The sequence below is a fragment of the Bacillus thermotolerans genome, from assembly GCF_000812025.2.
In the GTDB taxonomy this organism is placed as follows: domain Bacteria; phylum Bacillota; class Bacilli; order Bacillales; family Domibacillaceae; genus Quasibacillus; species Quasibacillus thermotolerans.
The window spans coordinates 1-54993 of the sequence record NZ_JWJE02000028.1; the positions used below are offsets into that span (position 1 = coordinate 1).

Below are 54993 nucleotides of genomic sequence, written 5' to 3' on the forward strand. Positions count from 1 at the left end.
GAATGTTGACAAGTGGTTTTTTTATTTGTAAAGCCCCTTAGACCAACACAAATTAGGTGCCATAACCTACATTTTTATGATGCCATAAACAGCAAGCAATCCACCCTCTTCATTTTCTCAGCACCGGCTTCTTCCTTTTCATAATGTTGAATCCTGTCATGAAGGTCGGTATACAAAGTTCTGACAAATTCATCGGTAGACGTCATATTTTTTTCAATCATGCTTTCCTTCTTCAAATGATCTCCTCCTCATTTAATTGTAAAAATATTTTGATTTGTGATACTATTGCAATTGATGTGCCACGCCGAAAACCCTTACATATCTATTATTTTAGGAAAAATTGATTTCCATTTATGAAATTTTCATTTAAAATTGAAATACCTTTAGGGGAAAGAATGGGGGAGAGGATTTGACAAAAATGCATAGCGTTTTTCATGATGTTTTGCAGTCAACTCTTTTGGGGATTTATGATCAGCTGCTTATTACCAATAGTGACGGAAAAATAGTCGAAATTTTCGGAAATAAATACGATTTTTGGGGAGATATGTCTAATTTAGTCGATAGGAATCTATTTGAACTCGAAAAAACCATCTTTTATAATGAATCATCTTTAGAAGATCTACTAAATGGAAGTAAAAAATCTGTGATTCAAACAACTTGGAATAACAAAAGAGCACTTATTACCTGCTATCCAACTAATAACCTGGATGATGAAATCTATTATACATGGGGGATCAAAGCCCTGTCGAGAAATGACCACATCTTAATGGAGAACACGAGAGAGGACGAACATGAAGCGTTTCAAGAATCGATCAATGACGTCTCCAGATTATTTATTGTCAAAAGCCAAAAGATGATGAACGTGCTCGGCACAGTCGAAATGGCTGCGAAGGTATCGTCCTCTGTTCTTCTATTAGGAGAATCCGGCGTAGGCAAAGAGGTCATCGCGCGGGCCATTCATGACCTGGGCGTAAGGAGAAACAAGCCGTTTATCGCGGTCAACTGTGGCGCTATTCCTGAAAATCTATTGGAAAGCGAATTATTTGGGTATGAGGAAGGCGCATTTAGCGGCGCCAAAAAGGATGGGGCACCCGGAAAATTTGAGCTGGCCAACAAGGGGGTGCTGTTCCTCGATGAAATCGGCGAGATGCCGCTTAACCTTCAGGTGAAGTTATTAAGAGCGCTGCAAGAAAGAGAAGTGACCCGCTTGGGAAGCTCGGCTACGACCAAACTGGATATTCAAATCGTTGCCGCAACGAACAAAAACCTTAAAAGCTTAGTGGATGAAGGGAAATTCAGGGAGGACCTTTATTACCGTTTAAATGTCATTCCGATCCACATCCCTTCGTTAAGGGAAAGAATTGAAGAACTGCCTTACTTAATCCATTTCTTCTTGCATAAGTACAACACGATGTATGACCGGACCATTCAAATCAGTCAGGACGCCATCGACCTCATGTCGATCTATGAATGGCCGGGGAACATCAGACAGCTGGAAAACACGATTGAGAGAATCGTGGTGACAAGCAGAGATCCGGTCGTAGATGCTTCAGCGGTTCAGGAATATGTGCCAATTGAACAAGAAGCGGTGACATCCGCCCCACCTCTATTTAATCAGCTGATGCCACTGCAGGAAGCTACCGATCTCGTGGAAGAGCAGTTAATTACGATGGCCATGGAAAAGTATAAATCGATTAAACTAGCGGCCAAGGTACTGCAGGTCAGCCAGCCAACAATGAGCAGAAAGTACAGGAAGATTCTTGAGAAACGATCAGAACCGAACATCGTCCCTTCTGCGAAAAGAGACATCCTGGAAAATCAGCTCAATAGCCAATTGCGGGCGGTCGCCATCGCAACAGCGGCCATCATACAACCCGAAGAAGTCAGTGCACTAAAAAGAGAACCGACGCTGTCCAATCCAGTTTTCCAAAAGCTGCAGAACCAGCTCACAATGATCAGAAAGCAGGAAGGCGGCATCAAGTGGGCCTTTATCTTTGATATTCCGGAAGGCAAAACATTCAGGACGCTAGCGGCAGACAAAGACTTTACCATGAGACCTGGAGAGCTATATGAAGGCTCACCAGAATTCGTGAAAGTAGCGGCCAATGCGGTGAAAGGAAGAGTCGAAGTCACCCCGGTTTATAAAGACATCTACGGAGAATGGAAAACCAGCCTCGCCCCCGTCATCGACGACACCGGCCAAGTCATCGCCTTGATCGGCTATGATTACAGCAAAGAATACATTGAGTCGGAATTAGGTAAAATGGGGAAGGTTTTGAAGATTAATATTTAGTGAGGAGTGGTGGAGTTGGCTTCCACCACTTTTTGTTGTATTGGAGGTGTTGTTGAATGAATGGGACGATGCTGTTTAGATTGCAAGAGAAAATGAAGAACAAGCTAAAAGTTGTGGCTTTCATAGCGCTCTCCTTCTATAGATTAATGAATTTATATAGCCCTAACCAATATGCAGGCAACTTCATAAACTCCCCTGCGGTTAGAAGAACATTCCGTTTATCCAAGTACCAAGCTTCATCATTACGTGATGAGGCATCATAAATTAAATCAACACCACTGTCTTGATACACCCGGTCAAATATGAACTTCACGCGCCGCATATGATAATCGGAGGAAACAACGATGGCAGAGTCAAAGCTATACTTCTCCATCTTCTCTTTCGTGTAAAGAGCATTTGTATATGTGCTTGTAGCCTCGTTTTCTAAAATCAAATCTTCTTCTGAAACGCCAAATGCTATGGCTTCTTCAGGTGTTGTCCCGGCTTCCGTTGCAGCAGACAACATCATTTGATCAGCATAACCGTTATGGTAGAGCTCAGCTGCTTTTTCCAAGCGGCCAATGTCTCCACTTAGTACGACAATGACATCTGCCTTCTTTGGTTCTTCATCAATCACTAGAAAAAAGCGGGCAATAGGTATTAAGATAATCAAAATGATGGTAACCATAAAACTGTATCTCAGTATTGCCAGTATAGCATCACCTGTCTACTTTATTAAATTATTGTATTAAAGCAGAATTGCATAAAAAAATGAGCTAGCCATCTATAGACTAGCTGCTCATCGAATAACTCACACTATAAAATTCACTATAATATATTTTCCCTCATCTTAATAAAAAGTGCGCTTCCAAGATTCCGTTTTTTAGTAATAACATACTTCCCACAGTCAAAGCAACAACAATTACCATAATAACCGATCTCCTCATGAGCTATTGCTGCTAAACTAATAATCATTGAAAAGTGGATAATGGTTAAAAACTTCGCACCTTGACTTCTGATAGTTTCTCTTTAACTAATTTTAAAGCAATAGCAATAACAAATAGGAAACTTACCTTTTCCGCTTTCTTGAGTAAATCATAAGTTAAAGACAGAGAACCGTATAAAATATCCTCTTTTCGCTCCACTTGATAAAACAATTTGCCTTATTCGTTCATTCTAACCCCTTCAGATTTCACAACACTAATAACTGTCATCCAGATGATTTTTATATCAAAGAAAAAAGACATATGTTCTAAATAATACTTATCATAAGCCACTTTTTCTTCATCGGAAATAAAATCGCGCCCTTTTACTTGAGCATATCCCGTTAAGCCTGGTTTCAAAGCGTGCACATTTACCTTCTTACGTGCTTTAATCAACTCATATTGATTGTACAAAGCTGGGCGCGGACCAACGATTGACATGTCTCCTTTGATAATATTTAATAGTTGAGGCAGCTCATCCAGTGAGGTCTTGCGCAAAAAGTGCCCAACCTTTGTAATATAAATAGAGGGATCTCCCAATTTATCGGTCGATACATTCGGCGTATCTATCCGCATAGATCGGAATTTATAAATCATAAAATGGGAATCGTTTTCTCCTGCACGTTTTTGTTTAAAAAAAATTGGACCTGGAGAATCCATTTTAATAAGTAGGCAAAGAACAAGAAATAGTGGTGAAAACAAGAGTAAGGCAAAAAAGGATAACGTAAAATCCATTATTCTTTTAAGTAATTTATACATTATTTATACACCTATCCATATTATTTATTCACCCTTCTCGCTTCTTCGAATAGCTTCCCTCATGCCACACACATGATAATCAAGCTCAAAAGAAGAAAGCTCAGGTGCGTACGTCAAGTTTCCAAAGACCTTGTTAACAATCGCCTGCTTTCTTAATCCATTCTTAACAACTGCACCAGACACCTTGTCTAATTGGACTCTTTTCCCATGAACCCTTGCGATTTCTTTTACCATCTGCGATGTACATACATATTCTTGGTCCTGAGGATGGAAGATTCCTGACAACCTTCTTTCGATAACTACTCGAATAAACTCGCATAAGTTATCAATAAAAATCATACTACGTTCATTTTGAATATCTGGGAATATAGGTGTCTTCCTAGCTAATTTGCTAAGTAATTTATAATTCCCCGGGCACCCTGGTCCATATACCATTGGCGGGCGCAGAATCGCTACCTTAAAGTCTTCTGTTTGCATATTTAATAAGGCTTCTTCCGCTCCAAGTTTACTCTCGCCATAAAATGTTTGAGGTGACAAAGGAGTCCTTGAATCAATTATTCTCTTCTCTGTAACAGACCCTTCTACTCCAAAAACGGACATTGTGCTTAATAGTAGAAAGTGACGAACCCCATTTTCTTTTGCTTTATTTGCTAATTTAATAGTTAAGTCCCTATTTGTTTCTAAATAATCTTTCTTAGAATAATTACTTTCTTTTTTATGCACCAAAGCAGCAGTGTGAATAACACAATTACAATTTGTAAGGTCAACACTAGCTAAAGAATTGTTTCTTATTGAAACTCTTTCAACCTGAAGCTGACCATTTTTATAAGATAACCATCCATCTAACCTTCTTGAGATATAACCATTTTTTGAAGTGATAACAATGTTCATGATAATTGTCTTTCCTTCTCACCGGATTCATTTTCAAGAAACCTTCGGTAAATAACTTCGTACTCCCTTAGTACGTTAGACATTAAATAAGGTTCAACTAATTTAACTGCACGTTGAGACATCGTATTTCGTAATTTGTCATTTTCAAGGATATCTATAAAAGCATTTGTCAATGATACATCATCATCGAGGGGGACTACATATCCATTTTCATTATTTTTTATTAAATCTCTTGATCCCCGGATATCTGTTACTACACAAGGCACCCCATGTATCATCGCTTCCATCAGACTCTTGGGAAGCCCTTCCCTTTTAGAAAGTAAAGTGACCACATCCGACATCTCTAATATATAAGGGATGTCATTTCTATATCCAAGGAAACACACATTTTCTATTTTTTCTCTTTCGACATATGACTTTAACTCTAACTCTTTATTTCCCTTGCCAAGGATAAGAAGGGTAGTATTAGGGCATCTTTTTAAAATACTTTTCCAGTTTCTTAGCAAATACCGATGGTTTTTGTTCTCGTTTAACTCAGCCACAAACGAAACAATTTTCTGATCTGGAGAAATACCTAACTCTTCTTTTATTCCTCGTATCTTCAAACTTGGGTTATCGACTAATCTATTATCCACTCCTACCCCATGAACCATAAATACTTTACCTTCTTTGTAACCTAGCCTTAGTGCATTCAGATAGTCTTCCTTATTCATTATTAGAATACCATCTGTCCACTTAGCAGCAATCTTCTCAGCATTAAAGTAAAGAAGCCAACTTAGCTTTGAAGATCCTTTATAAAAATGAAAACCATGCGCCGTGTAAATCACCTTTTCTTTTTCCCTATTTCTCAATACCATCCTAGTTAGTAATGAGGCAACCGGCGTATGAACGTGAATAAGATCAAATGAAGTTCTATTAAATAACTCTTTTAATGATTTCATTGCCTTTATATTATCAAGGGAGAAAGGAGAACGTTCAAAACTTATATCATGACAAGTTACACCCATGCTGGAAACTTCCTCTTTCCTTCCCATTGAGGGGCTAGCAGCTGCATGAACGGAATAGCCCATTCCTTGTAGCAGATTAATAAATGGTTTATGGAAAGCTGCCAAGTGATCATACACTGAAGCAACGAATAATACCTTCCTCAATAGCTAACCCTCCTTCCTTCCTTAAAATGTAATTCGTTAACAAAATCCCTCTGGATTTTTCTTTTGCCACCGCCAAGAATCTTGACACATATCCTCTAGTGTCTTCTTTGCCTCCCATTTAAGCTCCTTATTTGCTTTGGATGGATCTGCATAGCATTCTGCAATATCCCCCGGACGCCGCTTTACGAATTTATAGGGGATTGATACACCAGTAACATGCTCAAATGTTTTAACTACTTCGAGTACACTATACCCTTTTCCTGTTCCTAAATTGTAAGCATCAATACCTGTGGATTTATTCAGTTTCTCTAAAGCTTTCACATGTCCATATGCCAAATCTGTGACATGTATGTAATCACGTACCCCTGTTCCATCCATTGTTGGATAATCGTTGCCAAATATATATAACTCTTTGCGTTTCCCGATCGCCACTTGCGTAATGTAGGGCATCAAATTATTGGGAGTTCCATTAGGGTTCTCACCAATCTCTCCACTTTCATGAGCGCCAATTGGGTTAAAGTATCGAAGAAGTGCAATACTCCAATTCGGATTGGAAATATACAAATCTTTCAAAATTTCTTCAACCATAAGCTTAGTACGCCCATATGGATTAGTAGAATGCAAAGGAGTATTTTCAACGATAGGAACTAATTCAGGAGCCCCATATACTGTAGCTGATGAACTAAACACAAGTTTCATAACGCCGAACTTTTCCATAACCTTACAAAGAACTAATGTACTACCTATGTTATTCTCGTAATAATATAATGGCTTTTCCACCGACTCTCCCACTGCTTTTAACCCCGCAAAATGTATAACTGAATCAATATTATATGTCATAAACAACTGTTCCAGTGCTTCTTCATCACGTAGATCAAGCTCAACAAATGGAATTGAGGCTCCTATAAGCCTTTCTAGTCGCTTTAATACTTCCCGGCTACTATTCACAAAATTATCGACAATAACAATTTCATATCCGTTTTCCAATAACAAAAGAGCTGTATGACTACCAATAAAACCAGTTCCCCCTGTTATTAATATCATAAAGACACTCCATTCAAGCCCTTCGCTGTTAATGGAATTATATCCTCCATTACTTGATTAAAAGAGCATTTACAAAATTAAATGCATCCGAAAACATTTCGGCTGCTTTTACTATCTATAATCTTAGCGGGCATAACATGACCCCCTTGATGCTTTTGTAGTTTTTGTTTAACCAGGTTTGCTTACTATTGCTTTTCCGAAAATCTTTCTTATCGATTTAATAATTACAACTGTTATAATCTCCATAAATCAATGTTGCTTGGACGCAATGAAGAATCAAGAGCACTTTTAATATCCACTACTATGCCCTTCCCATGTTTTAAAAGCTGATTAAACTGACTCCAGCCTTTAGAGACATATTCTACATGAGGGACAGCAAACACTACTGCATCTGCTGGCAAAAGTTTTTCATAAGAGACTAGTCGAACTCCATACTCTTCCATGGCTTCTTCCGGATTCGCTATCGCATCTGTTACTTGAACGTCCACCCCAAACTCTTGAAGTTCACGAATAACATCAATTACTTTAGAATTCCTTAGATCTGGTACATTTTCTTTAAACGTTAACCCTAGTACAGTTACTCTAGCTCCTTGTACAGGCATATTTCTGTGGATCATTTTTTTAATTAAAGAAGTCGCTACAAAATCACCCATATTATCATTGATACGCCGGCCTGCCAAAATGACTTGTGGGTGATGTCCTACACTCTCCGCTTTATGTGTTAAGTAATAAGGATCAACACCAATACAATGCCCCCCCACAAGGCCCGGCGAAAAGTTTAGAAAGTTCCATTTCGTTCCTGCAGCTTTAAGTACTTCAGATGTGTCAATCCCAAGCTTATCAAAAATGATAGCTAATTCATTCATTAAAGCAATGTTTAAGTCACGTTGCGTATTTTCAATAACTTTTGCTGCTTCAGCTACTTTAATAGAGCTAGCCTTGTGCACGCCTGCTTCTACCACAGAGCTATAGACATCCGCCACAATATCAAGCACTTCTTCATTCTGGCCAGAAACCACTTTTGTGATGGTTGTAAATGTATGTTCCTTATCCCCTGGATTAATCCGTTCTGGTGAATAACCGACGAAGAAATCCTTGCCTGCTTTCAGACCCGATTTCCCTTCTAAAACAGGCACACACACTTCTTCTGTTGCTCCTGGATAAACTGTTGATTCATACACAACAATTGTTCCCTTTTTCATATTGCTTCCGACTGTTTCTGATGCTTTAATAAGCGGCGTAAGATCTGGCTGCTTATTTTCATTAATAGGGGTGGGAACAGCAACAATAATAAAATCCACCTCAGCTAAGCTAGATGGATTATTTGTAAATTCAATTGTTGCCCTTTGTAGATCCTCAGAAGTTACTTCATTGGTGTAATCAATACCTTGGCGCAACGTTTCAATACGATATTCATTAATATCAAAACCGACAATATGATGCTCTTTTCCAAAGGCTACTGCCACCGGCAAACCTACATAACCTAACCCAACAACTCCAATTTTTCTATCCATTATAGTTTCACCCCATAATAATCAATGTACCAATCAATAAATTTGCCAACGCCTTCTTTAATGGACGTTTGTGGCCTAAAGTCAATATCACGATATAAATCTTCTACGTTGGCATAAGTAGCCGGAACATCTCCTGCTTGAAGCGGTAAATACTCTTTCTTTGCCTCAATACCCAGCTTCTCTTCAATTGCAGAAATAAACTCCATTAAATTAACGGGACTGTTGTTACCTATGTTATAAATTTTATAAGGTGCATAGCTTGTACCCGGATCTGGATTATTCCCGCTCCATTCTGGATTTGGTTCCGGTTTACGTTGAATTAAACGGTAAATACTCTCCACTATATCATCTACGTATGTAAAGTCTCGCATCATTTTGCCATTATTAAAGACTTTGATTGGCTCTCCATTAATAATTGCTCTTGTAAATAAGAACAAAGCCATATCCGGCCGCCCCCAAGGTCCGTAAACTGTAAAAAAGCGAAGCCCCGTTGTTGGCAACCCATAAAGATGGCTATATGTATGAGCCATCAATTCATTTGCTTTCTTAGTAGCTGCGTATAAGCTGATAGGGTGATCCACGTTATCATGAACGGAAAAAGGTAGACTCGTATTTGCACCATACACTGAGCTAGAAGAGGCATAAATAAGTTGATCCACTTTATTATGTCGGCATGCTTCTAAAATATTTGTAAAACCAACGATATTAGAATCAATATAAGCATGCGGATTTTCCAAGCTATATCTTACACCTGCTTGCGCAGCTAAATTAATAACAACGTCTGGCTTATATTTTTCAAAAATTGACATTACGATATCGCGATTTTCTAAATTTGCTTTTTCAAAATGGAAATTACTAGTTTCCAAAAAGGAGAGGCGAGAACGTTTTAAGTTCACATCATAATAATTGTTTAAATTATCTATACCTATAACAGAATAATTACTTTCCAAAAGTTTTTTTGCTAAATGCGAGCCAATGAACCCTGCAGATCCTGTGATCAAGATTTTCATAAAAAGACCCCCTACTTATATTGTTCTTCAAACCTTTTTACAATTTTTTTTATATCAAACTCTTTTGTAACACGTTCTCTAGCCAGCCTGCCAAATGACTCTTTTTCCTCCTCCTTTTTATCCAAAAACCCCACTATTTCTTCCGATAGTTTTTGAGCATCTTTAGGAGGCACCACTGCTCCTGTCTTACCAACTATATAGGCCGAATCTCCTACATCTGTAACGACGCAAGGTGTTTCACAAGCCATGGCTTCCCCTATAACATTAGAAAATCCCTCCCCTAAAGATGAAGAAACCAAGAGATCGGAGGCTGACATTATTAAAGGAACATCTTCTCTTCTACCTAACAAAAGAACGTTCTCATGAACATTATACTTACTAATTAAATTATTTAATTCATCATTCGAATAGTCTATCTCCTTCCCACACAACAAAAAGAGAACATTTTTATAAGAAAGCTTGACATAGCTGATAGCCTTTATCAAGTTCTCATGATCCTTTTGTATATCCCATCTTCCAACATGTGCAATTACATTTTTTCCCGCCAAGGAAGTATTAATTTCCCTTCCTAGCCTTTCTTTAGCCCCTTCTATTTTAGAAAAGTTATCAAGTTCAAATCCGTTTGGTATGGTTATTATTTTTTTTGTACTATATCCAAATTCTTTATGGCTTTCCACTGCCACATTTGAACAACTTATTATGGTATCTACTCTGTTGGTTTTTGAAAATAACGAATTTAATTTTGCTATTAGCAGTACCGACTTTTTGTTTGATGATTTATCAAGGTTAGCCTGGCGAATTCCCCAGATTAACTTTTGATTTTTTCTTTTAATTAAGTACCCAAATAAATCTGCATGATATAACCAAGTCTGTATGACAGCTGCCTCTTTAGTAATTTTTCTTGCTTTTAAAAGTAAGTCAGGATCAGGAGGCCACTTTTTCATTTCTAAGGCATGAACCTTAATTCCTTCCTCTCTAATCCTAGGCCCAAAAACGCCTTCATCTGTTAGGGATATAACCTCAAATTCATATAAATCTTTATTGAAATACTTTAATAATTTGAAGAGCATTGTTTCTGCTCCTCCTCCACCTAAACCAGTGATAATATGAATAACCTTTGTCTTTTTCATTTAACCCCTCACAATTACTCAATTAAATCTAAGTATTCTAAAGAAATAGAGCTTATATCATAACGCTTTATTACTCTTTCTTTTATATTTTTAGGGAAACTTGAAACTAAACTTTCAATCTCATTGAAATCTATTCGATCTAAAAAAAATTCTCTTAAGTTTAAACTATCTAGGATTTCCTTAGTTCCTCCTCTATGCTTTTTTATTAACATCGGCTTATTAAAGCTAAACGCCTCGAGAACAACATTCGGAAAACCTTCAGTTTTCGAGCATAAAAACATTGCTCTACATTCTTTGATGTACGGATAAGGATTTGATATCGCTCCTAATAAAATCACCCGGTCTTGAAGTCTCCTTTCCAGAATCATCTCTTCTAATTTATTCCTTTGATCTCCGTCACCAATAATAAGTAACTTAGGGGTTCTTTCACTTGTTAATTTACTATATTCGTTTATTAAGTAGTCTACTTGCTTAACAGCGCTCAACCTCCCTACATAGAGGTAGGTATCACGCATAGAATCATCAATATTATACGCAAGCGAAGCCTCATGATTTTTATTTATATTTATAGGATTATTAATAATGTAAGAATTATTGAGTTTTATAAGGTTTAGAAAGTCATCTTGCATACTTTGAGATTGGAAAATTACTTTATCAGCTTTTTTATATAGTCTAAAAAGCTTTAACATTAGCTTTTGCTTATGTCTGTCAGAAGGAAGACTTTCACTTAATATATTTGAATGCCGAACAAATAATTTAAAAGTAAAGTTAAATAGAGACTTAATAACTATTAACATTATATTAAGATGCCCTATACCAGAAAATACAACATCAGGCTTTGAGCTACGGAAATATCTAAGCAATGGAATAAAGGCAGCCTTCGTAGACTTTGAATTAAGGCATACCGTTACCAAGCCTTCAGGCAAGGTGTATTCGTTTTGTAGTTTAGTTAAATAAACTAATTCAATTTCATAATTTTTATTCTTATTAATTTCGCCTGCTAACTCAATAAATATCTTCTCCGCTCCACCAAGCCCTATGGAAGGCAAAATAAAACTTACTTTTTTTTTCACAGCACTCACTACCATTCCTCTATTATATGTTTTCCTTCCTCTTCTAATAAACTTTTGATATTAATTGCTTAGCTTTTATTTTTGCTCTAACCGTTTTGGAATTAAGATGGTCTATTGGATGTAACTTATAACTCTTTTGTGATTGAACATTATTCCTTTCTATGAACATTGAAAATACAACTAGCCAACTGATTATATGATCTATTTTGCCTAGAGCTGGACTTTCTTCCCTTTTCCACACCTTAATTAGATTTTCAATGGCTTTTTCATTAAATAAATTTAGTTTATATAATGTCCCTTTATCAAGCTCATTTACAATAAACTGTTTTAAGTCCCCCCTTAACCATTCTCCGTAACAATGATGGTTTTTTGGAAAATTATCCGCAATTGCGCCTTTATCCCCCTCTAGAAAGCTCTTTCCAGTTTTTGCATATGGAATACTGCCAATTTTTAAAGGCAGAGACTTTAATATCTCCTTATATACTTCATCATTTCTAGTCTCTTTATCTAAGCTCCATATATACTGAACTACACTCGGCTTCGTAAATAATTGGTATATAGGTTTCTTTTGAGCAATTACGCTCATGGCAGTGCCTAAAAGTCTCCTTAAATAGTGAACATTCTCTTCTACCTCTCTTAGTTGGTATTCATTCTTCGCACCCATTAAATTATTCCTATAATGGATGTAATCACTTTCTATTATACTTCTACATTCCTTAATAGCTTCATCCTTAATTAAGCCTAACTTATTTATATTCCCACTAATATTACTCTTCAAATCAGAAAAGTGCACTCCTGAGTACAAACCTCTCCCCAAGGAATCCCCGTAAGTTCCTGCAATTATTATTTCAGAATGACTATCGTCTCTAACCTTATTCATACAGTGAAGATGAACTGGAGAAACTTCCGCTCCAATACTTAGAGCCTCAAAAAAATTCTCCTTTAAGACTTCAGAACTTAGTGTATAGTGGATATAATCCCATTCATAAAGATGCGCAATTTCTCTAGCATACTGCACATCTCTTGATTTCTCCATCCCCCAATTGTAGACAATAATATTACCACTAAAATCTCCTAATTCTTCTGCTTCTTTAAGCAAACCAGCAATAATCCTACTGTCTAACCCCCCAGACAATAAGATACCAATGTTTTTATGTTCACCTATATAGCTTAATAACTCCTCATATAGCATTTCCTTTAACCTTACTGCTACTTTCTCGGGATTACTTTTTTGATGTGAGTGGTCATATACAGTAGTATATGACCACTCTCGACCTTGTACTTTAGCCAACCAAGGCGTTCTGTTTACTTCCTCAACTAATGTTTTATCTCCAAAAATATAACCTTTGTGTAGAATTTCAATTACAGCAGCTTGATTTAATGAGTATTCTTTTCTTCCTAAATAATTAAGAGCTACTGGCATTTCAAAAGTGAAAAGTGTTTTGTCATACTGATTTATAAAATAAGGGTATTGGCTGCCAGTATGATTTTCAGTAAAAATCCATTTCGGCCAACTATTCAAAGCAATTCGTCCTTTCTATAAGTACAATAACTATCGAACTTACTAAATTAGCTTAGATATCTAGTTTTTATTTAATTGGTTGTTTCTTTTTATAAGCTAACATCATCAGGCATAATCCCAGAATGATAAACATAAAATTATTTTTAAACAAATTTGTGGGACCTGCATAAGGAATAAATAAAGCAATAAACACTATAATTCTAAAGTAAAAAATATAAGCTAGGTTTGTATCTATGTTGGCAAAAATTTTCTCTAATATTGCTAGTGAGCTTCCCAAAATGATGCAAGTAATTAATATGCCTGCAAGACCAAAACTATAATATCCAAGACTCAAAAAATCTACTGGTATTCCAGATAGCCCACCAAAGGAAGCAGTATTTAACTCTGTTTCTGTTGTTAGTTTATCCATTCCAAATTTGGAAATAAGCGAGTTAGGGATTAAATTAAAAATACCTATGTAGAAGTCAATAAAAAGTCTTGGTACACCGTCAAAGAAAGAATACTTTATGGCATTAGCTAAAGTGAAAAAGGGAAAAGAAAAGTCTAGTAAAATTCTCTGTAGTGATTCAAATAAACTAACTTCTGGTAGAGCAAAGTCATCAAGCACAAAGTAATGAAAGATCCTCTTTCCAAAAACTGTGAAGAAATAAAAAGTTATCATAATGAGCGCAAGGCTTTTTATATAAAGTTTCTTTGTTTTAAGAAGCCTTATGATTATAAAAGTAATAAAAAATAGAATTAATGATAATCTACCCGCTCTATTAAAAAGAACAAGTAATGCAGTTGAGGCATAAAGGATAAATAAAACAAAATTGATTCTCTTGTACCTGGAACTCTTACTATCTAAAAATAACCCATACGCTAAAAAAGCACAGTATGCTAAAACCGTCACTATATTGGTCAAAAAGCCATACTCTAGCACTGCCTGATCAGCATTTCTAATTATTATGCCTACTTGCAAATATTCCAAGACCCCTCCTGCTTCTATAATCAAAATCATCAGGGAGGACAACCCAATTAATCCAAATATATTATTCAAAATAAATACTTTGTCCATTCTGATTTTGTTCCATTGGAAATTGCTCAAACTGTCCATTTTAACTCTCCGAGAAATTAAATAACTTAACACTAAAAATACATAACCTATTAGCGAAAAAATAGATGCAATTAAATAATATTTTTCTGTTAGTGGATTTTTCTTCATCCATAGAGCCAATTCTATATTCTCTCTAAATACCATTAATAACATGGGGGTAAGGGCGTAGCATACAGCAAAAGTTATATTTACTACTGACAAAGAATTGAATATTCTTCTTCTTTTATTGATCGCCAACTCTACAAATGCAATTAAAAATAGCAATATTAAACTTGGTAAAATCGAATATATTCCTATCATTATTCCTCCGATTCAAAGTCTTATGAATTTTAATTTTTCTTGAGTTTTGACTCGTTATGTTTAAAGTTTTTTATTAAAAACAAATTTACATATTTTTCTCAACCCTGTTACATTAGCAATATATGAGAGGACTATAAAAGTTATAAAAAAGAGAATCATTGACCAAAAAAGAGATAATCCTCCTAAAGCAAAATCAAAAAGTAAATACATTATTAAGCAAATCAAAGAAACTTTAAAAAGGTCTAAGAAGTGAGGCGGAATTTTAAAAACACTTCTACCTATAATAATACTTAGACATAAAGCCAGAAAATAAGAAGCGACTGTAGCTATTAATGCACCTTGAATATCGAGACGAGGAATTAGAACAAAATTCAATATAATATTAATTATGGCTGCAAAGAAAACAGGAACCACTTGAAGCTTAGTTTCTTTCGAAAGTTGAAATGAAAAATCAAAGTAGTAAGATTTTATTCCCGCTATGAAAGCCGCTACTGCACTCAATTGTAATGTCTGAATAGTTGCTTCATTATTATATTGTTCACCTAGCCCGATAGCTACTAGAGACTCAGCGTAAATAACTACAAAAAGAACTATAGGTACAACGCCTATCATTAGCAGGCTAAAATACTCCTCTAACCTTCTTGCAAAAAGTTTTAAGTTTTTATGTTCCAACTCTCTTATTATTATAGGCAAATAAGCAAAGTTCAAAATCATAAAGATATTGGTTACAAGGAAACTAGATAAATCATACCCTAGTGAATATTCGGCTAACTTCTTACTATTACTGAAATACTCTATCAGTATTCTATCGGAAGTTGTTAAGACAAACGATAGGATAAATGTAAAGGTTAAAGGGATACCGTATTTAAAAAACTCAGTATTCAATTTTCTCTGCATCAAATCTAAAACGTCTTTATTAATTTTCTCTCGATAAAATACATCTGGAAATCTAATGAAGTAATAAACTACCAAAGCAAAATTTGATATTATCATTCCAATAAATATTGCTTCTTCCCCTAAGCCTTCTAGCTTTACAAGTAGAATTACTATTAATAACGTTAAGCCCGCCTTAATAATAGAAAACACAGCAAATATACCAGAATTCAGTTTTGCTCTTGTTAAGGACATTATTTGCTCGAACAATGAAAGAATAATAAGCAATGGCAGGCCTAGTATAAATAATATCTTGTATTCGTTGTGATCAAAGAAATAGACTATGATCACGAGCCAGGGAATTGCAGTCAGCAGCGCAGTGATTGTGAATAACCTGAGAGTATACTTTTCAAAAAACAGCTGCTTATTTTTGTACGATTGATAGAATCGAAAAGCACTCAACCTAAGCCAAGAGAAAAAAAGCATGTGGAAAAGCATTACAAAAGCAAGAACATAACTATAACTCCCATACTCCTCTCGCGAAAAGATTCTAGCGTATAGTGCTATCGATAAAAGATTTATTAATCCGGGAACTATTTTTGAAGGTGCATAATTTAGTAAGTGTCTAAGCATAATTTTACCTCTTTAATCGAAACCTCAAGCTGCTCTATGTTCCATGTTTTATTTAATTGCCTTTTGACTTCTAAAACACTCTTATGGTAAAAGAATCTATAGAATATTAAGCCTCTAATATACCCCCTCTAAGCTTTGTGGTTTTATATTTCGATGAAAAGGGACCACCTAATCTATAAGAGCTTACTAAAGCATTAGAGTTATTCTAATTGGTCACTTTTTCTATCTCTTTATATAGACCTTCCTTAGTGTTTGCGACTTTAATTAGAGTCTTACGTAATTCATCACTCTCTTTCTGCAGAAGACAGCTAACAAAATTCCATAAAATCTCTCCTTCCACAGTCTGCGCTTTCCCAATGTGAATCTTTGGAAATACTTGTTCTGGATGTACCTCGTTTTCATTTAGTAATTCCTCAAACATTTTTTCTCCCGGACGCAATCCAGAAAATTTTATACCAACGTCTTCCAAACTGTAGCCTGATAATGTAATCAAGTTTCGCGCAAGATCTACAATTTTAACTGGCTCTCCCATATCTAGGACAAAGATTTCTCCACCTTTTGCAAGTGCACTAGCCTGGATTACAAGCCGGGATGCTTCCGGAATAGTCATAAAGTATCTTGTCATATCTGGATGGGTAACCGTAACTGGTCCTCCTGCCTGGATTTGCTTCTTAAATAATGGAATAACAGATCCACGGCTGCCGAGGACATTACCAAAGCGAACAGCCACAAAGTTCGTTTCACTTTCTTTATCTAGTTGTTGGATAACCATCTCAGCAACACGCTTTGTTGCTCCCATAATGTTCGTTGGATTCACCGCTTTGTCTGACGAAATTAATACGAACTTGCCGACGCCTGCTGTAGTGGCTGCTTCTGCGACATTCTTTGTGCCAAAGATATTATTCTTGACTGCTTCTTTCGGATTGTATTCCATTAAGGGAACATGCTTATGAGCAGCTGCATGATAGACTACATCTGGCTTATGCTCCTGCATAATGCTGAACATTCTTTCACGGTCTTGGATATCACCAATGACTGGGATAATTTCAATGAGTTGTTGATATCTATTGCGTAATTCCATGTCGATTTGGTAAATACTGTTTTCACCATGACCAACTAGTACTAACTTTCTCGGATGGAATACCGCGATTTGTCGGCAAATTTCCGAACCGATCGATCCACCGGCACCTGTTACAAGAACAGTCTGACCGGTAACATATTGAGCAATGCTTTCAATATCCAGTTCCACTGGTTCTCGTCCAAGTAAGTCCTCTACCTGTACTTCACGGAACTGGCTGACTGATACGCGTCCCGTCATGACATCTTCAATCATCGGCATGATCTGGATTTTTGCTTTTGTTTTCGCACATTGATCATAAATATGTTGAATTTCGCTTCTCTTTAAGGAAGGAATCGCGATGATGATGTTGTCAATTTGCTTGTCTTCCACGACTTGCGGAATATCCGCGGTCCTTCCCTCTACCGTAATCCCATGAATCTCAAGACGCTGCTTTCGTTCATCATCATCGACAAATGCGACCGGCTGCAGGTCTGTTTCATTATGCTGCAGCTGGCGTACGACGGTCGAACCACCGGAACCTGCTCCAACAATGAGGGCGCGCTTTTTCTCGTCGCTTTCTGCGACGAAGCGATCGCGGTACAAACGCCAAGAAAAACGCGAGCCACCGATAAGAAGTACATGCAGCATCCATGTTAGTAGTAAGACACGGATGTAAATGTCCTGGAAGGCAAGTGTCTGAACAACAGCGGTGACTGCAATTGATAATGTGACAGCTTTTACAATCGCTAGTAACTCCCGCACGCTTGCATACTCCCATGCCTTCTGGTATAGCTTGTACACCCAAGCGAACACATGATGGCTAATGAAGAGCGCAATAGAACTAATAAATAAAGTCCCTGAATTATAAATATCCATATACGGATGCAGAATGAAGTAACCAATATAAATAGAGAACAAAACAATAACCGAGTCCACACCGATTAACAGGGACAATCTTTTTTGATAGGTCACGAACCTTTCACCTCTTTTTACATAATAGATTGATAAACAAATATAAGACTTCCACAAAAAAACAGTTAATAGAAGCCCACTTCGAGAAATGAGCTTGTATTAACTGTTTTTTTATCAAATAAAATCGGGCATCTAACCCGCCCTCACACCACACTATCGACGACTGGCGTCTAAGGCTTACTTCCTCGTGCAAACCCACAGTGCAGCCGAGTGCCTCCATTGATACTGGTGAGGAGACATTACCATATTGATGAATTTGTTCATCTTCCATACTTTTTGATCATGATTTACCAATTGGTGTGCCCGAAAAAAGAGGGCGTTCTAGCCGACGTACTGACTAGAAGAGGCCCAGAAATTTCTTCCGCTTGTGAATCCGTTGCGGCGGTTCTTTAAATAAACTGCTGCCTTCTAAAATGTATTCTGCATTTTCCCTGAAGTAATAAACAAAGTCCACGCCGAGCTTGCTTTCCAACCGGTCGTATGCCTTCTCCATATGGAAGGAACGTGTCTTCGTATTATGCGCATCAGATGCGATAATATGAGTCAGATTCGCTTCGATGAGCTGTTCAGTGAACGTTTGAATCTTCTTACCAAATTGTCCCGTGTAAGAAGAAGCCGTAATTTGTGTGGCCGCTCCGTTCTTCACGAACGAATAGAGCTTGTCCGGGTGCTCGATCAGCTCCTGGTTCCGCTCTGGATGAACAATGATCGGCTGGATACCTTTCATCTGCATGTCATACAATAACTGCCCCGCGTATTGTGGCACGTAGCCAGATGGAAATTCAACGAGCATGTAAGATGAATTGCCGCCAACTGTTAACAGTTCTCCATTCTCGTAATCTTCCAGCAGTTCTCCGTAGATACGCACTTCTTGTCCTGGTAGAACGTTAAGGCTAATATTATTTTTCTTTAACTCTTCGTTTAAGGCATTTACATTCGCTATAATATCTTTCTTTCTATTATCATAGGAGCCGTTCTTATGATGAGGCGTTGCAACGATCGTCCTGATTCCCTGGGCTTCTGCCTCCTTCGCCATCTGGAGACTTGCCTCAAGTGTAGACGCCCCATCGTCCACCCCGGGTAATATGTGACAATGAAGATCAATCATGTGTTTACTCCCCTTTCCCTTGTATCAGTTCGCAATAGAGAACACATCATTAATCTTACTACATTTATGGCTTTCTACCCATATATTTCTTCATATTTTTTTCGACAATATTTTCATCATCAGTTATTTATTACCATAATAGTAATAATAGTTGGATTCTTTCAAGCTGCGATTATTGAGAACGACACCGAGCAAGCGGGCATTGGCTGCTTCTAGCAATTCCTTTGCCTTCGCTGCTGCATCGACCTCTGTCTTGCCGCTATTCACAACGAGTACTGCTCCGTCGCACTGGTTCGCTAGCACTTGAGCATCCGTTACTGCAAGCACCGGTGGCGTATCGAAGATGACCATATCATACAGCATATAAGCTTCTTTAAAGAATTCCTTCATCGCTCTTGAGCCGAGCAGCTCAGCCGGATTTGGCGGGATCGGTCCTGAGCTAAGCATTTCCAGCCCGCTCACATCTGTTCTTGATACCGCTTCTTTAATCGTCTTCTGCTTCGCCAGCACATTCGTTAAGCCGATGTTGTTCGGTACGTTAAACGTATATTGCATCGTCGGCTTCCGCATATCGCTATCGACGAGCAGGACGCGCATGCCTTGCTGGGCGAAGGTGATCGCTAGATTTGCTGTCGTTGTGGACTTTCCTTCCGCCGGGCTGGCAGAGGTAATCATTAAGGAACGGATCGTTTCGTCCACAGTTGAGAACGTAATGTTCGTGCGAATGGTCCGATACTGTTCCGAGATCGGCGATTTCGGGTTTGTTTTTGTCACAAGCTTCCGCTGCGCCTGTCCAGGAGCCTGCTTTTTCTTACTTCTTTTAAGAGCCAACCTTCTCACCTCGTACGTCTGCTTTTCTCTCCGGGAAGTTCACGCTCTTCCCTCTTGCTTCTGCTTCGATCGTCGTTACGCTTCCTAATACCGGAAGATCCAGCATTTTCTCGACGTCTTGCTCTGTCTTAATTGTGTTGTCTAAGTATTCAAGCAGGAAAGCGAGTCCTACGCCCGCCATTAAGCCGACCACAAGAGCAATCGCGATGTTCAACAGCGGCTGTGGCTTCACTGGTCCCATACCTTCTGCGACCTCAGCCGGTGCTAGAATGCTGACATTATCGACGTTCATAATATTCACGATTTCGGTTTCGAAGACGTGCGCAATCTCATTCGCAATATCCGCTGCCATTGTTGGATCTTCATGCTGCACGGATACGTTCACGACTTGAGAATCCTGCTCGCTCTGAACGGTGATTAATCCATTCAACTGAGAAGTCGTCATACTTAAATCCAGGTTTTCAATGACCTTATCTAAGATCGCCGGACTCTTAATGATCACATTATATGTATTGATCAGCTGCAGGTTCGTCTGCACTTCCGACGGGTTGTAGATTTGCTGGTCCTCTTTTGCTTGGTTCACAAGAAGCTGGGTCGAAGTCTGATAGACCGGCGTTAATAAGAAATAACTGATAAGTCCGCTAACTAATGCTGCTGAAAAGGCAATAAACAGAATCATCTTTATACGCTTCTTTAACGTCTCGGAGAGTTCGCGCAAGCTGATAGTTTCTTCCATGTTTTCCTCCTAAATATCATATCTGGTTATCTTTATGTCTTGGAAATTATATCATATCTCTATGTCGGATTTCCTTCGAATTTGCTGAAAAAGGAAAAAATACCTGCACTTGACTTTATAATTATTTAATAATACATTCAGATAAAAAGAAAGGTATTTCTAGATTCTTCTAGAAACTTTTACATGCGAGTAAGAAAAATGTAATAAAGGATGGTGCTCCTTGAAGAAGTTTTTTCTATTTCTGTATGTTGTAGCAATTATTGTGTTTCTTATCGGAGCAAACATGTACTGGCAAAGAGAAGTGACGTATTCTTCGGCTCCTGCTGAGGAATTAGGCTCTCAGCAAGAGGAACAGAACGCTTCAAACAGCCAGTCGGATGTGGTACAGGCGGTGAAAAATTGGCCAAAGGATGCTCAGCAAGCTTATGCGGAGGCCCGTAAAGCAGGTGTTCCGTACAAAATTATGATCGCCGGCTCTCCTTCCTTAGGAAAAGAAACAGGCGGCTGGTCAACGGTTGTGAAGCAAAAGCTAGAGGAAACGCTTGGTGAGACGGTGACAGTGGAGATTCAGGAGTTTGATGGAAACTCGATGGAGTTTATGAAGTCTGATGTACATAATAATATTTTAGCTGCCGCTCCGGATCTCGTGCTCTATGAATCTTTCTTACTAAAGGATAATGGGGTATTGGATGTGAATACGCATCAGCAACTTCTCGCTCAGTTCAACCAAGAATTGCAAAAGGCAAATGAGAAAGCCGTATTAATGGTTCAGCCGGCTCATCCGATCTTCGGTGCGCAGCATTATCCAAATCAGAAGGAAGCCGAGAAACAATTTGCTCAAGAAAATTCCTTACGCTACATTGACCACTGGGAAGCTTGGCCTGGTACGAATGATCAGAAGCTGACTGGGTTGATTACTGAAGACCAATCGACGCCGAATGAGAAGGGTCATGAATTGTGGGCGGAGTATTTGGTGGATGAATTAATTTCGAAGTAAGAGAGAAGCCCGCGGCTTGAGCCGCGGGCCTTCTTTGTGTCTATCAATCAATATCGTTCATTAAATCAGCCGCAATTAAGAACTCAGCCAGGATTTTCGCCATTTGGTCACGCTTCGTGAATGCGTCCGGCTCAAATGTTCCTTTGCTTGTTCCATTTACAATGCCGGCTTGGTACGCGCGCAAGACGTCTTGACGTGTAGAGGCACCAATGTCTCTTGCATCCTTGAAGTCTGCGATCGCTTTGTCTGTGTCAAGCTTCGCCAGATCGAATGCTACGTAATCAAGATTCAGCGCACGGCCGATCATAGCTGTTGCATCGTTACGCGTGATTTGATCATTTGGTGCAAAGTTTCCGTCTGTACGGCCTTTAATAATACCGCTCTTGACTGCTGCCATGAAGGCACCGTTTTCGTTAAACCACTCATCGCCCTCCACATCCTCAAAGCGATCATCATACTCCGCACCCGGTAAGCCTAATGCACGGGATAGAAGCACCGCAAATTGTGCACGTGTCATGTATTGATCCGGATTATACTTGCCGTTCGTTCCGCCTTTAATGACTTGCTTAGAAGCTAATGTTTCAATGTACGCTTCTGCCCAGTTCTCGCCATTGTTGACATCCGGGAACGTCACGTCGCCTTGGATCACCGCAAACTCAGAGTTTTGCAGGGATTTCACCGTTGCTGTTTGCTCGTTAAAGATCGTTGGTACCGCTTGGAAGCTGCCATCTTCATTGATACGGATGCCTGTCGCCTTATTCGCGTTTACGGCTTCACTTAGCGTGAAGGCACGGTCAATGTATTTTTGGCCAAGCAGATCAACAGGAATCGTCTCTTCCCCGTCAGTTGCTTCCAGTGTGAAGTCAACGATTGGGGAAAGCAATGTTGCGCCTGCCGCTTCCACCTTTGCTGCTACTTGCTGCTCGCGCTCTGTGGATACTGGAGCGACAGATACCTTGACGGATACGTTTTGGACACTTGCTCCGAGCTTCCCAGCAAGGGCGGCTGTGTCTACGTCTGATGGGTTCACGTCGTAAGTGACATCACCGCTTTTCACACGAATTAAGCCTAAGTTTTCGTCTAACACTAGACCAAGCTGGTCAATGAGTGTGATTGGGATCAGGACAGAAGTGGTCTCCTCTGGAAGCTCAATCGCCACTTGGCTCTTTTCTGAAGTGAGTGGATGTGTGATGCTGTCATACATATCCGTTGTAATCACGGCTTGTCCATCTGCTGTGATGGCTGGTGTGACCGTTACACCGGTATCCGTTGGGTTCGCTGAACCTGGTGTTGCGATGGTGTCATCAGCGTTGTCGTCTGTGTTGTCATCCGTGTCACCGTTGTCATTGCTGTTATCATCGTCGTTCGAATCATCGTTGCCTGTTTCGCCCTTGATACCGCTGACGAAGGCTTTACCAGCCGCTGCACCCGGGTCCACTTTTTCCAGATATTCAAAAACAGCACCTCGTGCGTTATCGAAATTCACTAATTGTATCAGCTTTTTCTTAATGGCATTGTTCGGCGTTTTGTCTTCTCCTGACATCAACGCAGCAATTAACGTTTCAATATAGATCGAATTCGTGATCTTACTCGAATCTCTCAATTGAATATTGTCTAGGAACGCTGCCTCTACATTGTAAAGGTAGTTCACATATTGATCGATCGTGACTGGTGCGGCTTCTGTGCCAAACACGTCTTGCACGTTCTGGCTTTGAGCTTCCTTGAATTCATCCAGTGCCGCTTGGCCAACCGCCATCAGGTTGATATCGAGCAATAACTGAATGGATGCCGTGATGAGTTCTTTTTCCTGATCGGTCGTGTTGGCGTTCAATAACCGGTTCGCATAGTCAGATACGTTGTTTGCCTCGGCATTTTGCTGGGCCTGTTCAACCGCTTGAAGCTGCTCCTCTGATAGCTCGCCCTTCACTGTCTGCAAGTAGGCAATAAGGCTTTCTAGATCCGTGAAGTTCTGCTCGGCGGCTTCCACTTGACTGCCTTCCAACAAACCAGGTACGGTAGCGATCGGTGTAAAGGCAACGGTGGCCGCGATCATCGCTTTCGCTGCTTTGTTGCTGAATGGAAACTTCTTCAACATGCTTCACCTCTTAAAATATATTTTTTATGTACTGGGGTATGTACATAAAATCCGTGCTCATTGTACACATTCTCCTCTATAATAGCTTATCCTTCTATGTCAATCAATTTATAGCAATCTAACAATCATTTCCCTACGTTTGTCCCATTTCTCTTTTTCTTGTATTTTTCTTCTTTTTTTCCATGTTATACTAAAGGCAAAATAACGATAGCGGAGGCTGGTAAGTTTCATGAGAACGTTCATTAAGATTGCTTTGGCGGCTGTGCTGCTGCTCGTGGTGGGAGCAGGCGGCGCCATCTATTACTTTACGAAGGTGAAAACGTACGACGTGGCGGACCCCGAAGTGGAGAAGGTCGTGGGAGAACAATACAGCATTGACCTTCCTGAAGGCACGCCGCTCCCTGAGGGTGTGCAGCGAGACGAGGACGGGAATGTGCTCGTGGACCATAATGGCCATTATTTATTAGAGAACGGGTCCACGGTAGACCCTGAGGAATGGAACGCCACTGTGGCAGAGGGTGGCAAGAACGGAACGGCTTCGGCTGGCGGCAGTCATAGCAGTGCGGGAGCAGGTGGCAGCGAAAGTGCTGGTGCTGGCGATGGTCAATCGGTGGCTGTGAATGGTAGTGCGAGCAATAGCAGTAGTGGTAACGGTAGTTCGGCTTCTGGCGGGAATGGCAGTGGGTCTGGAGCTGATGCGAATGCGGGCAGCAACGGTAATGGTGCAGGTGCAGCTCCTTCGGCGAGCAGCGACTCTTCTGGTCAGGGTGCTGGATCAACACGCGGTGCTTCTGTAAAGGAAATCAAGAGCCGCTACGCGCCTTCCTTTGAAAGCTTGCAAGGCCAAGCGGAAAGCCAGCTGAGCTCACTGATCAGCCAGGCGAAGCAGGAGTACGCGCAGAAGAAAGCGAATGGCGAATCGGTGAACCCGTTGTATTTCTATCAGAAGTACTCAGGAGCCGCTGACTCTATGGAAGCGAAAACCGATGCCGCGTTTAACACGCTATACAGCTCCCTCCAAAGCGAGCTGAAACAAAATAACCACAGCCCGTCTCATGCCCAGTCCTTCAAGGAAAGCTACGAAAGCACGAAGTCCTCTTTAAAGGACGAACTCATGAACAAGGTCACTGGCGGCTGATGATTGGACCGTCCCCTTTTGGTCAGGGGGCGGTTTTTTTAGCGCTTTAAAGTGATGGGGGTCTGACCCCCACCACTTTAAAGCGCTAAACCCCCACTCCTCTCCTCCTTCGACAATTGTTTTCAAAAGTAGTCCAATTTTTTCCTATGGTTTGGTGGTATACTAGATTCAGTTTTATTAAGTTTACATGTTTTACCTATATAGAGAATTTAGGGGGATGACGATGAAGGGAAAGAGTTGGCTGGCTAGTTTGTTCAGTATTGTATTGTTGGTTTCTAGCTTTTTCGCACCCGGAGCGGCTGGTGCTGCTGGGGCGAAGGTGGATTATGTGGCGCTTGGGGATTCGCTGGCGGCAGGGCAGACGCCTTATCGGCAGATTGACAAGGGCTATGCAGATTTAATTGCGGATAAGCTCCGGAAGAACGGGGAGCTTGGTGCGTATACGAAGGGGTTTGCACGGAGCGGGGCAACGACGGCGGATGTGCTGGCCACGCTTGAAAATGCGGATGTACGGAAAGCCCTCCAGCAGGCCGAAGTTATTACGCTATCCGCTGGAGCGAATGATTTATTCGACGTGATGACGATTGACCCGGCGACGTCCAAAGTGACGTTTGACCAGCAAAAGATTGCGCAAGCATGGACCGCGCTCGGGCAGAATATAACATTAAGCCTGCAGGAGCTGAAGCAGCTGAACCCGCAGGCAAAGATTTATGTGATGGGCTACTACTTCCCTTTCCCGCACTTTGCGGAAGGGTCAACGAAGGAACAGGCAAAGTATTTGACGCGCTATTTAAATGGACAGCTTGAGACGTTAGCGAAACAAAACGGAGCGGTGTTCGTGTCTGTTGATGCGTTTAATGCGAACGGTTCAGCGTATTTACCAAATGCGGCAGACGTCCATCCAAACGTGGCCGGCTATCAAGTAATGGCGGATGCTTTTTTCACCGTATATGACCGACAAGCGACAGAACGGTTCATTGACCTTCCGGCAAGCTCGGAAGCCCGTAAAGCGATTCTCACACTAGCAGAAGCCGGTATTGTGAATGGCAAGCCGAACGGCGCTTTTGAGCCAGACCGCCAGATTACGAGAGCGGAAGCGGCGATTATTCTCGCCAACCTGCGGTCCGATCTTCCAGAGACAGCAAAGAATCCTGGATTTAAAGATGTGGCACCAGGCATGAAATCGTACACGGCGATCGCCAGACTGACGGAAGCAGGCATTATCTCAAAAGCCGTCCGCTACAAGCCGGATCAGCCGCTGACGAGAGCTCAAATGGCGAAGCTTTTAACACTTGCTTATGAATTGAAGGCAAACGGAACGGTATCGTTCAAGGACGTGCCGGCGGATTTTTGGGCGAAAGCGGAGATTAACGCCGTGGCAACGAATGGTATCATGATTGGATCGGAGCACAACACGTTCCGTCCGAATGACTCCATTACAAGAAAAGAGTTTGCGATTACGATTTACCGGATGCTGCAGGCACAAGAGCCGGCAGCGTAATTATAAGGAAGAGCGACCTGATTTTTGGGGTCGCTCTTTTTTTCTTTCTTCAATTTGTCGAAAAATTTGATTTTACGGCTGTCGGATTTCGTAGTAAAATGAATGTTAGCTTTTTCACCTAGCTAGTAAGTTAGCAGTTGGCGATCGCCGCTGCAGAAGGAAATGTAAAGGAGCACGTTACTATGCAGGAAGATACACAACCTTTGCGACGGGGCAGAGCGGTTAAAAAGAAGCGTAAGAAAAGACGGTTTGTGAAGCTCTTTATCTTGTTGCCTCTCATTTTTGTTCTTTCCACAGCCGCTGGGTATGGCGCCTTTCTTTATAAAAAGGCTGAAACTGTATTCACTGGTTCATATGTAGACGACGGACGTGAGAAATCACCGCTTCGTGATGCAGAAGTGCATCCGCTGCGAGACAATATTTCGATTTTATTTATTGGATTGGATGAAAGTGATGTGCGCGAGGAAAACGGCGACAGCAATGGATGGCGGTCGGATGCCCTGATGCTCGCAACACTGAATGTAGAAGACAAATCTATTAAACTGTTAAGTATTCCGCGTGATACGTACACGTACATCCCTGAAGTGGGATATGAAACGAAAATTAACCACGCCTATGCCTTCGGCGGGCCTGCCGCAACAGTAGAATCTGTGGAAGAGCTGCTGGATGTGCCGGTGGATTACTACGTACGCATGAACTTCAAGGCGTTTATGGATGTCGTAGAAGCGCTCGACGGTATCGAATATGATGTGCCGTTTAAGCTGTCGGAGAAGGATTCCAATGATGTGCACAATGCGATTCAGCTGGAGCCAGGCTTGCAGCACCTCAATGGTGAGGAAGCTCTTGCCCTTGCCCGTACACGTCAATACGACAATGACATTGAGCGCGGCAAACGCCAGCAGGAATTGTTGCAGACAGTTGTGAAGGAAGCTCTATCTCTGAACTCTGTGACGAAGTACGATGAAACGCTTGAAGCAATCGGCACGAATATGCGCACGAACATGACGTTCAGCGAATTGCGCTCCCTGCTTCATTACGGCGGCAACGGCAGTGTGGAATTCGAAACATTGACGCTTAAAGGCACAGATGGCCGCATGTCAAATGGCGCCTATATTTACGAATTGGATGAAGCCCAGCTTCAAGAAATCCAGCACACATTAGCTAAACACCTTGAATTGGATTAAATTGATGAAGGAACCGAAAAGCGATCAGGCTTTTCGGTTTTTTCTTTGGGAGGAGTGCTTTATTGCTTTAAAGGGATGGGGTACGTCCCCCGCTTCTTTAAAGTAGTAAAGTGTTAGACATTGATGAGGCCTTCTATTAAGATAAGTTTTGAGTGTCATTTGGAGAAGCAGGGAGGTATCTTGATGAGTAACGAAGAGAAGCTAAGTAAGTATATACGTATTATTAATGGCGAGCAGTGGCTCGTGGAGGATGACCGCGACAACCTTAAGGTGAGCTACCGTGTGAAGGAAGTCATTTTTTCCGCGGAGTCGCCGTTTCAGCATGTGATGATTCTGGAGACGTATGATTTCGGCCGGATGCTTGTGCTGGATGGCGTCGTGCAGTCTACCGAGAAAGACGGCTACATTTATAATGAAATGATTACGCACGTGCCGCTGCATATTCACCCTGATCCGAAGAAGGTGCTGATCATCGGCGGCGGTGACTGCGGAGCCGCGAAGGAAGTCACGAAATATAAGAGTGTGGAAGAGATTTATTTTTGCGAGATTGATGAGTTAGTGGTGAAGGCCAGCAAGGAACATTTGACCGGTGTGGCGGATCACCTGAATGATGAACGAATCCGCTATATTTTTGCAGACGGCATCCAATATATGAAGGAACACCGTAATGCGTTTGATGTGATCATCGTGGATTCCTCTGACCCGGTCGGCCCTGCGACTGAGCTGTTTACCTTTGATTTTTATCAAAATGTGTTCAACGCGCTGAAGGAAGACGGCTTGATGGTGTGCCAGAGCGAGTCCCCGATTTTTTATAAGGACACGATGCAAAATACGTTTGAGTCGCTGAATAAGCTGTTCCCTGTCGTGAAGCCTTACACCGCCGTGGTGCCGACGTACCCTGGGGGCCTGTGGAGCTTCACCATTGGGTCCAAGCGTTATCAAGACTTCGCGGATATCGACTTTGAACCAGCGACGAAGTATTTCAACCGAGACATTTTGAACGCTTGCTTTGCACTTCCTCAGTTTATGAAGAAGGATTGAGTGTGATCCCTGGACGATGGTTCAGGGGTTTTTTGTGTGGATGGGATGTTGTTGTTGGGGAATGAGCGATTTTTTCGGGAAATGAGCGATTCTATTTTTTATTGAGCGATTTCACCAGTTGTTTGAGCGATTCGCCTCTTTTTGATTCTTCAACGCAACATGCCATAATAAATAGAGAAGTCTGTCATGAGGAGAGTGAGAAAATGAAGGTGGAAGTGAACGGAAATACATTAGAGCTGATGACTGGGGATATTACGAAGCAGTCGACGGAGGTCATTGTGAACGCGGCGAACGGGACGCTGTTAGGTGGCGGCGGTGTGGATGGTGCGATTCACCGGGCAGCGGGGCCTGAGTTGCTGGAGGCTTGCAAAAGAGTGCGGGCTGAGGAACTGCATGGAGAGTACTTGCCGACGGGCGAAGCGGTGATCACGGATGGATACCGGCTCCCCGCCAAGTATGTCATTCATACGGTCGGTCCTGTGTGGCGCGGGGGTGCGAATCATGAAGAGCAGCTGCTGGCGAATTGCTACCGCCACTCGTTGCAGCTGGCGATAGACAAAGGAATGGCGAGTATTTCGTTCCCGTCGATCTCAACCGGTGTATACCGCTTTCCGGTAGACCTCGCTTCTGTGATTGCCTTGCGGACGGTTATTGATTTTTTACAAGTGCACGCCTTTGGCCATGTTGTGATGACACTATTTTCAGAGAAAGATTATCAAACCTATGAATCTGTGTTAAGACAAGTACTGGATGAATCATAAAAGCTGCTTTCTTGCCCCATCCTATTTAATCGCTGATATAGTGTGGGGCAAGAACGTGGAAAAATCTTTATGGAGAGTTCAACGAATGAACCACACGAGAGCAAACAAACTACCTGGATAGCTACTCCAATGACGACATCTGTTTGTCAATATCACCTTGCTTTTCTACTTATACAAAATCAACGCACTATAAAAGAATATCGGTGAAGAGAATTTCACATCTATGATCTCTAATGAGGTGTTGGATAAAAAGGCATTCAGCTTTTTATCAAATGTTTTTTCAGTCCAGCCCACTATTGTTTTGGCTTTCAAACTAATACCTCCTTCTCATCTGTAATACTCTATACGAAGAGTTCATCAGTTAGTTTCACATATGGCTTATGTTGTTTGATTATTTGAGTTTCACCTACAAAAAAATCTGCAGAGACAGCTCTGCAGATTTTTGCTGGATTAGCGGTTTGTTAGTTTCGTTAATTCGGTTACAACCTCCCCATCATTCAATGTCATCTTGATCAGCCCTACGTTCGGGGCATAATACTCTATCCCTGTGCTGGATGTGACTTCAACGACATTATGGAAGGTGCCGGCTGGTGTTTTTACTGTTTTTGTCGTGGAAGAAATGGTACGGATCTCCTCTTCGCCGAATAAAGAAGCGTTCCACGATTCCCCTGCCTTCACAGGATATTTCATCATTTGGCTAAGATCTGAGTCAGGATGGCCATAATAGTACCCTTCGCTATCCTCATAGTTTACTAAGCTTGTCATTTGAACTCCATTAACGGAAATGTCCCAAATCGGCCACTTATTCTCGTATTTCTTTCCTGAATAACGGAATGTCACGTCTCCACCATACGAGGAATAATGATACACTTTGTTCGTGTTCATTGCGTATGTAACAGAGCCTCCTGCTTCCGGTAAAGGAGCAGAGTCATCATTTAGTGCTCTCTCTAAGAAAGCCGAGAACTGGGCGCGCGTGACATCTAAATCTGGTCGATACGTATTGTCAGGATACCCCTCTGTAATGTTTTCAGCTAGAATGCGCTTGATATGTACGTATGCCTGCATATTCGGGGAAATATCACTGAATGAAGCAACCGCTTCTGTTTTCAGGTTAAATGCCCGAGAAAGGAAAATCGCCATCTGTCCGCGTGTTACCGGCTCGTCCGGACGATACGTACCATCTGGGAATCCGCTAATAATTTCTTGTTCCACAGCTGAAGCAATGTAGCCGCTCGCTTTTTGATTCTTCCCTACATCCGGGAACTTCGTATCTTTTGGTGCACCGTCTAAGCCCAATGCCCGGCCAATCATAATTGCAGCCGCCGCCCGTGTCACGGCTTGATCTGCGCGGAAGGTGCCATCCGGATAACCGGCAATGATGCCTTCTCCTTCGAGGTACATCATTTCCTCATAAAAGCGATGATTGTCGCTTAAATCACTGAACGACGCCGCTTCCGTATGTACGCTGAAACTGCTGAACGTCAGCATAAGAACGGCTAGAAGCGCCATAATTTTCTTTAACATACTTACTCTCCTCTACTATAAAACTATTAGTGCTTGTTGCTAATCACTCAACCCCCTACCTATCACCCCATCCTTTGTTACTATTATCGCCTCTAAATGAAAATTATTTATTATTAGGAAGTTTTTTCTACGTAAAAGTTTTGTAAATGTTTTAGCGCTTTAAAGCATTGGGGGTCTGACCCCCAACACTTTAAAGCAATAAAGGACAGGCTAACCAGCCTGTCCTCCATCTCTTTCTCTATCATGTTTATTGGTTTTCTAATTTAGTTAGTGTCATTGCATCTTTTCCATCGACCGTGACCTTCACGAGTCCTACATTTGGTGCGTAGTATTCCACACGGTTTCCTTCGCTTTCTACGGCAAGGACGTCTGTGAACGTGCCGGCAGGAGTGGTGATGGTTTCAGTAGTTGAGGTGATCGTATGCTGGTTTTCTCCACCAGGGAACGAGCCGTCCCACGTTCGTCCGACTTCTGCCGGATACTGAATCGCTGCGTAATATTCCGAATAAGGAAAACCAATGTAATAACCGCCGGCATCTTCATGCTCGAGTATGACATCCTCCTGATTGCCATTGATGTACATTTCCCACATATCCCAGCGCCCTTCAAATTTTTCTCCTGTGTGGCGGAAGATGGTCTCGCCTTCCTCTGTTGTGTAGTGATACACTTTGCTCGCATCTCTTGAATAGCTTACAGTTAACTCTTCTTTAAACCGGTCGTCCAATGCTCTCGCTAAAAAAGCGGAGAACTGGGCGCGAGTGACCGGAAGCTCAGGACGGTACGTATTGTTCGGGTACCCCTGTGTAATGTTCTCAGCTAGAATGCGCTGGATATGCTCATACGCCTCCATGTTTGGTGAAACATCACTGAACGGAACATCAACTGCTTGCTCTAGTTCAAAGGCTCTTGATAGAAAAATAGCCATTTGTCCCCGTGTGACAGGTTCATCTGGCCGGTACGTGCCATCTGGAAATCCGTTAATAATGCCTCTTTCCACCGCCGAAGCAATGTAGCCGCTCGCTGCCTGGCTTGCTCCGACATCTGAGAATGTAGTACCCCGTTGTTCACCATTTAACTGGAGGACGCGCCCAATCATAATCGCAGCCGCTGCCCGTGTCACCTCTTCATCCGGCCGGAAGGTGCCATCCGGGTACCCCGCGATCACTCTTTCATTCTTCAAAAATTGCATTTCCTCGTAGAACCGATGACTCTCTACTAAATCCTCAAACTCCGCTGCCTGCGCACGCAAACCAAAAGCACTAAAGATAAGAACAAAAGCAGTGAAAATGGCTAGGCTTTTTCTCATTTTATTACTCCCCTTTCACGCTTTAAAGCACCGGGGGTCTGACCCCCGGTGCTTTAAAGTAGTAAAGAATTTTCAAAGAATCCTTAAAGTGTTTCTAAGGAGTTCTTACAATTCCAATGATAGAAGGCACTCAATCCGGGGTGCTTATATACTTTAGCGGTTAGAGATCGATGCGAGCTCGGAAACAGTTGCTCCTCCGATGGTAGCCTTGATGCGTCCGACACCTGGGGCGTAGTAAATATAGACGTTATCTCCGCCGTCCACCTTCACGACGTTTCTGAACGTGCCCGCCGGGGTCGTCACCGTTTCGGATACGGAGACGATTTTATATTGTCCGTGCCCTTCGCGATCTGTCCATGTCTGGCCAACCTTTGCCGGGTACTTCAGCAGCAAGGTTTCGTCAATGATCCCTTCTGACTCTACGTAGCTCATGTAGTAGCCGTTGCTGTTTTCCTTTTCGGCCAGCTTTGCCGAAATCTTTTGCCCGCCTTCATAGACGTCCCATAAGTTCCAGCCGTTTAATTTTTGGCCAGTATATTCGTAGACGGTCGTGCCTACCTCATCTACGTTATAGCGATACACTTTATTCGTATTCATCATGTAGCTCGTTTCCGCTGGAAGATCGGTCTTGAAGCGGTCATCTAAGGCTCTTGCTAAGAAGGCAGAAAATTGCGCGCGCGAGATGCCAATGTTTGGACGGTATGTACCGTCTTCATAGCCTTGCGTAATATTTTCGGCTAGAATTCGTTTCACATGTGTGTATTCTGCCATGTTTGGTCCAACATCCTTAAAGGAAGTCGAGGCTTCTTCCTTCAGCTTAAACGCTCTCGATAAGAAAATCGCCATTTGTCCGCGTGTAACTGTTTCGTTCGGGCGATACGTGCCATCTCCGTACCCCTGGATAATGCCCTTTTCCACAGCCGAAGCGATATAGCCGCTTGCTGCCTGATTCCTTCCTACGTCAGGAAACTTCGTCGCCCGTTGCTTCCCGTTCAATCCTAACGTTCTGCCAATCATAATAGCCGCCGCTCCACGAGTCACCCGATCATCTGGACGGAATGTGTTATCGGGATAACCACTAATAATCCCTTGTGCCTCTAAAAATCTCATCTCATCATAGAAACGGTGACTTTGCTTCAAATCTTTGAAACCAGCTGCTGACGCACTTAAAGCAAAGGCGCTAAACACCAAGGCAAAAGCAAATAACACAGATAAACTTTTCTTCATCGTAACTCCCCTCCCCGATTATCATATGGTGACCATTCCTTCTCATATTCCCTTTATTTTCCCCTTTAAACTGACTCATTCTAAATATTCGGTCAACTTTAAAGTTATCCTCCTTCTATTATATGTATTTATATATTTTAGCCTTTAGAGAGAGGATGCTTTCACACATTAAAGGAGCGGGGGACTGTCCCCCGCTCCTTTAAAGCGTTACTCAAACAAAGTCTCTCGGTATCTCTGTTTTCCATGTCTTCTTAAATACTTCTTTATCACTCTCATAAGCAATTAACGTGTTTGTTAAATAGAAGGTCGTTTCGTCGCTGGTCATGTCGCTGTAGCTTTCAAGCTTCGTTTGCCAGTCGCCGCGTCCGACGGTGAGCTCCCACTCACACTGTACACGGGCAGAGAGCGGGTCATTTTCTTTGATCGTGAACGTGTTCCGGTTCACGCTGCCATGCTCGATGCCATTGGATAGCAGCCGCCGCTCCCCTTCATCAGAGAAGTCATGAAGCGTCCAGACACCGTTGATCAAGTCATGCGACACCTCTCTCGTGCGCTTTTCTTTTCGGAGAATCTCTCGCTCTATTACTTGAGCCGTTTCCGGGCGTTCGAAATGGATCCGGTCCTCTTCACCTTCCTGCGGGGTGCGCACCGGCAAGGATACGTACGTTTCTTCCCCCGCATGCACAGTGAGTGTCACCGGCTTTGGAGACGGCCATGCCTGCGGCCAGTATGTCGGTGATACCGCTACCTCCAGCTGATGGCCTTTCGGAATTTGCTGGCCGATCGCATTCAGCTGAACCGCCACATTGTACGTTTCCCCAGGTGTTAAGGCTTCCGGATGCTCATGGGAATGACGGTGCGTTAAGTTCAGCATGCCCCAGCTGATCATCGTTGACTCTCCCGTTGGCGCCTTGTCACACAGCCTTACAGCCAGCAGCGCATTTTCCTGATCAGCTGACACTTTCACGTTCAGCACAGGATGCCCCAAAAGCTCAATCGTCTCTTCAAGCGGCTCGGATGTGAACACGACTGCTTTTCCATTCTCTAAACGCTGATCGTCCGCTAAATCACCTGGCTGGCCAAACGGGCAAAAGACTCCGTTATACAGCCCATGCTGCTGTACGCTCGGAACAAGATACGTATCTCCTTCCTTCGCTTCACCCGCGAGCTTCCCATCTGTGAGCCACAAGCGCTTTTCATTTACGTTCTTCGACGGCCACGCATCGTCTGCTACCCACTTACCGGGCCGCACCTCATAATCAACCGCCGGCGGCTCGCTGTCCTGAATCCAGGAAATCAGCTTCGGTTCATCCATGATTCCCGTATCTTTTCCTTTCAGCCAGTGATCCCACCAGCGCAGAGCTTCCTGCAAGAAGCCAATCGCCGGCTCGGGTGTCGCTACTTCTGGAAATTCATGCGCCCATGGACCAATCAGACCCTTGCTTCCGTTCGGCAAGTACTCCAGCATCCGGAAAATCGCATTCGTGTACCCGTCCTGCCAGCCGCCGACCGCAAACACTGGAATTTGAATATCGGAGTAATCCTCGCATACGGAACCATGCTTCCAATATTCATCCCGTCTTTGATGACGCAGCCATTCCTCAACAAACGGCGGCGTGTTTTCCAAACGATCCAGCCAGTTGTCTCTCCAGCTGTCGCCGACGACTTCCGGATCCTGTGGGCGTGCATTATAGACGAACATCGTGGATGCCCACCAGAGCATATCAGACGCCAGCACGGCGCCGCCTTTGTAATGTACATCATCAGCATAGCGGTCATCTGTCGAGCAAAGCGTAATGATCGCCTTAAGCGCCGGGTGATTTCGGGCCGCTACCTGCAGACTGTTAAAGCCCCCCCACGACTTCCCGAACATACCAACAGCTCCTGTGGACCACGGCTGATCCACAATCCAGTCCAGCACATCAAGTGCATCATCCTGCTCCTGCTTTAAATACTCGTCAAGCAGGATGCCGTCTGAATCGCCCGCTCCCCGAATGTCCACACGGATGCTGGCATAGCCGTGCCCCGCAAAGTAAGGGTGGCGGATCGAATCCCGAATCGCCGTGAAATCATTTTTTCTGTACGGCAAGTACTCCAACAGAGCCGGTACTGGGTGCTCCTCCGCATCCTCCGGCAGCCAAATCGTCGCTGCCAGCTTGGCTCCGTCCGACATCGGAATCCATACATGCTCCATCTTTTTTACTTTTCTTGGAAATTCTGTTTTCACTCTGCGTTCATCTGAATCCTGAATGTTAAATACCAAGATCGCCACCTCTTTCCTTATTTATTTCCGGGGAAAAGTGAATCTCTTCCCGTTTCTCCGGCTGCACGGTGCGCAGCACGCTTTCATAAATGTAGTAAAGCGTTTTGGCTGTTGCTTCTTCCGCCGAGTAGCTGTCTTGCTGGTTCATCACGGTTGCCATCATGCCCTTCCAAATCAAAAGCGTGGCATCCGAGATAAAGTCTACATCCTCTTCAGCAACGAACCCTTCTCCGACAGCCTCTCTAATATATAACGCACTCCGTTTCGAGAACGTATGCTCCATAACAATAGACTGGATATTCTCCGGCAGGCCGCTCAATTCCTTCGGGTAAATCGAATAGTAATAATCCAGCAGCTCCTCCGGGATCGTCTCCAGATGTTCAATAAAAATAAGCGAGTAAATCTCCGGCTGTTCAAAGGAATGCTTGCAGAAGCATTCCCACGTATACAGCCATTTCTCTATTGTATTTGTTCCCTTTTCCATGTAGCGGGGCAGGTCTTCTAAATACCCTCTCGTGAAACGCATCGCTGCGAAAAACTTTAATCTGGACAAATCTTTGAAGTAATTGTAGGCAGTCGAGCTTGTATAGCCCGCCTTATCAGCAATCTTTCGGATCGTCACATGATCGATGCCTTCCTCTTCAATGACCTCCACCGCTGCATCCAAAAAGTAACGCCACATGCGGGCTTTTTGGATTTCTTTTCTCGTTGCTGTCATACAATCCCTTCCTTACTCTAGATGGTTTACTCGCGATGATCCACATATATATGCCGATCGATATCTACCTGGAGCCACTTAATCAGTGAAGCAGCCAATAGCACATACATGATCAGGATCGGAACGGAGACTAACACGGATGATGTCTGGACGACGTTGAGACCGCCGGCCAGCGTCAGGCTGATCGCCAAAGCTGAGAGCACGATGCCCCATAGCAGGCGGTGCCAGCGTGCGGGCTCTGCATTGCCGTGCAGCTCTTTCGTAGCAACCGATGCTATGACGTAGCTGGCAGAATCCAAGGATGTCGCCAGGAAAATAAATCCGAGAATGACGAAGAAAATCGATACAAGGAGCGGCATTGGCAGCGAGTTCAGCACCGCGACAATGACCGCCTGCTCGCTCTCTCCTGTTAAAATATCTACGAGCGGCACCTCTCCTGTCAACTCCAAATTCATCGCATAGCCGCCGAATACACCGAAGTATAACCAGCTGCCGAGGGTTCCCCACATGAGCACGTTAAACACAAGCTCACGGATCGACCCGCCCTTCGATATCCGGGCAACGAAAATGCCGATGAATGGAGCCGTCGCAGCAAACCAAGCCCAGTAAAACACCGTCCATGCCTGCGGGAAGCCGCTTTGGTTAATCGGATCTGTGTACAGACTCATTCGTGCGAAGTTATCTATCATAAGTCCTAAACTATTAGTGAAGTAGGAGAGAATGAATAGAGTAGGACCTACGATAATAACGAAAACCGCCAGTCCCAGCGCCATATATACATTCCAATCACTTAATTTTCTAATTCCTTTATACAAGCCCATATAAGCACTTGCGCTGAAAATAAATGTCCAAATGACAATAATAATTAAATTTAACGTAAGTGTTGGCTCGATATTTAATATATCACCAATCACCGTTGATACCATTGGCACACCAAGGCCTAGTGAAGTACCTAACCCGCCGATCATGCTCCAAATCACGAGAATATCAATCACTTTTCCAATGAATCCGTCTGCATGCTTGCCCAGTACACCACGGCAGGCTGCACTGATTTTAAGGGAAGGATCTTTTCGCACATAAAAGCTGTACGCCATGACGACAGCCGGCAGCGCATAAAGGGCCCATGCGGAAATCCCCCAATGGAATAGTCCATAGCTGACCGCGTATTCTGCCGCTTCCGCGGATCCTCCTTCTATTCCAAACGGCGGTCCTGTGTAGTAGTAAAGCGGTTCCACAATCGACCAGAACATAATGCTCGTTCCCATGCTGGCACAAAACAGCATGCCGCCCCAGCTGAAACGGGAAAACTCCGGCTTATCATCTATGCCGCCTAATTTTACCCGCCCGTAACGGCCTACCATGAGCCAAACCAAAATAATAAACAGACCGATAGTCAGAAATTCAAAGGCCCAGTCCAGACGGTAGGTAATGCCTGTCAGCATCCCTTCAAGGACAGGTCCTGCTGTTTCTCTAAAAATCACCAATAAAAAAGTAGCAATGACAACCAATAAAATCGATGGCCAGAAAATCGTTTTGTCTAATTTTGAATTCATATCTTTGCTTGCATACCTCCAATGTTGTTTAACGCTGATGCCTCATCTTTTCTAGAGAACGAGGGTAATTCGTCAGGCATTCATATCCGTCCTTCGTGACAATGACCGTATCGGAATGACGGAATCCACCGACACCCGGCACATAAATACCCGGCTCAATGGTGTAGCACATGCCTTCCTTCAGCACAAGGTCGTTGTCAAAACGCAAGTAAGGCTCCTCATGCTCGGTCAGGCCAAGTCCGTGGCCCGTACGGTGCTGCACATATCGGCCATAACCCGCTTCTTCAAATATGCGGAACGCGGCAAGATCTACATCCTTTGCTCTCACGCCAGGCTTGACCATTTCCATCGCTGTCTGCTGTGCTTTGATAGCTAAGGCTAAACATGTCTTTTGCGTCTCCGTCGGTGTGCCAATGAGAAAGGTGCGCTCATTCTCCGCACGGTAGTTGTTGATCCACACCTGCCGGCTATGAACGACGACATCGTTCTTTTCGAACTTTCGCGTACTCGAATGCAAGTGCGGCATGGCGCTTCGCTGCACACCTGAGCAGGTCCAATCCTCATAGCCGATGATCATGTTCGGATAGTACTCGGAAGCAACCTGTAGCAGCCGCTGATCTCCATACGAATCGAACTCCAGCTCACTCATGCCGGGGCGCACGTTCGCAAAAGACGCTTCCATTGCCAGGTCTGATAAGCGGCCTGCATGGCGGAGCCAGCGAATCTCTTCTTGATCCTTAATCGCGCGCATCTCCATCACTTCCTGCCCAATGTCGCGGACACAGAAGCCTTCAGATACGAGCCGGCCGTATACAGAAGCTGGAATGATATCGATTTCAACACCCAGCACGCTGGACTTTGGAAGGCTCTTTAACACACGCTGAAGGAGCTGCCAGTAATCCAGCTCTTTCCCCGCATGCGAGGCGATCTCATGGTAAATCAGCCACTCATCCGCCGCTCGGCTCTGCTTCGCGTGATCCTTCTCCAGCTCAGGTAAAATATACTGCGTTTTATCCTTATACACGATATAGACAATAGGCCGGGAATAGGAAATGGCTCGAAATCCGCTTAAATAAAACTCATTGTCCGGATCCCAAAATAACGCCACCTCAATCCCCTTCTCTTCCATACGACTGCGCAACTCACCCAAACGCTTCTCGACCGTCTCTCTTCTAATCACTCACCCAAACCTCCCCTCTAAAAAAGCGAACACATTTATAAAATGAACATGTTCATGTTAACAGATTAATTCGAAATGTCAACTTTAATAATGAACGCTTTTGCGCTTTAAAGGGGTGGGGGTCAGACCCCCACTCCTTTAAAGCACAAAAGCGTTTCCTCCATATAAAACACATACAAAAACTCGCATATAAAAACCGGAGAATCTGCGCTTCTCCGGTAAATAGTTATCTAAGATATATACTTTATACATGTTTTAGTGGCTTTCTCGCACTTTAGGCGATCCCCTCTGTAGGTTCCTTTTTTGTTAAGCCTCCCTATCAAGTGGAGGTCTGTTTGTGTAATCATCTGTTTCCAAATGTTCTGCGATTGTTTTCAGAAACCTTCTCACCTCTCCCACTGTCAGCCCTTTTTCTTTGGCCTCTTTCATTAAGCTGATCCATTCCTGGTCCATTGCCCGGAACCCTTCCATTCGTGTGCCCCCTGCTGCCGGCAGCCCAGCCATCCTAGCTTTTTGCCTTAGACCTGTGGCTTTGCGTCCTTATCTTTCGATAAGTTTGCCTTTCACTCAATTTCACTCCTTGATGAAAAATCAAGTTGTTCCATCATTTTCTAGTCCAATTGTACCACCTTTTCCCTGCTTATAGGAGGCATTTCGTTCAACACTTTTCGCACGAATATGTAAAATACTTTCAGAATTTGTCGACTTCGTGAACATTTATTCCTACTGTTCCATAATTAGGATGTGGAGGAAGTGATCTTCTCCCCGAATAGCAAAAGACTGCCGATTCGCTCCCGCTCCCCGGCAGTCTCCTCTATAGCGTAAGCATGCACAAGCCCGTCTTTACAGGTTCATGAATGCTTACCTATTTTCTATAGCTTCTTCACTTCTAAATAACGAATTTGGTGGCCGTCGCGCTCATGAACTTTAAATACATAGCCTTCTTCCTCGATTTCCGTCCCCACTTCTGCATCAAAGTGCTTCATTAGAAACCAGCCGCCAACCGTATCAATATCATCGCTGAATAAGTGAGTTCCTAACAGATCATTTACGTCTTCAATCAGCAGCTTCCCTTCAAGGATATAATGCCCTTCTTTCAGCTTACGAATATCAGGCACTTCGTCTTCATCGAATTCGTCTCTGATTTCTCCGACAATTTCTTCTAGAATGTCTTCAACGGTTACCAAACCGGATGTTCCGCCATATTCATCCATCAGAATGGCAATGTGGATGCGCTCTTTTTGCATTTTCACTAACAAATCGTGGATAGGAATCGTCTCAATCACATGAATAATGGGGTTCACAAATGTCTTTATGTTCCATGCTCCTGCCTTTCCTTCGTAAAGGAGCTGGGCCGTTAACACTTCTTTCATATTGACGAAGCCGATCACATGATCCTTATCTTCACCGATAACCGGATAGCGTGTGTAGTTTTTCTCTTTCACAATCGATGCCACATCCGCAAAAGAATCATCCATGGATAAAGTCGTAATCTCTGTCCGAGGCACCATAATTTCCCGGGCTATTCTTTCATCAAATTCAAAAATGTTATTCACATACTTTAGTTCATTCTGATTAATTTCGCCGCTTTGATAACTTTCGGATAACAAGATACGCAGCTCTTCCTCCGAATGGGCCACCTCATGCTCGGAAGCCGGCTTTAATCCGAAAATTCCGACCAATACACGGGCAGAGCCGTTTAGGATCCAGATGAACGGATACATAATTCGGTAAAACCAAATAATAGGAGGAGAGAACATAAGCGTGATAGCTTCTGCTTTTTGAATGGCCACTGTCTTCGGAGCGAGTTCACCAACAACGACATGTAGAAAGGTCACTAAAGCAAAAGCAATTCCAAATGATAGCACGTGAGTCATCGACTCATTTAACTCCAGCTGCGCAAACAACGGATGCAGCAGCTTCTCTACGGTCGGCTCACCTAACCAGCCTAAGCCTAACGCCGTCACCGTAATCCCCAGCTGGCAAGCAGATAAATATTCATCTAAATGCGATACGACCCTTTGAGCAGAGGCAGCCCCGCTTCGGCCCTCGGCTACCAATTGATTAATTCTCGACATCCGAACCTTTACAATAGCAAACTCAGTCGCCACGAAAAAGGCGGTTAAAGCAATGAGCAATGCAATTAAAATTAAATTAATCGTTGTCAATGAACAAGCCCCGTTCAATCAGGGCTTACACCTCCCTAATGAATAATAAAAATTTCTAACAGTCCCTTGTTAGTGAAGCAATTGCCATAGCGTTCTTATAAGTGACAGGCCTTCCTGTGATAGTTGTTTCTTCACTGATGTGTGCCCTTTTACCTCACTGTGGTCTAGTTGTACAAGAACCTCTGTTATTTCTTGTTCCAATCCTTTTATTTTCTTTCTTAATTGCCGTACATCCATGTCTTTTGCGTCTTCCTTATTCTTCTCTAGAAGCAATCTCTTTATTTCGTCCAATGACTTACCACTTTCTTTCCACTGCTCGATTTGGCCTAAACGCTCAATGGAGGAGGGAGCATAGAGACGATAATTGGACGAAGAACGTTCTGCTTCTAACAAACCAAGTCTCGTATAATAATCGATCGTCCGCTTCGTTACATTGGCCTTTTCAGCTAACTCTCCGATTCTTAACTTATTTGTCCCAACGGAACCCCTCCCAACCGTCACGTGATGCTTTTTATCATCATATACAGCTGAGAGCCTTCTTGCAATATATTTGCCGGCTGATGCTCACCGAAAAAGCGAATCCATGCGTCACCTGGATTCGCTTCTTGAGTGCTGCTTTTACCTGACGAGCTCATTTCTCACAAGAAAATCGCCGTCAAACTGGAGCGGCACGCCTTCTCCCTCTCTTTCTGCATGAATATGCAAATGAGGTTCAGAGGTGTTGCCCGAATTGCCGACACGGCCGATCAGTTCTCCTTCCTCTATACGGTCTCCTTCCTGGACGGCCACACTTCCTTCCTGCATGTGAGCGATGTACAGGATCGCATCCGTGCCGTCACAGGCTAGTGCTACGTAATTTCCTTCCAGGTGCTCGCGGTCTGCCTTCGGCGGCGTCAAGTCCGGCAGCCCGTCACGCTGCTCGGTCACTTCCCCGCTGCATGGACTGTATAGCTGGTCTCCATAAATTTCATACTTCTCTAAGTCCTCTGGGTACAAGCCATTCGCTCGGGTGCCAAAGGCGTTCAGCTTGGCGATATCAAGCGCATATTGCTGCGGCAAATACGCATGATGGTAGTTCATTTGCACGTGGCTGCCACCATGGCCGACGTAATACGTACCCTCTTTTAACGGAAAGGACAGCTCGATCGCTTCCTCCTTCGCCGTATAGCTGTTGAATATGAATACATTGTACAGGCCGAAAATCAGAAGGATAAACACATCTATCGCCGTGTACCACTTTTGCCCGCGGGTCAGCGGGGCCGTCATCGGCAACGTGCGAATGGACCTCCACGAAAAGTAAAATACGACAAGCGCTGCTACTACCCACACGTAACGGAGGTAATACCCGAGCCAATCCCAGCGGCCCGACAGCACGATCCATGTGATGTACATAGCAACCGCCAGCACTTGAATGCCCCACTGAAGCTTGCTTTTAAAGTCTCCGCGCCACAAAATGAAAAGAAAGATAGCAGGCAGCAGCAGTTGAAAAGCAACTAATTGAATCATCGCAAATGTCATCCATTCCCCTCCCCAGTATCCTTATGCTTTCATCTTACCATGTTCTTCCTTTAGGTGGAATATAACGCCTCTACTATCATCCTACCAGCCCCTAGAAAAGATATGACAAAAAACAGGTGCCAGTTTCCCACAGCGGGACTGACACCTGGTTCATTAAAGGGCATACTCGACGTCATACTCTTCCTGCTTCTCCTGAAGCCATACCATATATTCTTCCTGGACCTTGGACTCCATTAAGGCCGATTTAATCTCTTCCTTGGACTCTTCGTAGTTTGCTTCCTTCGCTTCCTTCTTATCTGTTACTTTAATAATGTGGAAGCCGTATTCTGATTTAACCGGGTCGCTGATCTCACCCTTCTCCATGGAGAAAGCCGCCTCTTCAAACTCAGGCACCATGGCTCCTTTTCCAAAGTAGCCTACTTCTCCTCCTTCTTTACTGGAACCCTCGTCTATTGAATATTCCTTTGCGAGTTCTGCAAAATCCCCGCCTGCCGCGAGCTTCTTGGCCACTTCATTGGCTGTTGCTTCATCCTCTACGAGAATATGGCTCGCCTGCACCTGTTCTGCCTGTGCAAACTGATCCTTGTTTTCCTCAAAGTACGTCTTCATTTCCTCCTCGGTAATTTCAATCCGCTTTTCCAGCAATTTATTCGTCGCGAGATAGGTCTCTAAATCCTTCTCTACCTCAGACAAGTCGATGCCGCTCGTTTCTGCTACTTCCTGCAAGGCCTCTTCTCCTCCGTAATATTCCGCGTAGGTCTTCATTTCTTCGTCAATCTCGGCCTGGCTGACTTCTATTCCTTCTTTCTCAATCTCCATCTCCAAGATTTTCTCCATGACTAGGGCATCGACAGCCTCTGATCCGTATTGAGCCATCAGTGCTTCCTGGAGCTCGTCCTCGCTGATTTTCTCTCCATTGACACTGGCTACATATGAATTGTTACTGGCTGAAAAGGCAAGTGTAACGGCCACCGCAATCACAACGATGAATCCCGCTACCCACCATATAGCTGCTTTCTTCATAATTTCCTCCTTTTATTCTTCACTGCTTGTTAGCGCCGTCTTTGACGCCCCTTCGTCAAACCCATCTACCGCGGGCACAGCTAGCAAAGTCACCACAGACCCAATTCCACCGGCCGCTGCCATCATCAAAAAGCGTTTGATGCTTTCTTTCTGCATCACCTTTCACCTCTTCTTCATCTATATGAATGCTTGTCCCTCTTATATGCTTAACTTTACCGATTGAACATGTCAGGAGGATGTCTGAAGGATTTCCTTTCTTATAGCATATTCTTTATTAATAATTCTGAAAGTTTACAATATTTTAGTTACGTCAACTAACTTATTGAAACGCTTATAGCTTTATTCTGTTTGCCAAGAACGATGAAAAAAGAGACCTACCAAAAGTAAGTCTCTTCCTTTCACATTATACAAACAACCCCACTTAAAACGCTTTTCGCTGATAAATAATATGAGTAACTCCCCAAGAAGCAGCATAGAGCGCCGTGATAGCAGCCGCCGCTCCCGTATATAAAGCAGGAGTAGACAAACTAGCAATAAAATCAGTTATGGCTGTTGTATGCTCGGCGATAAACAATACAATACGCGGCCCGACTCCGGCTAAAAAGAGAAAACCGATCATAACAGCCGCTGAAATATAGCCTGGCTTGAAGATGTAAAATAACGGGAAGGTTAGCGCAGCAAACAATAAGAATAAGCCGCTGCCAATCGCTATATCCGTCATTGAAAAGGATTTATTGAAAGCAGCTAATGCTAGACTGGTCACTCCAACGGCCAAAACCATATAAACGATAGCACCAAGATAGCGTGAGGCAATAATTTCCCTGCGCGTATAAGGTAAGGAATTTAACAAAATATTCGTCTCTGCTTTTTCATCGTAGGCATACGTATTAAAGGGGATAAAAATACTGGCAACTAGAAAAATCAAGGCCGGATGGGCATCCATGATGATGAAGAACAAGATGAAAGGAATGAACATTAATAGCTGCTTTTTCTGCAGGATGACATCCCGTCTAATTAAATTAAACATGGTGCATGCCCCCTTTAAAGTTATACATAATATCTTCTAAAGAAGCGCGTTCAATGACGACCATGTCTCCGAAAGTATGCTTCACTGCTTTCATGTTATCTGTTAATGCTTGAAATCCCGCGGATGTACGATGAATATGGACAAAGTCCTTTTCCGTGTCTCTATCGAGCAGCTCAACTCCTCCTTTAACGAGCGCATAGTTTTCAGCGATCTCGTGAATGGATTGGTTAAATACTAATTCTCCTCCATGTATAAAAGCGATGTAATCAGCGATACGATCTAAATCGGTTGTAATATGTGTAGAGAAAAAAATCGTGCGGTTCCCGTCTACCATTAATTCCTGCAAAAGATTCAGCAGCTCCCGTCTGAAAATAGGGTCTAGGCCTGCTGTCGGTTCATCCATAATGATCAGCTCGGCATGATGCGATAAGGCGATCGCTAAGGATGCTTTCATTTGCATTCCCTTTGAAAAGGTTTTTATCGCTTTATGAAGCGGCAGCTGAAACTTATCTATATATTCCGAAAATATAATATCGTCCCAGTTCTTGTAAGCTGGGGAAACAATACGCTTGATATCTTTTAAGTTCAGCCCTTCGAAAAACACATTGCCATCATATACAAACCCAATTCGTTCCTTGATGGCCTTCTCATGCGTCTTATAGTCCAATCCGAACAGCTTAACCTCGCCAGCATCCGGCTTTAGTAGATTCATCATCAGTTTGATCGTTGTCGATTTACCCGCCCCATTTGCTCCAATGAACCCTGTTACAAATCCCTTCTTTACTTGCAGATCCATATTCTTTACGGAAAAACCTTTGAATGCTTTGGTTACATTTTTTAATTCCACTACATTTTCCATTCATTTCACTCCTCATATAGAAGCTTCAATAATTGCTGCAGTTCATCAAGTGACAGTCCAAGCTCCTTGCCGTTTGTTATCACCGCACTCAGCTGCTCCTCAATGACCTTCAGCTTCTTCTCTTTAATCACCTCTAAATTTTGCTCGGCAACAAAAGAACCTTTTCCGACAATGGAATAGATAAAGCCTGCCTTCTCCAGTTCCTCATAGGCTCGCTTCGTCGTTATCACGCTAATCTGCAAATCCTTTGCGAGCTGACGGATGGAAGGCAAGGCAGCCCCCTCCTGCAGATCACCTGCTAAAATAGATGATTTAATTTGATTCGTAATTTGTTCATAAATCGGCTCCTTTGAACTGTTAGAAATAATGATTTGCATGTTGATCCCTCTTCTTTATTTTTTAAAAACATAGTTGATAGAATATCCTGTACTGCTTGAATGAGTATGTAGTATTTTTTGCATCGAGGTCTTCAAGTAGAGTATACGTACAGCTGACGGCTACCCATTCATTGATCGTTATTGAAGAGCGATTTACATGTGCCTCCTACACTTTATATATTGTATATATACTATATACACATTATATACACACATCGAGTACGGTGCAACCATTTTTTTCTATCTGTCTTTAATAAAAAAACACCCCTTTCGCTACTCATATCCCCGGTGTTAACAGCTTGTATCTATTCTTTACAAAGAACAATTTTTCGCTAATATGAAGAATAAACTAGTGAAACTCTCTATTTATATACGTTATAATGAACACTATAACGAAGGGGGTGTATGATATGATTGGCGAAAAGATTAAGAAAAGACGCGTAGCAAAGGGGTTCTCCATCACTGAACTGGCCAAGGCGGCCAAGGTGTCGAAGTCTTACTTGTCCTCTATCGAGAAGGATACGGACCGCAACCCGTCTCTCCAGGTCATCCAGCGAATTGCAGCAGCACTTGATATGAAGGTAGATGAGTTGGTCAGCACGACAGCTTCTCCTTCCGCTTGCACGAATGAGGAGTGGATGGAGCTAGCGGGACGAATTATGGAAGCGGGTGGGACGAAAGAGGATATTGAAGCATTTATTTATTATTTGAGAGGAAAAAATTCCGTTTAGCCTATACATACAGCAGGCGGGGGTCAGTCTATGTTACAGCAGCTGCCACCATCAAAAGGGCAATAAAAAACAAGGCACGGCACGGAGGCCATACCTTGTTTTTTATTGCCCTTTTATTTCTTCAATCACTCGGAATTCATCCAATTCCCTGTTTGTCAATGCCGGGTAGCAATAGAACCCCTGCGATAAGCAGCTCGCAATATAAGCATTGATCCGGTCTTTGTTAGCCCCTGAGTAGCCTTTCCCGTTATCGACATAGTCAACGGATAAAACAAATTTTCCTTCTTCAACAAATTTCTCCAGGTGGCTTAACCGCTCTTCTGTGAAAGACTCAGATTGCGGTTTCTCTTCATCAAACCATACGTCTTCCACACCAATGCCATCCACGTGTTCTAAGTACTCTTCGTGATCGTCATATTCCAGGATGTTTTCTCCATTTTGAGGGACGATTTTAAATTCACTCTCTTTATGCTTCGCATACATAGAAAGCCGCTGGACAAATTGGATCATCCGCTCCGCTGCTTCTCTTTCACTAGCCGGGTCAGAACCGTACTTTTTCTCTTTAAAGAACCCATATGTATCCTCATTACCCCAGTATTCAAAGGCATCGATAATGTCTAAGTATACCCCTTCATACCCTAAGTCCATGATCTCATCAAGATCCTCTTTCACCAGCTCCCACCAGTCTTCCTTCCAATAACGCACCTTCACGCCCTCAGGCCAATCTTTATTCGGCACTTTCCCTATCCACTGGGGGGCTCTCTTTGATACTTTTAGCTTTTGGCCGTTAAACTCTCCCCATTCTTCCTGCCAGCGGGTTTGAAAATGACTGATTTCTCCGATACTGAGATAGGCTATTGGCGTGATGCCTTGATCTTTTAGCTGCTGGATTTCCTGCTTTGAAAACTTCTTATCTTTCACGCCGCCAAGCACAGGCTCCATGACCATTATAGAAGTTCCGCTCTTTTGTGCTTCATCCAGATCCAATTCCTGCAGCTGGTACAGCCACCTTTTTTCTTGAAAATGCTTCATTTCCTCTGTTGTTAAATCGCGTTCTAAGTAAGCATGTGTGTATTGTTTCACATTTGATTCCCCCTTTGCTAATTGACAGCCTGCCAGCCCTAAGGGGACAGCAATAAATAACAGACATACTAAGTAAAAAAACCTCATAGCTTGTGGTGGTTGCCTCCTTTCAGCAGTTGTACAAAATTTTGGCGCATTTATAGTGTTTATCCCATCAACGTATGGTAAAATAAGGGACAGTCCATGTTTTTGATTATGTCTTGAAGGTGGTAATTATGACGATAGGTGCACGAATCCGAGAGCTTCGGCTCGAGAAGGGCCTGTCTTTAACGGAACTGGCCAATCGCGCCGGAGTAGCGAAATCCTATATTTCCTCCGTTGAACGACAAATCCAGCTAAATCCTTCCATTCAATTTCTGAACAAGATATCTGCCGTTTTAGAGGTAAGCGTGGAGCAGCTGATCAATGAGAACGAAGATAAAAAAGAAGATATTGATCAGGAGTGGCTTGAGCTTGCTAAGGAAGCGATGGAGTCCGGTGTAAGCAAAGAACAATTCAAAGAATTTCTTGAGTTTCAAAAGTGGCAAAAATCCAAAGAATAGACCATTTATAACCTGCTGTCCTCTTGTATGCGTGTACACCCATACAAGAGGACAGCACTCGCCAGAGAGAAGAAAACACTCATTTCCTATTCTTCTCTCCACTCATTCGTAATATTGATTACATATACATGTTTCAACGACTGGTATGCTGTACCTATCGTTTTCTTTTCCAGGTAGAGTATACCACACTTTCCTAAAATTCAGTTTATTCTCCTCTCGAATTTTTTCGACAAAGTTTTTTCGTTTGATCATAAAACCCTTCAAAGACCACTGCTTATGCGTGCAGCGGTCTTTATGCTGTCTTCTTCTAATCCAGCAATTCCTCCAAGGGGGGAAATAATAAAAAAGCCTGCTTTGATATTCTCAAAACAGGCTTCTTTCTATGTTATACGGCTGCAGACGTATCCATCGCCGCTTTCTTTTCTTTTTCCATCTTTCCATAAAGGAAGTAATAAAGCACAATGGATGCAAGGGAAACGATTCCGAGAATCATATATAAGGATTGATAGCCCGTTACCGGAATCACAAAACCAAGCAAATAAGGGCCAAAGCCGAGACCGGCATCCAGGGCGATAAAAAAGGTCGACGTGGCCAGCCCCATCCGGTGAGAAGGTGTCAGCTTTACGGCAATCGCTTGCGTACATGATTGCATATTTCCAAAGCCAAGACCGATCAGAATACCGGCTAGCAATAACGTAAAGCTGCTTCCAGCCATGCTCAGCAAAATCAACCCTGCCGCCAGGAGAAAGAAAGCCGGGTACATAACATAATTGGCACCTTTCGCATCCATTAACCGGCCCGTGAACGGACGGGAAAGCAGCACGGCTACCGCGTATACGACGAAGAAGAAGCTCGCGGCGCTTACCAGATTGATCTCCATTGCGTAGAAATTAATAAACGACAGCACACTGGAGTAACAGAAAGCGACCGTCAATGTCACGAGGGCAATCGGCAATGCCCGCGGCTCGACGAAGTCGGATAGCTTGAAGCCGTTGAACTCTATCTTCTTCCCTTCTGTCTCTACCTTTGGCACAGCTACAAGAAGACCAATGAATAAGTTCAGGACACCAAGCACGAGACATAGACCGAAGATTACCTGGAAGCTCGTATGCTGGCTCATGAACAAACCAATGAATGGCCCTACTGCCGTAGCAAGTGTCGCACTCATCGCAAAGTAGCCAATGCCCTCTCCTTTTCTCGACATGGGAATAATCTGGGCGACGATCGTGCCGGCCGCCGTACTTGCAATTCCGACGGTGATACCGTGGAAGAAACGATTGACTAATAAGAACGTTAAGCCTAAGTCCAGGAAGTAAAAAGCAGTGGTTAACACAAATAAGACCAGCCCGATCAAAAGTGTTTTCTTTCGGCCAATCGAATCCATGATCCGGCCAATCAGCAGGCGGCCAATTAATGTACCGATAATAAAGATCCCCGTGACGAGACCGGCCTGGCTCGTCGCCGCTCCATATGCTTCTACCGCATAGACAGAGATCGTTACCATCAATAAATAGAAAATCAATATAGTGAAAAAGTTGATCACAGATACAACAAGAAAGTCTTTCGTCCACAACTTCTGGTTTGCTTGATTCATTGATGTTTCTCCCCTTATTTTTCTGTAATGCGATTGCGTATATCTATCATCATTTGAATAGCTTCCTCCAGCTCTTCTTCAGACACGCCTTCCAAAATACTCTCTTCAAAGGCGTCAAGAGCCACACGTACTTTCTCGTACTGCTCCTTGCCAAGCGCTGTCAGCTGCATTTTCTTTTCCCGTCTGTCCTGTGTTGGGGTAGTCTCAAGATAGCCAAGCTCTACTAGACGGTGAATCGTCCGGGACATCGTCGGCTTCTCTACCCCTTGGTAGGCAGCTAGCTCCACAAGGGTCGCCGAACCGTAATTCCGTATGTAATACAACACTGTCCACTGCGCCCGGTACAATCCATGCTCACTAAGCAGCACATTCAGCCTCCCCTCGAAGGGCCGATATAGCCGAATAAAGTGATCAAAAAACTTCTGCGACGTCTTCATCTCAACCACCTCTATCTTTCATCTATTAGTTAGTTTTGATAATAGTTAGCTTGAGTAACTTTATTAGTATACAAGACAAACAGCCCCCTGTCTAGAGGCAATCGGCGGTTAGTGTGCTTTTACACTTTAAAGTGGTGGGGGTCAGACCCCTGTTCTTTCTTTATGTAGTTCCCTCTAAATTTATCCATTTTTGGTTAAGTTTCTGATTTGGTGATATAGAGAAAGGGGAAAGGTTTCTCACTTTCTTTCTTTCCTTCATTCATATATATATTCCGTGCAGAAGCTGACCAGGGAAGCCGATGGATAGATGAAGAAAGGAGAGCTTTAACATTATGAAGAAACTATTTACCGCTAGCCTTGCTCTTTTGATGAGCTTGTTGCTGTGGGTGGGCACACCTCTGGCCGCTACCTTCCCAGATGTCCATCCGAATGAGAAGGCCTATGAAGCGGTCGAGGAATTAGCCTCACGCGGCCTTATCCAAGGGTTCCCAGACGGGACGTTTCGTCAAAATGATCCCGTGACCCGGGCGCAAAGCGTCATTTTTCTCGGCAGGGTTCATGGCATTGAAGGGTATAATCAAGCCTACTTGCCATTCTCAGATGTCGCTCCTCACCAGGCCGCTTTTCCGTACATTGCCTACTACACGTATCATGGCGTCTTTAGCTTCAGCAATCGCTTCTATCCTGACCAAGAGCTGACACGCGCGGAAATGGCACGCACCATCGTTCGAGCGCTTTCGCTTGAAGGACAGCCGGACCGGCCATTTTCCGATGTACCTGCCTCTCATCCGGATGCCGTCTATATTAATGCCCTCGCTGCCAATGGGTTAACTGTTGGTGTCGGCAACAACCAGTACGCCCCTGACCGCATTGTCACACGCGGCCAAATGGCCATCTTTATGCTAAGAATTGATAAATTCCTGCATGGGGAAGAAGCGCCCGACTACACGATTGATCCTGACTTTACCGTTAACAGTACCGAACGGGAAATCTGGACGCTCGTCAACCAGGAACGTGCCGAGCGCGGCCTAGCCCCACTCCGGCTTGCTAACGATGTCAGCTTTGTCGCTCGCACGAAGTCTCAGGATATGCACGATAACGATTATTTCAGCCACACCTCCCCGACCTATGGAGACCCTTTCCAAATGATGAGAGATTTCGGACTCACCTTCAGAACCGCCGGTGAAAACATTGCGGCCGGCCAGCGAAACGCTGAACATGTCATGGACAGCTGGATGAACAGCCCCGGCCACCGAAGTAATATCTTAAATCCCGCTTTCACTGAGATCGGCATCGGTGCGTATAACGGGTACTATACGCAGATGTTTATTACGAGGTAATAGAAAAAGGCAGAGAGCCGAAGCTCTCTACCTTTCTGCAAAAATGGAACATTCTTATTTTACTAAGACACCATTTTTATCTTTTACGTTTGTTTGGTTATCTTTCACTTCTACTGTTAACTTACCATTTAATGTATTCGCTAAAGTGAATTGAAGTTGGTTTGGCTTGCCGTCTACAGCTGTCACATTCCCTGCTTCAGCATCTTTACCATCTACTTTAATATTAAATACATCGTTTGCATCGATGGCTTCTGTACCCTCAGGCAGATCGATGATCACGTCCTCAGAAAAGGTAGCCGCAACGACCTTGTTCAGGTGGTCAATGTTTGTGATGGTTGCTGGTGTGTTGTCTTTTACAGCTACGATGAAGTTCACCGCATTCATCACGTTGCCCGCTTTATCCGCTACACCAGACACAGCAAGTACCGCTGGAACACCTGTCTCTTGGTCACCGATGTTAATGGACCCGGCTGGAAGCTTGATAGCTACCTTCGTTTTGCTAGTGTCTGTGAAATGAATATCTGTGTCTGCTGGCAGCTTCTTGCCGTCTAGCTCATAGTTACCTTTTTCTAATGCAGTCGTTGTCACTTCTTCGCTAAATTTGACAAGAAATACGTTCGCCGTATCTGTCGCTTCGACAGATGCTGTCGGTTTTACTGTATCCTCTTCTGGTTTCACTTCTTCTTTTCCTACAGTGAACGTATCTGCTACGGCTTCTGCTTTGTTGCCGTATTGATCAGCGAAGAACTCAGCTGGGATGGCTACTTTGTAAGAGCCTGGCGCCACTTTCTTATCATCTTCTAGAATATCCACTTGGTATGTGTTCGGGTCGCCCTCTTTAACGGCTGTTGACGCTAGCGCGTTCCATTTTACGCCGTCTGTGCTGCGAACATCGATTTTGCTGATTTCCCCTTGCACGTTAATCGCTTCACTGAACGTAAATTCGAATGTTTCACCGTCAGCTGATACTTGAGAAGAAACAAGCTTCGGTGCTTCTGTATCTTTTAAGAATGTTAACGTTGTTTCAAATGCTTCATTTCCTAAACCAGAAGCATCTGTTGCTGCATCCTTCTTCAAGTACATGGTGAACGTTTCGCTTACGGACTCGCCTTCAAAGATACCGTCCCCTGGCTCGTTGCCGTTCATATCTACATTTAAGTTGTATGTTTGGCCGCTTGCATCAGATGTATCCTTTACTAGAACAGCCGTTGTTTGATCCGCTCCGCGTTGGAGGGTGACATTAATGCGGTTTTGTGTCACTTTTTCGCTTAATGTGACTTTTGCTGTGTTTTGGCCTGTGATATTAATGTTTGTCACGTGAGGCTTGTTCGTATCTGCTGCTGGTGCTGTAACTGTTCCATTGAATAAAGGCATTTCATTTGGTGTCTTCGCTTTATCCTTTGCACCTGCTACATATAAAGAAACAGACTCGCTTGGATCAAGCGTATAGTTGATCTCTACTTTTGTTGGATCTTGTGCATGGATATTGAACTCTTCTGCTGGCACGTTTTCACCATTTACACGTACAACTGCTGGTTTCTCGCCAATCGCTTCTGAGAAAGTGACTGTAATTTTATCATTGGAATAAGAAGTGCCTGTGACAGCTGGTTTCACTGTATCTTGATAAGAGAACACAGTTGTGAATTTAGCTGTTTGCAGCCAGTTGCCACCTTCGTCTTTCTGATTAGAAACAACAGGGTTCACAACAACTACGCCGTCCTGTACTTCTGCACCCTTCGCGAAAGTTAACACCACAGATTTTTTGTCATCTGCTAGCTCAGCCTTTGACGGCTTAACGTTATTCAAAGAGTAAACAGATCGATCTTCTGCATTGCCTGCTGTTTGGTCGTCGTTCAATTCGTGATTAAATTTAACTTCAATTTGAGTCGCGTTTAAAGCTGATACACCTGTTACTTTCGGCGCTTCTTCCACTACTGCTTCTTTCTCAGGAGCTAAACGGTAAAGGAACAGCGCAAATTCGCCGCGTGTCACTGAATCGATGGTACCGAAGGATGTTTTTGTTTTACCAAGCGTCACCTCGTGCTCTACTAAAGCTGCTACCGCTTCTACGTAACGTGGAGCGACATCTGTAAAAGTAAGCTTGCTTGTATCACCGGACAATTGATACGCTCTTGCAAGAATCAGCGCCATTTCACCACGTGTAATGTCCTGGTCGCTACCGAAGGAAGTCGCTGTCTTACCATTAATAATCCCTTGCTCTTTTAACGCATCCACTTGTGCCTTTGCACGGGCTGGTACATCTGTAAAGCCGGAATCTGGCGCATTCGACGTATCTAATTCTAATGCTTTCGCGATCATTACCGCTGCATCGACACGTTTAATAGATAAGTCTGTGCCAAATTTCGTTTCAGAGATACCTTTTGTAATGTATTCTTTCACCAGATAATCAACCGCTTCTTTGTAACGGTCGCTCACGTCTGTAAAAGGTGTAGCCGCCTGTGCCGGTGACACGGCTGTTGCCACTAATGCCACCGCTGCGGATGATGCGATAAATTTATGATAAGATTTTACTTTCAAAGCCATCTAAATAATTCCCCCATTTTCTTGTTATCCAAAAGCTATATCAACCAACTAACTTATGTATCGGAGGAATTGCGGGTACTTTTATCCTTTTTTGCAAAATAAGTCGAAATAACTAGATTTTCAGAGAGAAAGCATTGGATAAAATGCATTTCTTGCTTTTTCTACCATTATATAAGCATAAAAAGAAGACCAACCACTCAAGTGGTTGGTCTTCTCATTCTGTTGATAAAGTCTTCTGTCAATGGACAAACAGTGAAAAAATATGTAGAATCTCCTCAGAATACGTGAAAGAGGAGGTTTTTTT

Annotated in this window: 49 protein-coding genes and 1 riboswitch; of the genes, 10 read left to right on the forward strand and 39 right to left on the reverse strand. The window is 43.1% G+C overall.

Annotated features, from left to right (window positions below):
- Window positions 1–74 precede the first annotated feature (74 nt).
- The gene (locus QY97_RS20450; protein WP_157761894.1) at window positions 75–236 is read right to left on the reverse strand and encodes a hypothetical protein; all 162 of its coding nucleotides are present in this window, start codon (window positions 234–236) and stop codon (window positions 75–77) included.
- Window positions 237–418: 182 nt separating this feature from the next.
- Between QY97_RS20450 and QY97_RS11560 the strand changes: the two genes are divergently transcribed.
- Entirely contained in the window at window positions 419–2293 is a 1875-nt protein-coding gene (locus tag QY97_RS11560) for a sigma-54 interaction domain-containing protein (protein ID WP_046128735.1), read from the forward strand.
- Between the two features lie 136 nt (window positions 2294–2429).
- Here QY97_RS11560 and QY97_RS11565 read toward each other — a convergent pair whose 3' ends face one another.
- The 16 genes from QY97_RS11565 to QY97_RS11640 form a co-directional block, all read right to left on the reverse strand.
- Window positions 2430–2960: a YdcF family protein gene (locus tag QY97_RS11565; RefSeq protein ID WP_046128732.1), complete on the reverse strand. Its 531-nt coding sequence runs from the start codon at window positions 2958–2960 to the stop codon at window positions 2430–2432.
- Window positions 2961–3435: 475 nt separating this feature from the next.
- Window positions 3436–4014: a sugar transferase gene (locus QY97_RS11570; RefSeq protein ID WP_039231472.1), complete on the reverse strand. Its 579-nt coding sequence runs from the start codon at window positions 4012–4014 to the stop codon at window positions 3436–3438.
- 24 nt (window positions 4015–4038) lie between these two features.
- Window positions 4039–4905: an NAD-dependent epimerase/dehydratase family protein gene (locus QY97_RS11575; RefSeq protein WP_039231476.1), complete on the reverse strand. Its 867-nt coding sequence runs from the start codon at window positions 4903–4905 to the stop codon at window positions 4039–4041.
- Complete coding sequence (locus QY97_RS11580) at window positions 4902–6056, reverse strand: glycosyltransferase family 4 protein (RefSeq protein ID WP_039231479.1); 1155 nt, start codon at window positions 6054–6056, stop codon at window positions 4902–4904. The genes QY97_RS11575 and QY97_RS11580 overlap by 4 nt, the downstream gene beginning before the upstream one ends.
- 36 nt (window positions 6057–6092) lie before the next feature.
- Window positions 6093–7100 (reverse strand): UDP-glucose 4-epimerase GalE, encoded by a 1008-nt coding sequence (gene galE, locus QY97_RS11585; RefSeq protein ID WP_039231482.1) that lies wholly within the window; start codon window positions 7098–7100, stop codon window positions 6093–6095.
- A 233-nt stretch (window positions 7101–7333) separates the two neighbouring features.
- On the reverse strand, window positions 7334–8614 hold the full coding sequence (locus QY97_RS11590) for a nucleotide sugar dehydrogenase (RefSeq protein ID WP_039231483.1): 1281 nt from the start codon (window positions 8612–8614) through the stop codon (window positions 7334–7336).
- The gene (locus QY97_RS11595; RefSeq protein WP_039231487.1) at window positions 8614–9624 is read right to left on the reverse strand and encodes an NAD-dependent epimerase; all 1011 of its coding nucleotides are present in this window, start codon (window positions 9622–9624) and stop codon (window positions 8614–8616) included. The genes QY97_RS11590 and QY97_RS11595 overlap by 1 nt, the downstream gene beginning before the upstream one ends.
- Window positions 9625–9635: 11 nt before the next feature.
- Window positions 9636–10754, reverse strand: a complete 1119-nt coding sequence (locus tag QY97_RS11600) for a glycosyltransferase (RefSeq protein ID WP_039231490.1) — start codon at window positions 10752–10754, stop codon at window positions 9636–9638.
- Between the two features lie 14 nt (window positions 10755–10768).
- Entirely contained in the window at window positions 10769–11836 is a 1068-nt protein-coding gene (locus QY97_RS11605; protein ID WP_157761895.1) for a glycosyltransferase, read from the reverse strand.
- A 34-nt stretch (window positions 11837–11870) separates the two neighbouring features.
- Window positions 11871–13349: an asparagine synthase-related protein gene (locus tag QY97_RS11610; RefSeq protein WP_039231497.1), complete on the reverse strand. Its 1479-nt coding sequence runs from the start codon at window positions 13347–13349 to the stop codon at window positions 11871–11873.
- A gap of 67 nt (window positions 13350–13416) precedes the next feature.
- Window positions 13417–14745, reverse strand: a complete 1329-nt coding sequence (locus QY97_RS11615; protein ID WP_039231500.1) for a hypothetical protein — start codon at window positions 14743–14745, stop codon at window positions 13417–13419.
- Between the two features lie 60 nt (window positions 14746–14805).
- Window positions 14806–16251, reverse strand: coding sequence for an oligosaccharide flippase family protein (locus tag QY97_RS11620; RefSeq protein ID WP_039231502.1), 1446 nt, complete (start codon window positions 16249–16251; stop codon window positions 14806–14808).
- Window positions 16252–16456: 205 nt separating this feature from the next.
- Window positions 16457–18283: a polysaccharide biosynthesis protein gene (locus QY97_RS11625; protein WP_039231504.1), complete on the reverse strand. Its 1827-nt coding sequence runs from the start codon at window positions 18281–18283 to the stop codon at window positions 16457–16459.
- 337 nt (window positions 18284–18620) lie between these two features.
- The gene (locus QY97_RS11630) at window positions 18621–19391 is read right to left on the reverse strand and encodes a tyrosine-protein phosphatase (protein ID WP_039231506.1); all 771 of its coding nucleotides are present in this window, start codon (window positions 19389–19391) and stop codon (window positions 18621–18623) included.
- 123 nt (window positions 19392–19514) lie between these two features.
- On the reverse strand, window positions 19515–20222 hold the full coding sequence (locus tag QY97_RS11635; protein ID WP_039231508.1) for a CpsD/CapB family tyrosine-protein kinase: 708 nt from the start codon (window positions 20220–20222) through the stop codon (window positions 19515–19517).
- Window positions 20212–20958: a YveK family protein gene (locus tag QY97_RS11640; protein WP_039231510.1), complete on the reverse strand. Its 747-nt coding sequence runs from the start codon at window positions 20956–20958 to the stop codon at window positions 20212–20214. Before QY97_RS11640 ends, QY97_RS11635 begins: the two co-directional genes overlap by 11 nt.
- Before the next feature lie 220 nt (window positions 20959–21178).
- Here QY97_RS11640 and QY97_RS11645 point away from each other — a divergent pair, with 220 nt between their 5' ends.
- Complete coding sequence (locus tag QY97_RS11645) at window positions 21179–21955, forward strand: SGNH/GDSL hydrolase family protein (protein ID WP_039231511.1); 777 nt, start codon at window positions 21179–21181, stop codon at window positions 21953–21955.
- Window positions 21956–21998: 43 nt separating this feature from the next.
- Here the strand turns inward: QY97_RS11645 and QY97_RS11650 are convergent, their stop codons facing one another.
- Window positions 21999–24050 carry an S-layer homology domain-containing protein gene (locus QY97_RS11650; protein ID WP_039231514.1) on the reverse strand — a complete coding sequence of 684 codons (2052 nt, stop codon included), beginning with the start codon at window positions 24048–24050 and terminating at the stop codon, window positions 21999–22001.
- 229 nt (window positions 24051–24279) lie between these two features.
- Between QY97_RS11650 and QY97_RS11655 the strand changes: the two genes are divergently transcribed.
- The 5 genes from QY97_RS11655 to QY97_RS11675 all read left to right on the forward strand — a co-directional run bounded on the left by QY97_RS11655 (window position 24280) and on the right by QY97_RS11675 (window position 29675).
- Window positions 24280–25188 carry a hypothetical protein gene (locus QY97_RS11655; RefSeq protein WP_039231517.1) on the forward strand — a complete coding sequence of 303 codons (909 nt, stop codon included), beginning with the start codon at window positions 24280–24282 and terminating at the stop codon, window positions 25186–25188.
- Window positions 25189–25411: 223 nt separating this feature from the next.
- Window positions 25412–26689, forward strand: coding sequence for an S-layer homology domain-containing protein (locus tag QY97_RS19570; protein ID WP_052728963.1), 1278 nt, complete (start codon window positions 25412–25414; stop codon window positions 26687–26689).
- Window positions 26690–26871: 182 nt separating this feature from the next.
- Window positions 26872–27873, forward strand: coding sequence for an LCP family protein (locus QY97_RS11665; protein WP_046128733.1), 1002 nt, complete (start codon window positions 26872–26874; stop codon window positions 27871–27873).
- Between the two features lie 183 nt (window positions 27874–28056).
- A complete protein-coding gene (gene speE, locus QY97_RS11670) occupies window positions 28057–28914 on the forward strand; it encodes a polyamine aminopropyltransferase (RefSeq protein WP_039231519.1) in 858 nt (285 codons plus the stop codon).
- A gap of 203 nt (window positions 28915–29117) precedes the next feature.
- Window positions 29118–29675 (forward strand): O-acetyl-ADP-ribose deacetylase, encoded by a 558-nt coding sequence (locus tag QY97_RS11675; protein ID WP_039231522.1) that lies wholly within the window; start codon window positions 29118–29120, stop codon window positions 29673–29675.
- Between the two features lie 165 nt (window positions 29676–29840).
- Here QY97_RS11675 and QY97_RS20680 read toward each other — a convergent pair whose 3' ends face one another.
- From QY97_RS20680 to QY97_RS11745, 17 genes are all read right to left on the reverse strand, one after another.
- Window positions 29841–29987 carry a hypothetical protein gene (locus tag QY97_RS20680; RefSeq protein ID WP_166701693.1) on the reverse strand — a complete coding sequence of 49 codons (147 nt, stop codon included), beginning with the start codon at window positions 29985–29987 and terminating at the stop codon, window positions 29841–29843.
- Between the two features lie 138 nt (window positions 29988–30125).
- Entirely contained in the window at window positions 30126–31199 is a 1074-nt protein-coding gene (locus tag QY97_RS19575; protein ID WP_052728964.1) for an S-layer homology domain-containing protein, read from the reverse strand.
- A gap of 247 nt (window positions 31200–31446) precedes the next feature.
- Window positions 31447–32505 (reverse strand): S-layer homology domain-containing protein, encoded by a 1059-nt coding sequence (locus QY97_RS19580; RefSeq protein WP_052728965.1) that lies wholly within the window; start codon window positions 32503–32505, stop codon window positions 31447–31449.
- A 153-nt stretch (window positions 32506–32658) separates the two neighbouring features.
- Window positions 32659–33732, reverse strand: coding sequence for an S-layer homology domain-containing protein (locus tag QY97_RS19585; protein WP_052728966.1), 1074 nt, complete (start codon window positions 33730–33732; stop codon window positions 32659–32661).
- A 211-nt stretch (window positions 33733–33943) separates the two neighbouring features.
- Complete coding sequence (locus tag QY97_RS11695) at window positions 33944–35995, reverse strand: CocE/NonD family hydrolase (protein ID WP_039231525.1); 2052 nt, start codon at window positions 35993–35995, stop codon at window positions 33944–33946.
- Complete coding sequence (locus tag QY97_RS11700; protein ID WP_039231528.1) at window positions 35985–36713, reverse strand: TetR/AcrR family transcriptional regulator; 729 nt, start codon at window positions 36711–36713, stop codon at window positions 35985–35987. The genes QY97_RS11695 and QY97_RS11700 overlap by 11 nt, the downstream gene beginning before the upstream one ends.
- Before the next feature lie 26 nt (window positions 36714–36739).
- On the reverse strand, window positions 36740–38266 hold the full coding sequence (locus QY97_RS11705) for a BCCT family transporter (protein ID WP_039231531.1): 1527 nt from the start codon (window positions 38264–38266) through the stop codon (window positions 36740–36742).
- A gap of 28 nt (window positions 38267–38294) precedes the next feature.
- Window positions 38295–39446 carry a M24 family metallopeptidase gene (locus tag QY97_RS11710; RefSeq protein ID WP_198402937.1) on the reverse strand — a complete coding sequence of 384 codons (1152 nt, stop codon included), beginning with the start codon at window positions 39444–39446 and terminating at the stop codon, window positions 38295–38297.
- Between the two features lie 306 nt (window positions 39447–39752).
- Window positions 39753–39917 (reverse strand): anti-repressor SinI family protein, encoded by a 165-nt coding sequence (locus QY97_RS19960; RefSeq protein WP_082090118.1) that lies wholly within the window; start codon window positions 39915–39917, stop codon window positions 39753–39755.
- Between the two features lie 16 nt (window positions 39918–39933).
- A riboswitch (cyclic di-GMP riboswitch) is annotated at window positions 39934–40017 on the reverse strand.
- A gap of 301 nt (window positions 40018–40318) precedes the next feature.
- Window positions 40319–41614, reverse strand: coding sequence for a hemolysin family protein (locus QY97_RS11715; protein WP_039231574.1), 1296 nt, complete (start codon window positions 41612–41614; stop codon window positions 40319–40321).
- 69 nt (window positions 41615–41683) lie between these two features.
- Window positions 41684–42115: a MerR family transcriptional regulator gene (locus QY97_RS11720; protein WP_046128734.1), complete on the reverse strand. Its 432-nt coding sequence runs from the start codon at window positions 42113–42115 to the stop codon at window positions 41684–41686.
- 117 nt (window positions 42116–42232) lie between these two features.
- Window positions 42233–43132, reverse strand: coding sequence for a M23 family metallopeptidase (locus tag QY97_RS11725; protein ID WP_039231534.1), 900 nt, complete (start codon window positions 43130–43132; stop codon window positions 42233–42235).
- Window positions 43133–43285: 153 nt separating this feature from the next.
- Window positions 43286–44155, reverse strand: coding sequence for a peptidylprolyl isomerase (locus QY97_RS11730; RefSeq protein ID WP_039231535.1), 870 nt, complete (start codon window positions 44153–44155; stop codon window positions 43286–43288).
- A gap of 12 nt (window positions 44156–44167) precedes the next feature.
- Complete coding sequence (locus QY97_RS20455) at window positions 44168–44311, reverse strand: hypothetical protein (protein ID WP_157761896.1); 144 nt, start codon at window positions 44309–44311, stop codon at window positions 44168–44170.
- Between the two features lie 265 nt (window positions 44312–44576).
- Window positions 44577–45182 (reverse strand): ABC-2 transporter permease, encoded by a 606-nt coding sequence (locus QY97_RS11735; RefSeq protein ID WP_039231538.1) that lies wholly within the window; start codon window positions 45180–45182, stop codon window positions 44577–44579.
- Window positions 45175–46041 carry an ABC transporter ATP-binding protein gene (locus QY97_RS11740; RefSeq protein ID WP_039231540.1) on the reverse strand — a complete coding sequence of 289 codons (867 nt, stop codon included), beginning with the start codon at window positions 46039–46041 and terminating at the stop codon, window positions 45175–45177. Before QY97_RS11740 ends, QY97_RS11735 begins: the two co-directional genes overlap by 8 nt.
- Window positions 46042–46046: 5 nt before the next feature.
- Window positions 46047–46418 carry a GntR family transcriptional regulator gene (locus QY97_RS11745; RefSeq protein WP_039231542.1) on the reverse strand — a complete coding sequence of 124 codons (372 nt, stop codon included), beginning with the start codon at window positions 46416–46418 and terminating at the stop codon, window positions 46047–46049.
- A gap of 410 nt (window positions 46419–46828) precedes the next feature.
- Here QY97_RS11745 and QY97_RS11750 point away from each other — a divergent pair, with 410 nt between their 5' ends.
- Window positions 46829–47149 (forward strand): helix-turn-helix domain-containing protein, encoded by a 321-nt coding sequence (locus QY97_RS11750; RefSeq protein ID WP_039231544.1) that lies wholly within the window; start codon window positions 46829–46831, stop codon window positions 47147–47149.
- A 102-nt stretch (window positions 47150–47251) separates the two neighbouring features.
- Here QY97_RS11750 and QY97_RS11755 read toward each other — a convergent pair whose 3' ends face one another.
- Window positions 47252–48232: an MJ1477/TM1410 family putative glycoside hydrolase gene (locus QY97_RS11755; protein ID WP_157761897.1), complete on the reverse strand. Its 981-nt coding sequence runs from the start codon at window positions 48230–48232 to the stop codon at window positions 47252–47254.
- A gap of 215 nt (window positions 48233–48447) precedes the next feature.
- Between QY97_RS11755 and QY97_RS11760 the strand changes: the two genes are divergently transcribed.
- On the forward strand, window positions 48448–48774 hold the full coding sequence (locus QY97_RS11760; protein ID WP_039231548.1) for a helix-turn-helix domain-containing protein: 327 nt from the start codon (window positions 48448–48450) through the stop codon (window positions 48772–48774).
- Window positions 48775–49159: 385 nt separating this feature from the next.
- Here QY97_RS11760 and QY97_RS11765 read toward each other — a convergent pair whose 3' ends face one another.
- Complete coding sequence (locus QY97_RS11765; RefSeq protein WP_039231550.1) at window positions 49160–50368, reverse strand: MFS transporter; 1209 nt, start codon at window positions 50366–50368, stop codon at window positions 49160–49162.
- 14 nt (window positions 50369–50382) lie between these two features.
- Complete coding sequence (locus QY97_RS11770; RefSeq protein ID WP_039231554.1) at window positions 50383–50805, reverse strand: MarR family winged helix-turn-helix transcriptional regulator; 423 nt, start codon at window positions 50803–50805, stop codon at window positions 50383–50385.
- A gap of 332 nt (window positions 50806–51137) precedes the next feature.
- Between QY97_RS11770 and QY97_RS19590 the strand changes: the two genes are divergently transcribed.
- Window positions 51138–52145 (forward strand): S-layer homology domain-containing protein, encoded by a 1008-nt coding sequence (locus QY97_RS19590; protein ID WP_052728967.1) that lies wholly within the window; start codon window positions 51138–51140, stop codon window positions 52143–52145.
- A 54-nt stretch (window positions 52146–52199) separates the two neighbouring features.
- On the opposite strand, the gene QY97_RS19595 is transcribed toward QY97_RS19590, so the two are convergent.
- Window positions 52200–54689 carry an S-layer homology domain-containing protein gene (locus QY97_RS19595; protein WP_052728968.1) on the reverse strand — a complete coding sequence of 830 codons (2490 nt, stop codon included), beginning with the start codon at window positions 54687–54689 and terminating at the stop codon, window positions 52200–52202.
- Window positions 54690–54993 lie beyond the last annotated feature (304 nt).

Excerpts from the sequence above, each read along its gene's own strand:
- QY97_RS11560 (WP_046128735.1), top strand. The coding sequence starts at position 419 with ATGCATAGCGTTTTTCATGATGTTTTGCAGTCAACTCTTTTGGGGATT.
- QY97_RS11565 (WP_046128732.1), bottom strand. The coding sequence starts at position 2,960 with ATGGTTACCATCATTTTGATTATCTTAATACCTATTGCCCGCTTTTTT.
- QY97_RS11570 (WP_039231472.1), bottom strand. The coding sequence starts at position 4,014 with ATGTATAAATTACTTAAAAGAATAATGGATTTTACGTTATCCTTTTTT.
- QY97_RS11575 (WP_039231476.1), bottom strand. The coding sequence starts at position 4,905 with ATGAACATTGTTATCACTTCAAAAAATGGTTATATCTCAAGAAGGTTA.
- galE (WP_039231482.1), bottom strand. The coding sequence starts at position 7,100 with ATGATATTAATAACAGGGGGAACTGGTTTTATTGGTAGTCATACAGCT.
- QY97_RS11590 (WP_039231483.1), bottom strand. The coding sequence starts at position 8,614 with ATGGATAGAAAAATTGGAGTTGTTGGGTTAGGTTATGTAGGTTTGCCG.
- QY97_RS11595 (WP_039231487.1), bottom strand. The coding sequence starts at position 9,624 with ATGAAAATCTTGATCACAGGATCTGCAGGGTTCATTGGCTCGCATTTA.
- QY97_RS11600 (WP_039231490.1), bottom strand. The coding sequence starts at position 10,754 with ATGAAAAAGACAAAGGTTATTCATATTATCACTGGTTTAGGTGGAGGA.
- QY97_RS11615 (WP_039231500.1), bottom strand. The coding sequence starts at position 14,745 with ATGATAGGAATATATTCGATTTTACCAAGTTTAATATTGCTATTTTTA.
- QY97_RS11620 (WP_039231502.1), bottom strand. The coding sequence starts at position 16,251 with ATGCTTAGACACTTACTAAATTATGCACCTTCAAAAATAGTTCCCGGA.
- QY97_RS11630 (WP_039231506.1), bottom strand. The coding sequence starts at position 19,391 with ATGATTGATCTTCATTGTCACATATTACCCGGGGTGGACGATGGGGCG.
- QY97_RS11640 (WP_039231510.1), bottom strand. The coding sequence starts at position 20,958 with ATGGAAGAAACTATCAGCTTGCGCGAACTCTCCGAGACGTTAAAGAAG.
- QY97_RS11650 (WP_039231514.1), bottom strand. The coding sequence starts at position 24,050 with ATGTTGAAGAAGTTTCCATTCAGCAACAAAGCAGCGAAAGCGATGATC.
- QY97_RS11655 (WP_039231517.1), top strand. The coding sequence starts at position 24,280 with ATGAGAACGTTCATTAAGATTGCTTTGGCGGCTGTGCTGCTGCTCGTG.
- QY97_RS19570 (WP_052728963.1), top strand. The coding sequence starts at position 25,412 with ATGAAGGGAAAGAGTTGGCTGGCTAGTTTGTTCAGTATTGTATTGTTG.
- QY97_RS11665 (WP_046128733.1), top strand. The coding sequence starts at position 26,872 with ATGCAGGAAGATACACAACCTTTGCGACGGGGCAGAGCGGTTAAAAAG.
- speE (WP_039231519.1), top strand. The coding sequence starts at position 28,057 with ATGAGTAACGAAGAGAAGCTAAGTAAGTATATACGTATTATTAATGGC.
- QY97_RS11675 (WP_039231522.1), top strand. The coding sequence starts at position 29,118 with ATGAAGGTGGAAGTGAACGGAAATACATTAGAGCTGATGACTGGGGAT.
- QY97_RS19575 (WP_052728964.1), bottom strand. The coding sequence starts at position 31,199 with ATGTTAAAGAAAATTATGGCGCTTCTAGCCGTTCTTATGCTGACGTTC.
- QY97_RS19580 (WP_052728965.1), bottom strand. The coding sequence starts at position 32,505 with ATGAGAAAAAGCCTAGCCATTTTCACTGCTTTTGTTCTTATCTTTAGT.
- QY97_RS19585 (WP_052728966.1), bottom strand. The coding sequence starts at position 33,732 with ATGAAGAAAAGTTTATCTGTGTTATTTGCTTTTGCCTTGGTGTTTAGC.
- QY97_RS11700 (WP_039231528.1), bottom strand. The coding sequence starts at position 36,713 with ATGACAGCAACGAGAAAAGAAATCCAAAAAGCCCGCATGTGGCGTTAC.
- QY97_RS11705 (WP_039231531.1), bottom strand. The coding sequence starts at position 38,266 with ATGAATTCAAAATTAGACAAAACGATTTTCTGGCCATCGATTTTATTG.
- QY97_RS19960 (WP_082090118.1), bottom strand. The coding sequence starts at position 39,917 with ATGGAAGGGTTCCGGGCAATGGACCAGGAATGGATCAGCTTAATGAAA.
- QY97_RS11725 (WP_039231534.1), bottom strand. The coding sequence starts at position 43,132 with ATGACATTTGCGATGATTCAATTAGTTGCTTTTCAACTGCTGCTGCCT.
- QY97_RS11730 (WP_039231535.1), bottom strand. The coding sequence starts at position 44,155 with ATGAAGAAAGCAGCTATATGGTGGGTAGCGGGATTCATCGTTGTGATT.
- QY97_RS20455 (WP_157761896.1), bottom strand. The coding sequence starts at position 44,311 with ATGCAGAAAGAAAGCATCAAACGCTTTTTGATGATGGCAGCGGCCGGT.
- QY97_RS11735 (WP_039231538.1), bottom strand. The coding sequence starts at position 45,182 with ATGTTTAATTTAATTAGACGGGATGTCATCCTGCAGAAAAAGCAGCTA.
- QY97_RS11740 (WP_039231540.1), bottom strand. The coding sequence starts at position 46,041 with ATGGAAAATGTAGTGGAATTAAAAAATGTAACCAAAGCATTCAAAGGT.
- QY97_RS11745 (WP_039231542.1), bottom strand. The coding sequence starts at position 46,418 with ATGCAAATCATTATTTCTAACAGTTCAAAGGAGCCGATTTATGAACAA.
- QY97_RS11750 (WP_039231544.1), top strand. The coding sequence starts at position 46,829 with ATGATTGGCGAAAAGATTAAGAAAAGACGCGTAGCAAAGGGGTTCTCC.
- QY97_RS11760 (WP_039231548.1), top strand. The coding sequence starts at position 48,448 with ATGACGATAGGTGCACGAATCCGAGAGCTTCGGCTCGAGAAGGGCCTG.
- QY97_RS11765 (WP_039231550.1), bottom strand. The coding sequence starts at position 50,368 with ATGAATCAAGCAAACCAGAAGTTGTGGACGAAAGACTTTCTTGTTGTA.
- QY97_RS11770 (WP_039231554.1), bottom strand. The coding sequence starts at position 50,805 with ATGAAGACGTCGCAGAAGTTTTTTGATCACTTTATTCGGCTATATCGG.
- QY97_RS19590 (WP_052728967.1), top strand. The coding sequence starts at position 51,138 with ATGAAGAAACTATTTACCGCTAGCCTTGCTCTTTTGATGAGCTTGTTG.
- QY97_RS19595 (WP_052728968.1), bottom strand. The coding sequence starts at position 54,689 with ATGGCTTTGAAAGTAAAATCTTATCATAAATTTATCGCATCATCCGCA.